This window comes from Runella salmonicolor, assembly GCF_024158025.1.
GTDB classification, from domain to species: domain Bacteria; phylum Bacteroidota; class Bacteroidia; order Cytophagales; family Spirosomataceae; genus Runella; species Runella salmonicolor.
On record NZ_JAMZEL010000007.1, the window covers coordinates 173,015 to 230,685 of the forward strand.

The 57,671-nt window shown below is 43.8% G+C and carries 43 protein-coding genes and 4 tRNA genes (2 of these 47 running past the window's edge); 14 read left to right on the forward strand and 33 right to left on the reverse strand.

Going from position 1 to position 57,671, the window contains the following annotated elements:
• Together NCI00_RS17475 and NCI00_RS17480 are read left to right on the forward strand one after the other, a co-directional pair.
• On the forward strand, positions 1-1,346 hold the 3' portion of the coding sequence (locus NCI00_RS17475) for a family 10 glycosylhydrolase (RefSeq protein WP_253529637.1). The gene continues 592 nt to the left of window position 1, outside the view; only the last 1,346 of its 1,938 coding nucleotides appear in the window; its start codon lies off the left edge, out of view; the stop codon is at positions 1,344-1,346.
• Positions 1,347-1,424: 78 nt separating this feature from the next.
• Complete coding sequence (locus tag NCI00_RS17480) at positions 1,425-2,147, forward strand: SIMPL domain-containing protein (RefSeq protein ID WP_253529638.1); 723 nt, start codon at positions 1,425-1,427, stop codon at positions 2,145-2,147.
• A 55-nt stretch (positions 2,148-2,202) separates the two neighbouring features.
• Here the strand turns inward: NCI00_RS17480 and NCI00_RS17485 are convergent, their stop codons facing one another.
• On the reverse strand, positions 2,203-3,420 hold the full coding sequence (locus NCI00_RS17485) for an acyl-CoA dehydrogenase family protein (RefSeq protein ID WP_253529639.1): 1,218 nt from the start codon (positions 3,418-3,420) through the stop codon (positions 2,203-2,205).
• A 169-nt stretch (positions 3,421-3,589) separates the two neighbouring features.
• Between NCI00_RS17485 and NCI00_RS17490 the strand changes: the two genes are divergently transcribed.
• Entirely contained in the window at positions 3,590-5,089 is a 1,500-nt protein-coding gene (locus NCI00_RS17490) for an ATP-binding cassette domain-containing protein (RefSeq protein ID WP_253529642.1), read from the forward strand.
• A 9-nt stretch (positions 5,090-5,098) separates the two neighbouring features.
• Here the strand turns inward: NCI00_RS17490 and NCI00_RS17495 are convergent, their stop codons facing one another.
• The 22 genes from NCI00_RS17495 to NCI00_RS17600 all read right to left on the reverse strand — a co-directional run bounded on the left by NCI00_RS17495 (position 5,099) and on the right by NCI00_RS17600 (position 32,428).
• Positions 5,099-6,775, reverse strand: a complete 1,677-nt coding sequence (locus tag NCI00_RS17495) for a hypothetical protein (protein ID WP_253529644.1) — start codon at positions 6,773-6,775, stop codon at positions 5,099-5,101.
• Positions 6,776-6,930: 155 nt separating this feature from the next.
• On the reverse strand, positions 6,931-7,851 hold the full coding sequence (locus tag NCI00_RS17500; RefSeq protein WP_253529646.1) for a DUF4249 domain-containing protein: 921 nt from the start codon (positions 7,849-7,851) through the stop codon (positions 6,931-6,933).
• A 29-nt stretch (positions 7,852-7,880) separates the two neighbouring features.
• Positions 7,881-10,235, reverse strand: coding sequence for a TonB-dependent receptor (locus NCI00_RS17505; protein ID WP_253529649.1), 2,355 nt, complete (start codon positions 10,233-10,235; stop codon positions 7,881-7,883).
• 235 nt (positions 10,236-10,470) lie between these two features.
• The gene (locus tag NCI00_RS17510) at positions 10,471-12,780 is read right to left on the reverse strand and encodes a glycoside hydrolase family 20 protein (protein WP_253529652.1); all 2,310 of its coding nucleotides are present in this window, start codon (positions 12,778-12,780) and stop codon (positions 10,471-10,473) included.
• 136 nt (positions 12,781-12,916) lie between these two features.
• Entirely contained in the window at positions 12,917-17,248 is a 4,332-nt protein-coding gene (gene rpoC, locus NCI00_RS17515; RefSeq protein ID WP_166558290.1) for a DNA-directed RNA polymerase subunit beta', read from the reverse strand.
• A gap of 108 nt (positions 17,249-17,356) precedes the next feature.
• Positions 17,357-21,214, reverse strand: coding sequence for a DNA-directed RNA polymerase subunit beta (gene rpoB, locus NCI00_RS17520; protein WP_166558289.1), 3,858 nt, complete (start codon positions 21,212-21,214; stop codon positions 17,357-17,359).
• Positions 21,215-21,504: 290 nt separating this feature from the next.
• Complete coding sequence (gene rplL, locus NCI00_RS17525; protein ID WP_166558288.1) at positions 21,505-21,885, reverse strand: 50S ribosomal protein L7/L12; 381 nt, start codon at positions 21,883-21,885, stop codon at positions 21,505-21,507.
• Positions 21,886-21,998: 113 nt separating this feature from the next.
• Positions 21,999-22,532 carry a 50S ribosomal protein L10 gene (gene rplJ, locus NCI00_RS17530; RefSeq protein ID WP_166558287.1) on the reverse strand — a complete coding sequence of 178 codons (534 nt, stop codon included), beginning with the start codon at positions 22,530-22,532 and terminating at the stop codon, positions 21,999-22,001.
• A gap of 2 nt (positions 22,533-22,534) precedes the next feature.
• On the reverse strand, positions 22,535-23,233 hold the full coding sequence (gene rplA / locus NCI00_RS17535) for a 50S ribosomal protein L1 (RefSeq protein WP_114068269.1): 699 nt from the start codon (positions 23,231-23,233) through the stop codon (positions 22,535-22,537).
• A gap of 30 nt (positions 23,234-23,263) precedes the next feature.
• Positions 23,264-23,707, reverse strand: a complete 444-nt coding sequence (gene rplK, locus NCI00_RS17540) for a 50S ribosomal protein L11 (protein WP_114068268.1) — start codon at positions 23,705-23,707, stop codon at positions 23,264-23,266.
• A 100-nt stretch (positions 23,708-23,807) separates the two neighbouring features.
• Positions 23,808-24,362 carry a transcription termination/antitermination protein NusG gene (nusG, locus tag NCI00_RS17545; RefSeq protein ID WP_114068267.1) on the reverse strand — a complete coding sequence of 185 codons (555 nt, stop codon included), beginning with the start codon at positions 24,360-24,362 and terminating at the stop codon, positions 23,808-23,810.
• 36 nt (positions 24,363-24,398) lie between these two features.
• Positions 24,399-24,590: a preprotein translocase subunit SecE gene (secE, locus tag NCI00_RS17550; protein ID WP_166558286.1), complete on the reverse strand. Its 192-nt coding sequence runs from the start codon at positions 24,588-24,590 to the stop codon at positions 24,399-24,401.
• Between the two features lie 16 nt (positions 24,591-24,606).
• Positions 24,607-24,677: transfer RNA gene (locus NCI00_RS17555), tRNA-Trp, on the reverse strand.
• A 74-nt stretch (positions 24,678-24,751) separates the two neighbouring features.
• Entirely contained in the window at positions 24,752-25,960 is a 1,209-nt protein-coding gene (locus tag NCI00_RS17560; RefSeq protein WP_253529655.1) for a TCR/Tet family MFS transporter, read from the reverse strand.
• Positions 25,961-25,998: 38 nt separating this feature from the next.
• Positions 25,999-27,879, reverse strand: a complete 1,881-nt coding sequence (locus tag NCI00_RS17565) for a sensor histidine kinase (protein ID WP_253529657.1) — start codon at positions 27,877-27,879, stop codon at positions 25,999-26,001.
• A gap of 98 nt (positions 27,880-27,977) precedes the next feature.
• On the reverse strand, positions 27,978-29,165 hold the full coding sequence (gene tuf, locus NCI00_RS17570) for an elongation factor Tu (protein WP_166558283.1): 1,188 nt from the start codon (positions 29,163-29,165) through the stop codon (positions 27,978-27,980).
• Positions 29,166-29,311: 146 nt separating this feature from the next.
• Positions 29,312-29,383 (reverse strand) — tRNA-Thr (locus NCI00_RS17575).
• A 96-nt stretch (positions 29,384-29,479) separates the two neighbouring features.
• Positions 29,480-29,552 (reverse strand) — tRNA-Gly (locus tag NCI00_RS17580).
• Positions 29,553-29,626: 74 nt separating this feature from the next.
• A tRNA-Tyr gene (locus tag NCI00_RS17585) sits at positions 29,627-29,709 on the reverse strand.
• A 190-nt stretch (positions 29,710-29,899) separates the two neighbouring features.
• A complete protein-coding gene (locus NCI00_RS17590) occupies positions 29,900-30,934 on the reverse strand; it encodes an outer membrane beta-barrel protein (protein ID WP_253529659.1) in 1,035 nt (344 codons plus the stop codon).
• 46 nt (positions 30,935-30,980) lie between these two features.
• Positions 30,981-31,832 (reverse strand): hypothetical protein, encoded by an 852-nt coding sequence (locus NCI00_RS17595; protein WP_253529661.1) that lies wholly within the window; start codon positions 31,830-31,832, stop codon positions 30,981-30,983.
• Positions 31,833-31,834: 2 nt separating this feature from the next.
• A complete protein-coding gene (locus NCI00_RS17600; RefSeq protein ID WP_253529663.1) occupies positions 31,835-32,428 on the reverse strand; it encodes an RNA polymerase sigma factor in 594 nt (197 codons plus the stop codon).
• Between the two features lie 165 nt (positions 32,429-32,593).
• On the opposite strand from NCI00_RS17600, the gene NCI00_RS17605 reads away from it, so the two are divergent.
• The gene (locus NCI00_RS17605; RefSeq protein WP_253529664.1) at positions 32,594-33,817 is read left to right on the forward strand and encodes a serpin family protein; all 1,224 of its coding nucleotides are present in this window, start codon (positions 32,594-32,596) and stop codon (positions 33,815-33,817) included.
• Between the two features lie 66 nt (positions 33,818-33,883).
• Here the strand turns inward: NCI00_RS17605 and NCI00_RS17610 are convergent, their stop codons facing one another.
• Positions 33,884-35,914: an FAD-dependent oxidoreductase gene (locus NCI00_RS17610; protein WP_253529665.1), complete on the reverse strand. Its 2,031-nt coding sequence runs from the start codon at positions 35,912-35,914 to the stop codon at positions 33,884-33,886.
• Between the two features lie 146 nt (positions 35,915-36,060).
• Here NCI00_RS17610 and NCI00_RS17615 point away from each other — a divergent pair, with 146 nt between their 5' ends.
• Positions 36,061-36,744, forward strand: coding sequence for a hypothetical protein (locus tag NCI00_RS17615; protein ID WP_253529666.1), 684 nt, complete (start codon positions 36,061-36,063; stop codon positions 36,742-36,744).
• Positions 36,745-36,863: 119 nt separating this feature from the next.
• Here NCI00_RS17615 and NCI00_RS17620 read toward each other — a convergent pair whose 3' ends face one another.
• The 3 genes from NCI00_RS17620 to hpt all read right to left on the reverse strand — a co-directional run bounded on the left by NCI00_RS17620 (position 36,864) and on the right by hpt (position 40,522).
• Complete coding sequence (locus NCI00_RS17620; protein WP_253529667.1) at positions 36,864-39,236, reverse strand: M1 family metallopeptidase; 2,373 nt, start codon at positions 39,234-39,236, stop codon at positions 36,864-36,866.
• Positions 39,237-39,328: 92 nt separating this feature from the next.
• Positions 39,329-39,937, reverse strand: a complete 609-nt coding sequence (locus NCI00_RS17625; protein ID WP_253529669.1) for a HupE/UreJ family protein — start codon at positions 39,935-39,937, stop codon at positions 39,329-39,331.
• A gap of 54 nt (positions 39,938-39,991) precedes the next feature.
• The gene (gene hpt, locus NCI00_RS17630; RefSeq protein ID WP_253529671.1) at positions 39,992-40,522 is read right to left on the reverse strand and encodes a hypoxanthine phosphoribosyltransferase; all 531 of its coding nucleotides are present in this window, start codon (positions 40,520-40,522) and stop codon (positions 39,992-39,994) included.
• A gap of 96 nt (positions 40,523-40,618) precedes the next feature.
• Between hpt and NCI00_RS17635 the strand changes: the two genes are divergently transcribed.
• Positions 40,619-41,857, forward strand: a complete 1,239-nt coding sequence (locus NCI00_RS17635) for a tetratricopeptide repeat protein (protein ID WP_253529673.1) — start codon at positions 40,619-40,621, stop codon at positions 41,855-41,857.
• An 86-nt stretch (positions 41,858-41,943) separates the two neighbouring features.
• On the opposite strand, the gene prfB is transcribed toward NCI00_RS17635, so the two are convergent.
• From prfB to gcvH, 6 genes are all read right to left on the reverse strand, one after another.
• A protein-coding gene (prfB, locus tag NCI00_RS17640) for a peptide chain release factor 2 (RefSeq protein WP_166558272.1) occupies positions 41,944-43,021 on the reverse strand; the annotation gives its coding sequence in 2 pieces (ribosomal slippage) (positions 41,944-42,960 and positions 42,962-43,021; 1,077 coding nt in all).
• Between the two features lie 132 nt (positions 43,022-43,153).
• Complete coding sequence (locus NCI00_RS17645) at positions 43,154-43,603, reverse strand: DUF4920 domain-containing protein (RefSeq protein ID WP_253529676.1); 450 nt, start codon at positions 43,601-43,603, stop codon at positions 43,154-43,156.
• A 75-nt stretch (positions 43,604-43,678) separates the two neighbouring features.
• The gene (locus tag NCI00_RS17650; protein WP_253529679.1) at positions 43,679-44,755 is read right to left on the reverse strand and encodes a hypothetical protein; all 1,077 of its coding nucleotides are present in this window, start codon (positions 44,753-44,755) and stop codon (positions 43,679-43,681) included.
• A 4-nt stretch (positions 44,756-44,759) separates the two neighbouring features.
• Entirely contained in the window at positions 44,760-45,299 is a 540-nt protein-coding gene (locus NCI00_RS17655) for a DUF4199 domain-containing protein (RefSeq protein WP_253529682.1), read from the reverse strand.
• Positions 45,300-45,314: 15 nt separating this feature from the next.
• On the reverse strand, positions 45,315-46,586 hold the full coding sequence (locus NCI00_RS17660) for a dihydroorotase (protein WP_253529684.1): 1,272 nt from the start codon (positions 46,584-46,586) through the stop codon (positions 45,315-45,317).
• 72 nt (positions 46,587-46,658) lie between these two features.
• On the reverse strand, positions 46,659-47,036 hold the full coding sequence (gcvH, locus tag NCI00_RS17665; RefSeq protein ID WP_114070346.1) for a glycine cleavage system protein GcvH: 378 nt from the start codon (positions 47,034-47,036) through the stop codon (positions 46,659-46,661).
• Positions 47,037-47,215: 179 nt separating this feature from the next.
• Between gcvH and NCI00_RS17670 the strand changes: the two genes are divergently transcribed.
• From NCI00_RS17670 to ftsA, 8 genes are all read left to right on the forward strand, one after another.
• The gene (locus tag NCI00_RS17670) at positions 47,216-49,204 is read left to right on the forward strand and encodes an alpha-amylase family protein (RefSeq protein ID WP_253529686.1); all 1,989 of its coding nucleotides are present in this window, start codon (positions 47,216-47,218) and stop codon (positions 49,202-49,204) included.
• On the forward strand, positions 49,201-50,709 hold the full coding sequence (locus NCI00_RS17675) for a c-type cytochrome domain-containing protein (RefSeq protein WP_253529688.1): 1,509 nt from the start codon (positions 49,201-49,203) through the stop codon (positions 50,707-50,709). Before NCI00_RS17670 ends, NCI00_RS17675 begins: the two co-directional genes overlap by 4 nt.
• 392 nt (positions 50,710-51,101) lie before the next feature.
• The gene (gene murD / locus NCI00_RS17680; protein WP_253529690.1) at positions 51,102-52,478 is read left to right on the forward strand and encodes a UDP-N-acetylmuramoyl-L-alanine--D-glutamate ligase; all 1,377 of its coding nucleotides are present in this window, start codon (positions 51,102-51,104) and stop codon (positions 52,476-52,478) included.
• Positions 52,471-53,640 (forward strand): FtsW/RodA/SpoVE family cell cycle protein, encoded by a 1,170-nt coding sequence (locus tag NCI00_RS17685; protein ID WP_253529691.1) that lies wholly within the window; start codon positions 52,471-52,473, stop codon positions 53,638-53,640. Before murD ends, NCI00_RS17685 begins: the two co-directional genes overlap by 8 nt.
• A gap of 68 nt (positions 53,641-53,708) precedes the next feature.
• On the forward strand, positions 53,709-54,803 hold the full coding sequence (gene murG, locus NCI00_RS17690) for an undecaprenyldiphospho-muramoylpentapeptide beta-N-acetylglucosaminyltransferase (RefSeq protein WP_166558263.1): 1,095 nt from the start codon (positions 53,709-53,711) through the stop codon (positions 54,801-54,803).
• A 46-nt stretch (positions 54,804-54,849) separates the two neighbouring features.
• A complete protein-coding gene (gene murC, locus NCI00_RS17695; RefSeq protein ID WP_253529692.1) occupies positions 54,850-56,238 on the forward strand; it encodes a UDP-N-acetylmuramate--L-alanine ligase in 1,389 nt (462 codons plus the stop codon).
• 57 nt (positions 56,239-56,295) lie between these two features.
• The gene (locus NCI00_RS17700) at positions 56,296-57,057 is read left to right on the forward strand and encodes a cell division protein FtsQ/DivIB (RefSeq protein ID WP_253529693.1); all 762 of its coding nucleotides are present in this window, start codon (positions 56,296-56,298) and stop codon (positions 57,055-57,057) included.
• A gap of 14 nt (positions 57,058-57,071) precedes the next feature.
• Positions 57,072-57,671: the 5' end (the start) of a cell division protein FtsA gene (gene ftsA / locus NCI00_RS17705; RefSeq protein ID WP_166558260.1), read on the forward strand. The gene runs 756 nt beyond the window's last position; only the first 600 of its 1,356 coding nucleotides appear in the window; its start codon is at positions 57,072-57,074; the stop codon falls past the right edge of the window.

A 57,671-nucleotide genomic window follows, 5' to 3' on the forward strand; every position in this document is an offset into this window, starting at 1 on the left:
TCAACGACAACGCTACTTTTGCGGAGCACAATCGCGGGTTTACCAACCGCGCCGACTGGCGTCGCGACAATGTTAACTTGCTCATTGAATCTGTCGCCGACAGCCTGAGAAGAGTAAAGCCTTGGGTCAAATTTGGGGTATCTCCTTTTGGTATTTGGAAAAACCGCAGCAGCTCAGCAGAAGGCTCAAACTCTCGCGGTTTTGAAGCTTATTCTGGAAATTTTGCCGATGCCCGCAAATGGATACAAGAAGGCTGGGTAGACTATATTGCTCCGCAGGTGTATTGGAGCATGGGCAACGGGTCAGCCAATTATACGCATTTGGTGCCTTGGTGGAGCGAAAATGTATCGGAGCAACACCTTTACATTGGCCACGGAGTGTACAAAGTCAACAGCGATGCCAACTGGCGTAGACCCATGGAGGTTTCTAATCAAATACGCTTTAACCGAACCTTTGCCAATGTGCACGGAAGTATTCTTTTCAGCGCCAAAACCCTTCGCAACAACCCAAATCAGTTGTGCGATATTCTCTGTCAAGAAGTGTATCAATCTCCAGCGCTTGTTCCAGCCATGCCTTGGAAAAGCACAACGCCTCCGCCCGTACCTACTGACCTCGAAACAGAACTCAACGATAACAACACCATTACCTTAACGTGGTCTTATCCTTATACGCCCACTTCGGAGCGCGACAAAGCCCGGTATTTCGTTGTCTACAGAAGCATTAACAAAGCCTCCATCGACCTCCGAACGGGGCTATCCATTCGGGCCATTGTGGTAAACGAAGCAGGAAAAAACACGTTTACCTTCACCGATTTACAAGTCACCCCCGGCACCAAATACAACTACACCGTCAGTGCGTTTAACCGACTTCATAATGAAAGTAAACCAACCGATGTGGTAAGTATATCCACCACGCAACGGGCGGTAGAAGTGGTGGAAGAAGCCCCCAAGCCGATTTTACCTTTGGCTTCGCAATTACAGGCTCCAATTACTCCCCACGAAGAGCCTACGGAAGCCGTTGCGGCCGCCGAAGAAGAAAAAGAAGAGGCCGAGCCTGAAACTACGGAAACACCCGCCACTGAATCAGACGAGTTGTTAGAAGTTTTCCCCAATCCATTCAACCAACAGATAGACATTCGGTACCGACTTACCGAAGCCACCGAGGTGTCGCTCTATGTGTACGATTCGCACGGCACGCGCGTGGGGGCGTTGGTGGTGAACAAACCTCAGGAAATAGGCACGTATTCTGTTAAATTCAATGGACAATTCCTGAGCGAAGGTGCGTATTACGCCCGTTTGATGGCGGGCCCCGTACAAAAAACCGTTAAGATGGTTTTGAAACGTTAGGAAGTATTAACAAAAATCAAGGCAAGATTCTAACCCCATTCTTCGTTGATAGCCCACAAACAAATTATAATTACAACCATGAAACGATTCGTATTAAGTGCCTTGTTGCTTGCTGCAAGTGCCGCTACTTTTGCCCAAACTACTACAGCCGTGGAAAAAGACCCCATCAAAAAAATCGAAGTAACGGGCACCGCCGAATTGGAGGTCGTTCCCGACGAACTGTATTTTACCATTTCGTTGAAGGAATATTTCAAAGACGAAAAAAATCAAAAAGACAAAATTGTTCTTGAAACCCTTGAAAAACAACTCATTGAAGCTGTAAAAAGCGCTGGTTTGCCCAAAGAAAATCTTAGCATCAGCGGCGTAACGGGTTACCGTGAATGGACTGGCAAGAAAAAACCTCAACATTTTCTGGCAGGAAAGCAGTTTCAACTAAAACTTTCAAATGCCAATAACATCAATGAGCTAATGTCAAAAGTGGACGACCGGGGTGTAGAGTACGTCAACATGAGCCGCGTGGAGCATTCCAAAAAAGAGGAATTTCGTCGGCAGGTCAAAGTCAATGCGCTCAAAGCAGCCAAAGAAAAAGCGGGTTATTTGCTAGAATCCATTGGTGAGAAATTGGGCGAAGTCCTCGAAATTCACGAAGTGGAAGAAGGCAGCGTATATCCGATGTACAAACAGGCGCAATACAACGTGCGCATGATGGCCGCCGATGCTGCACCCGAAGGAGGCGAAGCCCTTGAATACCAAAAGATTAAATACAGCTACCGCATGAACGCCACGTTCAGAATCAAATAGTTATTTTTAATTTACTCAAAGACGCAGGGTTTCTTTGCGTCTTTGAGTGAATATCTTATTTTTTTCTTCTTACGTCCAGTCCATACCCTTTCAGAATACTTCGCGCCAGAGCCGATTTATGTACTTCGTCGGCACCGTCGTAAATACGGGCGGCCCGCTCGTGGGCGTACCAATACGAAAGTAAAATATCGCTGGTCATACCCAGCCCGCCGTGGGTTTGAATGGAGCGGTCAATGACGCGCAACATCATATTGGCCGTAAAAAACTTAATCATCGAAATCTCATCCCGCACAGATGCCGCACCGAATTGGTCAATATTATGTGCCGTCCGCAAAACCAGCAACCGGGCCGCATCTATCTCGGCCCGACTTTCGGCAATGAATCCCTGAATAAACTGCGTGTCGCCCAGCACTTTCCCTTCTTCTAATTCCCGACTGACCGCATAACGGCACATCAGGTCAAAGCTACGCTCGGCAATACCAATAAACCGCATACAGTGATGAATCCGCCCAGGGCCGAGGCGTTCTTGTGCCAATAGAAACCCTGCTCCTTCAGCACCAATCAGGTTGGCCTGAGGTACACGCACGTTTTCGTACAGCATCTCTGCATGACTCGCCCAACTATCGCCCGCGTGGCCCATGATGGGAATATTTCGTACCAATTTCACCCCTGGGGTTTCCATCGGCACCAAAATCTGACTGGCGCGTTTGTGCGGCGCGGCTTCTGGATTGGTCACGGCCATGACCACGGCAAACGCTGCACCGTCGGCCGAACTGGTAAACCATTTATGGCCGTTGATGACATAATCGTTGCCGTCTTTTACCGCCGTTGTTCCCATCCGAGTAGGATTAGAACCCGCAAATTCAGGCTCGGTCATGCTGAAACAACTCCGAATTTTGCCGTTCATCAGTGGCTTTAAATAACGCTCTTTGAGGTGTTGGGGCGCGTATTTGTGCATGAGTTCGGTATTTCCGATGTCGGGAGCTTGCGTATTAAATACAAAATGCCCGAACGGCGAACTTGCCAGCACTTCGCTAATTTGTCCAAATTCACACAGCGTCAGGTTCAGGCCACCATCTTCTTCGGGCAAATGTAATCCCCAAAGTCCTGCTTGTTTTACGAGCTGACGTTTCTGCTGCAAAATAGGCTCTACGTGCGAAAAATCATGGGCGAGGTATTCGGGAGTTTCGAGCGGATACAGCTCTTTTTCAATAAATACTTTGATTTTTGGCAATAACTCCCGAGTACGGTCGGTGGCAAAGATTGGTTCCATTGAGTTGGTTAAGGTTTATTATGCACGCAGAATGACTCCCCAAATATAAAAAATAAAGCTTTACGGAAGTTGGGTTATTTGTCAGCCCAATAATTCAATTCCTGCAAAATTATTGGCAACAAAATCAACTATTTGCCCTAATTTTGACCGTTAATTACCGTTTTTCCTCATGCTCATTTCTCTTCAAAACGCCTTTGTTCGTCGTTACGACACCGTGATACTTTCTGAGTTAGATTTCCAAATTCTCCCCGGCGAACAATGGGCTATTGTGGGCGAAAACGGCAGTGGAAAAACTACTTTATTGGAAGTGCTCGCGGGGAAATGGCCCATTTGGCGGGGGAAACTTGCTCATTCGTACGGAGAAGTGCTGCTTTCAAAAGTTGCCGAGCTGGTCCCTTCCGATTATTCATTTAATCGAATCGTAGCTTCGGCTGCCCAATATTATCAACAGCGTTTCCACAGCTTTGAAGCTGAAATAGCACCTACCGTACGGGAAGTATTGACCAATCAACTCAAACCCGTTGGTACGGTAGATGAGCATTCGGTACAATTACCCGAATCGACTGTTTCGGAAGAAGATTTACTAAAAACCGCCCGCCTGCTTTCCATTGAGCACCTGCTCGACCGCCCTTTTGTCACGCTTTCTAATGGCGAAACTCGGCGGATGATGCTCACCCGGTCGTTGCTCAAAAAACCTAAACTGTTGTTGTTAGATAATCCTTTTGCGGGCTTGGATGTACACTCGCGCGATGTCTTGCGCGAGGCATTGAAGCAATTAAAACACGAGGAAATTTTGGTCATTCTGGTAACGTCTTCGGTCGAAATTCCTGAAAGCGTGACGAATGTGCTGGAATTGAAAGAAGGAAAAATAGTGGGTGTGACTTCGGGCGGTGCGTCTACTGATGATGCATCCAGTAAGATGTTAGGTACGGATTTACAGGCAAAATATAGACCCTTACAGGGTGACAAAAATCCAGAATCGGTCCGTCTGGATTTTGAATCAGCTGTTCATCTGCGAAATATCAACGTAACTTATGGTAGTAAGAAAGTTTTGATAAACGTAGATTGGAAGATCAAAAAAGGAGAAAAATGGGCTTTGGTGGGGCCTAACGGTTCAGGGAAATCAACGCTACTGAGCATCCTTACCGCCGACAACCCTCAGCGTTTTGCCAACGACTATGATCTTTTTGACGTCAAACGTGGTGGTGCTTCGATGTGGGATGTAAAGAGCAAAATAGGCCACGTTTCGCCCGAATTACATTTGTATTTTCCGCAAGAAACCACTGTTTTTAAGGCCATTGCATCAGGGTTCTTTGATGCTACGGGGGTTTATTTCAGAAAGTTGACTGAGGAGCAGATTCAGCGCACGCACGTGGTGGCCGAATGGCTGAATGTAAACGCATTTGTCGAAAAACCGTTTAAAAATATTTCGAAAGGACAACAACGATTGGTGCTTTTGGCCCGTGCCTTGGTCAAAAACCCGCCCCTTTTAATTCTGGACGAGCCTTGTCAGGGATTGGATTTTGCGGCAGTCGAACATTTCAAAGAAGTCGTTGACGTCATTTGTGATACGCCCGAGCGCACCCTCATCTACGTATCGCATTACGCCCACGAAATCCCGAGTTGCGTTACCCAAACGTTGCGTTTGGAAGAAGGAAAAGTAATTTAAGTTGGAATATTATTGACCGCTTTCTACCAAGCGATTGGTCCGAAATACCCGTGGCATTTGTCCTCTTCGTGCATTTACCAAAAATAGTTGGTAGGTTCCAGGTTCAAGAAAACAGGCGGCAACCTCCCCCGCAAAACCCGGTTTAAAATACTCCTGTTTGGTTAAGAACTGAATCGGATTGGTTTTGGTGGCCGTGGCCGAAATAAAGTAGAAGTGTCGGTTATTTTTCAGCATCCACAACCAAGCCTCTCCTTGGTTCAGTTGAAACCTGAGCGTGTCGGTTTTTACGGTAGCTACGCGTCTACACCGGGCAGCATCTTCCGAAACAGTTTCCCATTCTAGCGTGGTTGGAATAAAAGGCTGCAATGAATCTGTTTTCAGCATCGCAACATCCACCAAAGGAGAATCCGTTTGGCAAACTATATTTTGGGACTGCGAAGTTTGATAGATTTCGGGCAAACCGTTTTGTGATTTCCAGTTCAAGTACAGCAGGTTATTATGTTGCATGTTGTAAGTATCTGCCCAAAATTTCTGATAGTCCATGTAGCGGTAGCCCCAATCACGGTAATACGATAATCCCCAAATACCCATGCTGACTCCTAAAAACATAAGAAAGAGTCGATGAAGAATGACTTTATTATTTTGTAATTGAATAAGTAAAATAAGGTATCCAATCCCCACCAGCAAGGCAGAATAATGCCGATAACGCCCCAGCAACGCAGCATCAGCGCCCACTGGCTCAGTACGCAAAAGAGCCACTGCCGCCGCAGTCATTAACGCGAACAACGCATAAACCGTTAGCTTAAAGGTCGGTGACGTCCAATATCGTGATTGTTGAATAGCTTTAAAATTGCTTAAAAACAAAACCATCACCATCGCGGCTCCTAAACCAGCCGCTACCCATTTAAAACTTCCCGAAATAAAATCTCCGTAGCCTCCAATAAACAGGCAAATCCCCAAAAGCCACTGTACAGGGTTGGTTTGAATGCCGTATGTTTCATCGGGCATCCCAAAAGATTTTGCCCACCAGTAACCTCCTAAAAAAATAACTCCCAAAAGGGACCACAGCGCCATCCGTGCTAGAGATGCTCGTTGCACAATTAAAACTACTAGGCCAATAAGTATACTTAACAGCCCATTTCCATTGGAAAAAGTCGCCCCTCCGGCACAAAGAAAGGCCAATGTAAAACGCCAACGACTTACCTTTTGCTCATTATTTATCAACAGATGAATAGATTCAAAGGCAAGCCAAATCACCACCATGTTTGACCAGACGGCCATTGGCCACAGTGCCGTTTCGGTAAATTGGAGTTGAAATAGGATAAAAAGAACTGGCAAAAAGTATAGGGAAGGTATTTTGGCTTCTTTCAAATTCTTATAAAGCAACCATGCCACCCGAACCCAACAAAGATTGCCGACCACAACCATGGTTTTGAGATTGACACAACCACTGATTATAACCTGTAAATAGGCAATTATTTTAGCTGGTAATATGACATGCTCACGAAATGGCGTAAAAAAAAGCTTCAAAGATTGGTCATCAAAGGGGAAGGCATGATTAATAAACCCAAAAATCACGGGAAGGTCATCCTCGTTGGGAAATGGAATACTGAAGCGAAGTAAATATATAAAATAGGCAAAAACGGGGGTTGCGGCGACAAGAGCTAAAATAATTCGTTTGGGCATACGCTTACGCTATAACGTGAAAAACCTGACAGATTTTGCAGGAAAGAAATAGTCATGCAAATCCGTCAGGTTTTGGGAAGTCACCGCCCAACACAAGTTTGGGATGGTTTTGCACGGAACAAATATACAAAACCAACGAAATTCATCGTGTAATTTTACCCATTCTTTGGCTTGGCTTTTTTGGCATCAATCACGGTCTGAAAAGTACTGACCCCCGACGCTCCAAAAAAGCCCAGCGCCTTGCGCCCATTGGGGTTGACATTGGTAACGTTAGTAAAAATATTGGAAGGTGGCGTGGCAAAAAGCCCGCCATTGGTAGATTCCATACGTACTTGATTGAGAAAGTAATACGCTTCCAACGACACGCTTAGCAGCTCTACTTTAATCGTATCTTTCTCAAGCGCAAACTCTATCTGAGGCACCACCGATTGGCGAATCGGAAGAATAAAAATCAAGCCGTCGCTGTTGGCACCAGGACTAAACGCTGCATCAAAAGCCGTTGAGATGTTGCTTGCACTATTGTAATACTTACCGTTTCGGTATGATTTTATCCAATAACAATCTCCCGCGCCCGTAGGGTCACGCGCAAAAAACTCGGGCTTATAGCCTTCTTGGGGCGAGCCATCGGTGGGTGCAACGGGAAGTTTATCAAAAAAATAAGTCATTGAATCAATCTTGGGTACGCGATTGAGTTTGGTCGTAGCCCGATATTCTTCCGTACCAAATTTAACATTGAGCGTATACGTGCCTCCGATGCGCCCTAGCGAATCGCTTGCCGAAGCGGGTTTCCACACATAGTACCCGTTGTTTTTGAGGTCTTTAAATGTAAAAACTTTGCCTTTGTCGTCGGTAACAATAACGGTAGCATTTAGTACTGGCTTGGCGGGGCTATTGTCAAAGTAAGGAGCTGATTCTGTCAGGCGAATGGTATGCTCGGTGGCTTGATTGGTTACCCAACCATCTACCACCAACTGCGGGTCTCCAGAGGGTATATCTAAGTCTACTACATCTTCACAGCTTGTCAAGGCACCAAGAGTCAGCGACAAAATGAATAATTGGGCGAATATTTTTTTCATAGCATGTATATCTTGTCAAAAATCAATGATCAGAATTTAAAATTATAAGTAACCGCTGGAATCACACTACCAATGATGGAATAACGTACTGCCTCGGTTTGAAGGTTATTGTCTTCATTTTGCTGTACATAAGTTGAGAACGGATTCCGACGGTTGTACGCGTTATACACGCTGAAAACCCATTCCCCTTGCCCTTTTCCAAAGAGCTTTTTCTTGGATTTGAGCGTAGCACCAAAATCCAAACGGTGATAGGAAGGAATCCGCGAAGCATTGCGCGAATCATTTACATTTTGCGGCAATGCCCACCCTCCCCATTCAAAGCGATTGGTCGGGAAAGAAGCTGGCGTACCCGTGTTGAAGGCAAAATTGGTCGAGAAACTCCAACGCTCATTCAGTTGGTATAAACCTACCACCGAAAGATTGTGGGTTTTATCAAAACGGGCGGGAAACCAGCCGTTGTTATTAATTCCTTCTATCTTTCGTTCTGTACGCGCCAACGTATAGCTCATCCAACCCGTTAGTTTGCCACGATTTTTCTTTACGTAAAATTCTGCTCCATAGGCCCGACCATTGCCGAAGAGCAAATCACCTTCGAGGTATTTATTGAGCAACAAATCCGAATTACGAACATAATCAATTTGGTTTTGGAGGTCTTTATAATACACCTCTACGGAAGCTTCGTAGGTATTGTCCTGAAAATTTTGGAACCACCCCAACGCCACTTGGTCGGCAATTTGAGGCTTTATGATTTTTGAGCTTAACGTCCACACATCCAACGGCGAGCTTGCGGCGGTGTTGGACAATAGATGCAAATATTGCACAGTGCGGTTATAACTGGCTTTGATAGAAGTCGAGGGCGAAAGTTCAATTTTTGTCGAAAAACGCGGCTCCCAATTTCCGTATTCATTGATTACGCCCGTTTCATATTTGGTTTCTGAAACGGGAATTTTACGTTCTCCTTTGACGATTTCCTGAAATTCAAAGTTTGTTCCAGGGCCCAGATTTCTAAAATGCGAATAACGAATTCCGTACTGAAACGATAACCAATCGTTTACTTTTTGTTCATTGCCAATGTACAGCGCCGATTCATCGGCGTAGCGCGCATCGAGGCTGATATTGCGTGATTCCCCGCTCGAAATCGCCAATGCCGTTCCGGGCTTTGAAGTATAGTTGATGTATTGCCCCCCAAACGTAACCGTATTGTTTGGCGTCAAGTAATACGTAAAATCAGGTTTAAGGCTCCACGTCTGAATGTTTGAATTCCACTTGAATTTATCGCCCGTTTTGCTCGTATTGTTGCGGTCTGATTCCAATCCGTAGTCATAGTTCGAATAAAACGTGGTAAAATTCATGAAAAGTTTGTTGTTGAAAACGTGGTTCCAACGGGCCGTGGCAGTTTGGTTTCCCCAATCAAAACCGAAGTCAGCCCCAAACACATCGCGGCCAAAATAACCAGAAGCATAAACAGTGTTTTTGTCGTCAATCCGATAATTGGCTTTGGCCGTAAAGTCATAGAAATAAAACCGCGACCCTTTCAAATCTCCGCTCAAAAATGGCTTGGCCAACACATCAATATACGACCGACGACCCGCCACAATAAACGAGCCTTTTCCTTTGGCAAAAGGCCGTTCATAACTCAACCGAGAAAAGATTGTGCCCACGCCGCCGTTAATTTCTGTCTTTTTTGAATTCCCTTCTTTGAGCCTCACATCCAGAATAGAGGAAATACGTCCACCGTATTGTGCAGGAATCCCTCCTTTCACCAACTTGACGTCTTTGATGGCATCGGGATTAAAAACCGAGAAAAAGCCAAACAAATGGGAAGAATTAAAGACGGGGGCTTCATCCAACAAAACTAAGTTTTGGTCAATATTGCCCCCGCGAACGTTAAAACCACTCGCCCCCTCTCCTACGCTTGTCACCCCTGGCAACAACTGAATACTGCGCACTAAATCTACCTCACCCAGCAAGGCGGGCATTTGGCGGATGGTCTTCATTTCCACCTTATTGACCGACATTTCAATGTTTTTGACGTTCTCGTCCTCTTTTGTGGCCTTGACAACTACTTCCTGAAGTTTGAGGCTTTCATCTTTGAGTTCAAGATTCAGTTTTAAGTCGGCGGTAAGCTCAATTTTCTTTTCGATTTTTTCGTAACCGATGTAATTGAAAACCAAGGTGTATGTTCCAGTCGGCAGATTGAGCGCATAGTAACCGTAATCGTTGGTGACGGTTCCGTTGCCAATCTCGCGCACGTAGACCGATACGCCAATGAGGCTTTCGCCGTCAGAAGCATCTTTGATGTACCCGCTTACGGTTTTTCGCTCTTGGCCATATCCGTAGGTAAGCGTTAAAAGAAAGACCAGACTCGTTAAGATTTGTTTCATAGCTGATGATGGGTTATTGATTGTTTTTAAAATGACAATCTGCGGGGAGGGTTCCCCTATCAATGTGTTTGTACTTTTCTGATATAAAAACGTTGCAAACCTACTTCATTGTTCAAAAAAATAAGATAAAATTGGGATGAACTGCCTGAAAAACGGCGTAAACGGGAAGAATGGAGGTATTAAAAACGCAAAAGCACCGCCAAGGCAGTGCTTTTGCTGTATCTTTAAAAAATTGTTAGTCTACCACAACTTCATCCATTGCAATCGTTGTAGGCCGTCCTGCAGCGGGATGTCCTGCGGGAGCTGGGCCAGCGTTTTTGGCACGAATTCGAATATAACGAGCCCGGGCCGTTTTGAAATCTGCCACTACGGGCATAATCTGCCACGGCCCTTCCAGTTCGTATTTTACAGGCTGAGCCAATGCATCTTTAAAACTTTCACCATCGCGTGAAAGGCCAATTTCAACCGACGTAGGTGGAAATACATTGTTCATGATTACTTTGAGAAAATTGGTAGAGACTTTGGTAACGGGTTTTACCTCTCCTAAATCAATCGTGATTTCAAAATCTTTGCCCGACATACGGACCCATTCAGCGCTGTTTCGGGGGCTTTGCGCTACTTGGCCGTCTGTGAGTTTCTTCTTGTCTGTATCAACACCGTCAGCTAGTGCATTGGCATAGGTGTAGGGTTTTCCTTTGGCACGGTGAATAAAGAATTTCTCTTCAAACGTGGCCCCTGCCGTAGTGATAGCTTTAATTGTGGTGATTTTATCCAACGTAATGGGCATCAAATATTCGGTCGAGCTCGTCGAAGGTTCTTTGCCATCAGTGGTATAATATATTTTGCTATCGGAGTCGAGTTTTTCTAACCGAACCTGCAATTGTCCTTGATTATTAAATTGCGTCACCGCCCGCACGTCCAGAATTCTTTTTGAATAATTGACTTTCAGATAATTCAATCGTTTTAAATGTTCTTTCAGTCGTGTGGCAAAATCTTCAAAATTCTTTCCGCCAGAAGGTACCCAAGCCACTTCTGCAATGGCCGTAGCACGTGGGAACGTCATGTATTCTACCTGTGCAGGGCTAGGCATGTATTCGGTCCAAACATTGCCTTGCACCCCCAAAATGTATTTTTGTTCTTCGGGAGAAAACCCTGCTCCGGGGTCATATTCGTATACTTTTTCAATGGGTAAATACCCACCGATAGCCAAGGGCTCTTTGGCAGGATTGGCCTGATAATAGTCTAGGTAGTAATAAGTATTGGGCGTCATGATGACGTTATGCTTTTGCTTGACGGCTTCAATGCCCCCTTTGGTACCACGCCAACTCATCACCGTGGCATTGGGCGCTACGCCGCCTTCCAAAATCTCGTCCCAACCGATAATGGCTCGCCCTTTTGAATTAACAAACTTTTCGATGCGCTTGATGAAATAGCTTTGGAGTTCATGCTCATCTTTGAGATTCAATTTTTTGATTAACTCTTGACAAAAACTACTCTGCTTCCAAGCATCTTTGGGGGCTTCATCCCCACCGATATGAACGTATTTCCCCGGAAACAAGGCAAATACTTCTGTCAACACATCCTGCAAAAACGTGAAGGTTTTCTCATTGGGGCAATAAATATCATTCATCACGCCCCATTTGGTGGCCACTTCGTATTTTTTAGAAGGCTCACAACCCAACTCAGGATACGCCGCCAACGCCGCCGACGAGTGCCCCGGCAGTTCGATTTCGGGAATAATGGTCACGTATTTTGATTGGGCATACTTCACCACCTCTTTGATTTCGGCTTGGGTATAAAACCCGCTGATTTCTTTTCCATCAAACTTTTGCGGATAGTTTTCTGAATACTGACCAACGAGCGTTTCTTTGCGTTTTGAGCCTATTTGCGTCAGTTTTGGATATTTCTTTATCTCAATGCGCCAGCCTTGATCATCGGTTAAATGCCAATGAAAAATGTTCATTTTGTGCAAGGCCAACAAATCAATGTATTTTTTAATAAACGAAACGGGCATAAAATGCCGACTGACATCCAGCATAAGGCCACGATGAACAAAACGGGGCTTATCCTGAATCTGACACACGGGCATCGACCATGCCACGTTTTCAACGGGTACGGGACTAAAAACAGCCGTCGGCAATAGTTGCAGAATGGTTTGTACCCCGTAGAAAGCGCCTTGCGGTGTTGCCGCTTCCAACGTAACTCGGTCGGTGCTTACGCTAAGCTTATAGCCTTCTGTACCAAGGCCTAATGCTTTATTTAGACGAATATAAATTACGTTTTTGGCCGTTGGGGGAGCTGTGGCAGCAATGGCCAAAGGTAGTTTCGAAGCCGTTTTCAACGTAGTTGCCAAACTTTGCGCAACTACTTTCAACGGTGCATCTTTGGCCGTGACAATAATTTTGGTTTGCGCATTTAATACAAACGTCCCCTCGCCGCCATTGAACTGCGCAGGAAAAGGAATCAGATTGTATGTATTTTCTTGGGCTTGAAGAAGTGTAAAACGTAAAATGAAAAGTGTAAAGAAGAAAATTAGTTTTTTCATGCTCATAATAAATCGTTTAAAAAACAAAGGAACTAAAAAACGGCTGGAATCGAAAAAAAGTATTCCCCCATCAAAACCAAAAAAACGCCCCAACCTAGGTCGGGGCGTTTTACTATATAAACTAATTGGAAACCTATTAATTCGCCAATTCACGTTTGCCACGGCGTGAACCGCTGCGCTCGCGTGACTCGCTCACTGTTTCGAGTTCTTCTTTCGAACCAATGATGAGTTTTTGATAACGACGGGCACCCGTACCAGCAGGAATCAAGTGACCTACAATCACGTTTTCTTTCAAGCCTTCGAGGGTATCGCGTTTTCCGCGTACGGCCGCTTCGCTCAATACTTTGGTCGTTTCCTGGAACGACGCCGCAGAGATAAAGCTTTCAGTACCCAAAGACGCTTGCGTAATACCCATCAGCGTAGGTTGAGCTACCGCAGGTTTGGCATCACGGGCAGTCACCAAACGTTGGTCACGGCGCTTAAGCGTTGAGTTTTCGTCACGCAAACGGCGTGCAGAAATCAACATACCCGGTTTGAGAGATTCTGAATCACCAGCATCTTCTACCACTTTCATGTCGAGTACACGGTCGTTTTCTTCGCGGAATGTCCACTTATCAACGGCCTGCATTTCGAGGAAGTTAGTATCACCTGGATCCATAATTTCAACTTTCTGCATCATTTGGCGTACGATACACTCGATGTGCTTATCGTTGATTTTTACCCCTTGTAAGCGGTAAACCTCTTGGATTTCGTTTACGAGATACTCCTGTACGGCGGTTGGTCCTTTGATTGAAAGAATATCACTTGGCGTGATGGCTCCGTCAGAAAGCGGCTCACCAGCTTTTACGTAGTCACCGTCTTGTACCAGAATGTGTTTCGACAATGGCACAAGGTATTTTTTACGGGTACCGTCTTTCGACTCGATGTTGATTTCACGGTTACCACGTTTGATGATACCGTAGATAACTACACCGTCGATTTCAGATACTACCGCAGGGTTAGACGGGTTACGAGCTTCGAACAATTCAGTTACCCGTGGCAAACCTCCCGTAATATCGCGGGTTTTACCCAAGGTACGAGGAATTTTTGCTAAAGGCTGACCTGTTCTTACCACGGCACCATCTTTGATTACCAGACGAGCACCCACAGGTAAGTTATAGATTTTCTCTTCAATGTCAGTTAAAAGCGGGCTTTTTCCTTTCACCAAAATACCTGGGTTCTTGGTACGGTCACGACTTTCGATGATTACCATTTCCTGGAAGCCCGACTGCTCGTCGATTTCTTCACGGAACGTAATACCTTCTTCAATTGCTTCGTATTCGATTACGCCGTTGAATTCTGAAAGGATAACGGCGTTGTACGGATCCCAGTTACAAAGTTCCTGTCCTTTGGTTACTTTTTGTCCTTCTTTTACCAACAATGTAGCCCCGTAAGGTACGTTGTTTGCAATCAGTACTTGTCCGTTGGCTTCGCTAATGATACGAATTTCGCCCGAGCGTCCCATTACGATGGTAGCAGGGTTTCCTTCGTTATCGGTAGAATCTACCGTACGCATATCTTCAAATTCCACTTTACCGTCAAACTTGGTTTTGATGGAGGCTTCCTGCGCAATGTTTTGCGCAACCCCACCCACGTGGAATGTACGAAGGGTCAGCTGGGTACCTGGCTCACCGATTGACTGTGAGGCAATTACCCCAACAGCTTCACCGTTTTCTGCCATGCGTCCCGAAGCCAAGTTACGTCCGTAGCATTTCGAGCAAACTCCGTTACGGGTTTCACAAGTTAATACCGAACGGATTTCAACGGCTTCAATGCTGGTTTCGTCGATGCGAGACGCAATTTCTTCCGTGATTTCGCTTCCAGAGGCGATGATTAGCTCACCAGTAAGCGGATCTAAAATATCATGAACCGATACACGACCCAAGATACGTTCTGCCAATGGCTCAACGATGTCTTCGTTGTCTTTCAACGCTGAAATTTCAATACCGCGCAGGGTACCGCAATCTTCTTCGTTTACAACTACATCCTGCGCCACATCGTGCAAACGACGAGTCAGGTAACCTGCATCGGCCGTTTTCAAAGCGGTATCCGCCAAACCTTTACGTGCACCGTGGGTAGAGATGAAGTACTCCAATACGTCAAGACCTTCTTTAAAGTTTGACAAAATTGGGTTTTCAATGATTTCACCTACGCCACCCGCTAGGTTTTTCTGAGGCTTAGCCATCAGACCACGCATACCACCTAACTGACGTACTTGCTCCCGAGAACCACGCGCTCCCGAGTGCATCATCATATATACTGAGTTGAATCCTTGCTGGTCATTTTCCAATTGCGTCAGGAGCGTGTTGGCCAACTTGGTGTTGGTACGCGTCCAAACGTCAATGATTTGGTTATAACGCTCGTTTTCGGTGATCAGACCCATCATGAAGTTGTCCATTACACCTTGCACTTCCCCTTTGGCTCCGTCGATAAGCTGCCATTTTTCGTCTGGGATTTTGATATCACCCAAACCAATTGACAACCCACCTTTGAATGCCGTCTGGAAGCCTAAGTGCTTGATTTCATCCAAGAACTGAGCACAACGCGCGTTACCCGCAATTTTGAATACGTGACCGATGATTTGCTGCAATTTTTTCTTTGTCAACAATTCATTGATGTATCCTACTGATTCAGGGACAAACTGGTTGAAAAGGATTCGACCGGCTACGGTATCAATCAATTTCTTCTCCAGCGTACCATCCTCGTTACGAACCGTCACGCGGCATTTGATATGAGCATGCTTCGACAACTTGCCTTCGTTGATGGCAATGATGACCTCATCCGCTCCGTAAAATATACCACCCTCTCCAATGATTGGAATCTCAGGCGTTGATTTACGTCCTTTTGTTACGTAATACAAGCCCAAAACCATGTCTTGTGAAGGTACCGTGATTGGCGCACCGTTGGCTGGGTTCAAGATGTTGTGTGAAGAAAGCATCAACATAGATGCCTCCAAAACTGCTTCTTGTCCTAGTGGTACGTGAACCGCCATCTGGTCACCGTCAAAGTCAGCGTTGAACGCCGTACAAACGAGTGGGTGCAGCTGAATGGCTTTTCCTTCAATCAATTTAGGCTGGAACGCCTGAATCCCCAAACGGTGAAGGGTTGGAGCACGGTTGAGCAACACTGGGTGTCCTTTCAACACGTTTTCCAAAATATCCCAAACCACAGGGTCTTTGCGGTCAACGATTTTCTTCGCAGATTTTACCGTTTTTACGATTCCGCGTTCGATTAGTTTACGGATAATAAACGGTTTGAATAACTCAGCCGCCATGTCTTTAGGAAGTCCGCACTCGTGCAATTTGAGCTCAGGACCTACCACGATAACCGAACGACCAGAATAATCAACACGCTTACCCAATAAGTTTTGACGGAAACGGCCCTGCTTACCTTTCAACATATCGGAAAGGGATTTCAACGCGCGGTTACCTTCTGAACGAACGGCATTTACTTTACGGCTGTTGTCAAATAATGAGTCAACCGCTTCTTGCAACATCCGTTTTTCGTTACGCAAAATCACCTCAGGAGCTTTGATTTCAATCAAACGCTTCAAACGGTTGTTACGAATAATTACGCGACGATACAGGTCATTTAAGTCTGACGTAGCAAAACGACCGCCATCCAACGGCACCAATGGACGCAATTCCGGTGGAATCACAGGCACCATACGAATCACCATCCACTCGGGGCGGTTTTCGATACGGGTGTTGGCGTCGCGGAGGGCTTCCACCACTTTCAGACGTTTCAGCGCTTCCGCTTTACGCTGTTGTGAGGTATCATTGGCTGCGTTGTGGCGCAGTTCGTAAGACAATTCGTCCAATTGTGTCCGTGACAACAACATTTCCAACCCGTCGGCACCCATCTTAGCGATGAATTTATTGGGGTCAGTGTCAGGCAACATTTGGTTTTCGCGTGGCAGTTTGTCCACAATGTCCAAGTATTCATCTTCGGTCAAGAAGTCCATTTTATTGACTCCATCTTCCGCTTTGATACCCGGCTGAACAACTACATAACGCTCATAATAAATGATTTGGTCCAATTTCTTGGTAGAAAGGCCCAAGAGATAACCGATTTTGTTTGGCAAGCTACGGAAATACCAGATATGAGCTACGGGCACAACCAACTCGATGTGTCCCATCCGTTCACGGCGTACTTTTTTCTCCGTTACTTCTACTCCGCAACGGTCGCAAATAATACCCTTGTAACGAATGCGCTTATATTTACCACAGTGACATTCCCAGTCTTTTACCGGCCCGAAGATGCGCTCGCAGAAAAGCCCACCCATTTCAGGTTTATAGGTCCGATAATTGATTGTCTCCGGCTGGGTTACCTCGCCATAAGAGCTCTCCAAGATAGACTCTGGCGATGCCAAGCTGATGGTAATCCGCGAAAAGTCACTATTGATTTTCTTGTTTTTCTTGAATGACATTTCGGATATTGTTTTTGTGAAAATGATTTTTGAAAGCTTCTGACAGAAGTTCTTTTAGTTTTCCGAAGGTTTAAAACCTTCGGAAAATTACCTCTGAAAGAATGAAAATTAATCCATTGTGATTTCGAGAGCGAGACCTCGTAACTCGTGAATCAATACGTTGAATGATTCAGGAATATTTGGTTTCGGAAGGTTTTCACCTTTCACAATCGCTTCGTACGCTTTTGCACGTCCGATAACGTCATCCGATTTCACGGTCAAAATCTCTTGCAGAATGTGCGACGCTCCAAATGCTTCGAGTGCCCACACTTCCATTTCTCCAAAACGCTGACCCCCAAACTGGGCTTTACCACCCAATGGTTGTTGCGTAATGAGTGAGTATGGCCCAATCGAACGGGCGTGCATTTTATCATCCACTAAGTGACCTAATTTCAGCATGTACATGATACCTACTGTTACGTTTTGGTCAAACATATCTCCTGATTGACCATCGTAAAGCGGTGTACGTCCGAATTCAGGAATTCCGGCTTCGTTCAATTCAGCAACAACTTGATCCTCAGTAGCTCCGTCGAAAATCGGTGTCGCATATTTACGGCCCAATCTTCTACCAGCCCAAGCCAAAATGGTTTCATAAATCTGACCGATGTTCATACGTGAAGGTACCCCAAGTGGGTTCAACACGATATCCATTGGTGTTCCATCAGCAAGGAAAGGCATATCTTCATCGCGAACGATTTTTGCCACAACCCCTTTGTTTCCGTGGCGACCAGCCATTTTATCACCTACTTTCAGCTTGCGCTTCTTGGCGATATATACTTTGGCCAACTTCACGATACCCGCAGGGAGTTCATCTCCAACTTCCAACGTAAAGCGGTCGCGTTTGAAGCGTCCAGCAATTTCGTTACGACGTTTTTGATAGTTTTTCACCATTTCAAACAACATCTTGTTGGTAGTAGGATCTTCTGTCCAACCTTCGATAATTAAATCGCCCAACAAGTTTACTTCTTCCGCAACAACATAACCTGCCTCATCCCGGTAAGGGTTTTTGTCAGGAAATACGTTATTGATGATATTAACACGGCTGAATTTCACCCCTTTGCTGATGATATCTTCGCCGAATTTATGTTTTACTCCCGCACTTGTTTTACCATCGAGAAGTTCCACCATTTTATCAATGATTACTTCACGAAGTTTAGTCAAATCGCGGCTGTAGGCTTTCATTAACACTTTTAGCTCATCCTTCTGCTTGACGCGCTCATCACGGCCTGGGCGAGAGAATAGCTTAGTATCAACGACCACACCTTTCATCGATGGAGGTGCTTTACGAGATGCATCTTTTACATCACCTGCTTTGTCACCAAAGATGGCACGCAATAGTTTCTCTTCTGGCGTTGGGTCAGACTCTCCTTTTGGAGTAATTTTACCAATTAAAATATCTCCTTCTTTTACTTCTGTTCCGATACGAACGATACCGTTTTCGTCAAGATTCTTAACGGCCTCCTCACTTACGTTCGGAATTTCAGCCGTCAACTCTTCTTCTCCGCGTTTGGTATCCCGTACTTCCAAATCAAATTCTTCGATGTGGATTGAAGTAAAGATGTCATCACGAACAACTCTCTCTGAGATTACGATAGCATCCTCAAAGTTATATCCTTGCCAAGGCATGAAGGCTACAAGTAAGTTACGTCCCAGCGCCAATTCTCCAGCTTCTGTCGCGTAACCTTCGCTCAAAATGTCACCTTTCTCCACTTTTTGGCCTTTCAGCACCATTGGACGAAGGTTGATACAAGTATCTTGGTTGGTACGACGGAACTTAACCAAGTTATAAGTAACAACATCACTGTCAAAACTTACAAGGCGTTCTTCATGGGTGCGCTCATAGCGAACAACAATTTTGGTTGCGTCCACGAATTCAATCACTCCATTTCCAGTCGCGACAACCAATGCACGCGAGTCACGGGCCACACGTCCTTCCAAACCAGTACCTACGATAGGTGCCTGAGGACGGAGAAGAGGCACAGCCTGACGTTGCATGTTTGAACCCATCAAAGCACGGTTAGCATCATCGTGTTCCAAGAATGGAATCATAGAAGCGGCCACCGATACAATCTGGTTAGCGGCAATATCCATCAATGACGCCTGCGAAGGATCCACCATTGGGAAGTCACCTTCAAAACGTGTCTTGATTTTATCGATCAAGAAGTTTCCTTTATCATCAACAAACGCATTGGCCTGTGCGATGTAACGTGAATCTTCTTCCTCTGCCGTCAGATAAACCAGTTCATTGGTCAATTTACCATTATCAATTACGCGGTAAGGCGTTTCGATAAAGCCCATGCTGTTTGTTTTGGCATACACGCAAAGGGAAGAAATCAAACCGATGTTTGGACCTTCGGGCGTTTCAATCGTACAAAGACGTCCGTAGTGCGTATAGTGAACGTCACGAACCTCAAAACCAGCGCGTTCGCGGCTCAAACCACCTGGCCCCAGTGCAGACATACGACGCTTGTGCGTAATTTCTGCCAGCGGGTTGGTCTGGTCCATAAACTGCGACAACTGGTTTGTACCAAAGAATGAGTTAATCACCGACGACAACGTACGGGCATTAATCAAGTCAATTGGCTTAAAATCTTCGTTATCGCGAACGTTCATACGCTCTTTGATGGTACGAGACATACGCGCCAAACCTACCCCAAATTGGGCCCATAGTTGCTCTCCCACGGTACGAACACGGCGGTTCGACAAGTGGTCAATATCATCCACTACGGCTTTGGCGTTGATAAGGCCGATTAAGTATTTTACAATGGAAACAATGTCTTGGGTAGTTAACACCTTGGTCGACATTGAAATATCCAATTGCAATTTTTTATTTACTCGGTAGCGTCCTACATCTCCTAGGTCATAACGCTTATCAGAGAAGAACAGGCTTTGAATTACTTCGCGGGCCGTTTGTTCGTCGGGAGCTTCTGCGTTACGCAATTGGCGATAAATCTGCTCAACCGCTTCTTTTTCTGAGTTAGAACTATCTTTTTGTAGCGTATTATAGATGATATTGTAATCCGCCATGTTCATATCCTCACGGTGCAGAATAATAGATTTCTGTCCTGAGTCAAGGATTACGTCCAAGTCATCGGCTGATACAATAGAATCACGCTCTAGCAAAACTTCGTTACGGCTGATAGATACTACTTCACCAGTATCTTCATCTACGAAGTCTTCCGTCCATGTGCGCAAAACCCGCGCCGCCAAGCGACGACCAACGGCTTTTTTCAAGCTTGCCTGAGTCGCTGGAATTTCTTCCGAGAGCTCAAACAAATCAAGGATTTCTTTGTCAGAGCCAAAGCCGATAGCGCGCAAAAGGGTAGTAACGGGGAATTTCTTTTTCCGATCAATATACGCATACATTACGTTGTTGACGTCGGTTGAGAATTCAATCCATGACCCTTTGAACGGGATAATACGGGCAGAATATAGTTTTGTTCCGTTGGTGTGTTTGCTCATTGAGAAAAACACACCTGGTGAACGGTGCAATTGCGAAACAATTACGCGCTCGGCACCATTGATAACAAAAGAGCCTTTTTCGGTCATGTACGGGATCGCTCCCAAAAACACTTCCTGCTCAATGGTTTCAAAATCTTCGTTGTCAGCATCATTACACTTAAGACGCAATTTTGCTTTCAACGGCACAGAATACGTTAATCCGCGCGAGATACATTCGTCTACCGAATATTTTGGTGGATCAAGTGCATAATCGACAAATTCAAGTACGAAGTTTTCGCGGGAATCTGAAATAGGAAAGTTTTCCTGAAATACTTTATACAAGCCTTCTTTGTGACGTTCTTCAGATGCGGTATCTAAATTAACGAATTCACGATAAGAACGAACTTGCACATCCAGGAAGTCCGGATAGTCAATTACAGGCTTGATCCGGGCGAAATTTTTACGTGGAGGTTGTTTGGTTACCAAGGCTTTATAAGTTTTTTTGGTGGATAGAGCCCAACGTCAGTGTGACAATGTATAACGCTGGAAATCAATGATTAGTTTACAAAAAACTTAGCACGCCTCGTAGTTTTCAAAAAGTTTTCATCCCTCTGCATCGCTCCTACGAGTGGCGAAGTGTTTCAGATGAAACTCAACTCTCATCCCCAGCGGAGAGTTTTAAAGGAGTCCCCTTTGGGGTAAGGGGCTTAAAACAGGAAAAGACCTGACGCAAGGTCAGGCCTATCCCTCAGGAATTTGGATGTAAAAAATAGAAATTACTTAACTTCTACTTCAGCACCAGCTTCTTCCAATTGTTTTTTCAAAGCTTCTGCTTCGTCTTTAGAAACACCTTCTTTCAAAGGTTTCGGAGCTCCGTCAACGAGTTCTTTCGCTTCTTTCAAGCCAAGGCCTGTCAAATCTTTAACAAGTTTCACAACTTGAAGTTTAGCGGCTCCAGCTGATTTCAAGATTACGTCAAAAGAAGTTTTTTCTTCTACTACAGGAGCTGCATCACCACCACCTGCGGCGGCTACCATTACAGGAGCTGCGGCTGCGGGTTCGATACCATACTCATCTTTCAAGATTGCTGCAAGTTCGTTTACTTCTTTTACAGTAAGGTTAACAAGTTGCTCAGCGAATGCTTTCAAATCTGCCATTTTATTGAAAGTTAAAATTGTTTCTGTTTATGTTTTGATTGATTAATATTTGCTGCTGTTGTCAGTCGTAAAAAATACGTTCCAAAAGCAACGTCTTGGTCAAAGACGATGGATTATCCTTCGCGTTCTGACAAAGTTTTGAGGATACCAGCCAATTTGCCTCCGCTGCTTTGCAATGCCGATACGACATTTTTGGCAGGTGATTGCAACAGACCAATAATTTCCCCGATTAATTCCTGTTTTGACTTCAGGGTCAAGAGCGTGTCAAGCTGATCAGCACCGATGAAAAGGCTATATTCAACCGAAGCACCTTTAAGCTTCAATTTGTCATTGCCTGACTCTTTACGGAATTCTTTGATCAATTTTGCCGCAGCTTTACCTGACTCCGGATGGAACATGATTCCTGAGAAACCCTTCAAAACGGTATCGTTGAAAGGAGTATAATCAGTATCTAATGTTTCCAATGCTTTTGCAATCAGCGTATTTTTAAAGACACGATACTCCACGCCTTGTGTAAAACACTTACGGCGCAGATTGTTTGTTTCACTCACTGTCATGCCGGTAGCATCAACAATATAGAAATAAGGTATCGCCTTGAACTTCTCGCTGAGTTCGTCTATGATAACGGCTTTTTCTTCGCGTGTCATAATTATATTCCTGCAATCGTGCTTTTATCAATCACTACACCCGGACTCATTGTACTCGATAGGTGTACGGTTTTTACATAGGTACCTTTAGCCGAAGATGGTTTGAGCTTCATCAAAGTAGCAATCAATTCTTGGGCGTTTTGGGCAATTTTATCAGAACCAAAAGACACACGGCCAATGCTGGTATGGATAATACCGAACTTATCAACCTTGAAGTCAATTTTACCCGCTTTTACCTCTTTTACAGCCTTACCGACTTCAAGGGTTACAGTTCCTGATTTGGGGTTTGGCATCAAACCGCGAGGTCCTAAGATTTTACCTAATTTACCGATTTTAGCCATTACAGTAGGCATCGTGATAATCACGTCTACGTCTGTCCAGCCTTGTTCGATTTTTTTTACGTATTCATCCAAACCTACATAATCAGCACCTGCCTCTTTGGCTTCGGCTTCTTTATCAGGAGAGCAAAGTACCAAAACGCGTACTTCACGACCTGTACCGTGCGGTAAGGCCACCACACCGCGAACCATCTGGTCTGCTTTGCGGGGGTCAACACCCAAGCGAACATCAATATCTACTGAAGCATCAAACTTAGTATATGAGATGTCTTTCAGAATTTCTGCTGCTTTTTCGAACGAATACTCCTGGCTGGAGTCATATTTCGCTAAAGCATCTTTTCTTTTTTTAGTCAATTTTGCCATTGTTCAAAATGTCTTTACGTCCGCTTGTGATTAGTTATCCCAAGGAGCTTGCCCTGATACTGTAATACCCATACTACGCGCCGTTCCCGCAATCATTTTCATTGCAGACTCAATTGTGAAGCAGTTCAAATCGGGCATTTTGGTTTCAGCGATTACTTTCACTTGATCCCAACTTACTGACCCTACTTTTTTACGGTTTGGCTCAGCCGAACCGAGTTTCACTTTTGCAGCCTCCATAAGCATAATGGGAGCCGGTGGAGTTTTGATGACAAATTCAAATGATTTGTCTTTGTAGTAGGTAATTACTACTGGCAATACCATTCCCATTTTGTCCTGCGTACGACCGTTAAATTGCTTGCAGAACTCCATGATGTTCAAACCTTTCGAACCTAATGCGGGTCCGATTGGGGGAGAAGGATTGGCCTGGCCACCTTTCACTTGCAGTTTGACGTAACCTGCTACTTCTTTCGCCATCGTTATTAAACGTTTAAGTTGGCGTTACCGGTTCAAGCGTACGGCTGACAGACGAAAGTGGAAGCTTTTCGTCTCGTACTCCCGGCAACATTCTGATAAATCAGCTTTCTTTTTCTACTTGTGCGTAACTCAGCTCCACGGGCGTACTACGCCCGAATATTTTCACAACGACATTTAGCTTCTTCTTGTCGTCAAAAATTTCTTCAACTGTGCCGATAAATCCGCTGAAAGGTCCGTCAATGATTTTGACGCTTTCGCCTTTCATGAAACTTACTTTCGGCGCTTCAACTTCTTCTACTGCGTCTTCTACTTTACCCAAAATCCGATTAATCTCGGCTTGCCGCAACGGCACTGGCACTTTAGAATTTCCTGTAGTATTACCCAGAAAACCTAAAACACCTGGCATAGTAGTAATCAAGTGATAAGCATCACCCTTAGACAAATCAGCAGAAATGATGATATAACCTGGAAAAAAATTCTTTTCACGTATCCGTTTTTTACCGTTACGCATTTCAACAATTTTCTCGGTTGGAATCAGGATTTCAGGAATTGACTCTTGAATACCTTGTCTGGTGATTTCGTTTTCGAGATAAGTTTTAATCTTTTTCTCCTGACCAGACACTGCCCGGATAACATACCAATTCAGATTGCTCATACCTGCTCAATGTTTGGGTGACAGGGACAAATACCCTTAAAATGACTGATAAAGAAAAGAGAGGGCATTCTCGAAGATGAAGTCCATAAGACCTACCACGGCAGCAAAGATTAACGACCCCAACAGTACCAAAGTAGTGCTAGACTGTAAATCTGTAAGTTTGGGCCATGTGACATTATGTCTTACCTCGTCCCAGGAGGCGGTTACGAATTCTATAAATGAGTTCATTTTGCGCAAAAAATAGCACGGGCACCAGGACTCGAACCCAGACCGACGGTTTTGGAGACCGTAGTTCTACCTTTAAACTATGCCCGTGTAAAGATGTCTTTTCAAATCGGACTGCAAAAGTAGAGATTTATTTTTTCAACTGCAAGACTTTCAGAAGATTTTCAATTTTTTGTTAATAATTTCTTTACTAAAACCAAACTGAAAACGGTTAGTACCGCTCCCATCATAAAAGGAGCACCTGCAAACTGAAAAGGAGCAGAAGAAGAGGTAAAATAAGCAAAGAGAGAAGTCATCATGATGGGCCCAAAAATCGCCGTTAAACTCATCAGGCCCGTAAGAGCACCTCGAAGTTCACCCTGTTCATTGGGAGGCACTTCATTGGACATAATCGCTTGTAGGGCTGGCGTAGCAATTCCTCCCAGTGCCGACATGACGGTGATAGCAAACATCATCCAACCTTTATCGGCAAAAGCATACAACAAGAAACTTAGGGCATAGAGAGAAAGTCCCCAATAGATAGATTTTGTATTTCCTAACCTTGGAATAACCGTTCGCGTTAAACCGCCCTGTACAATAGCAGCCATCAAACCCACAAAAGCCAATGAGTAGCCAACCCATTTTTCATCCCAACCAAATTTTTCCATGGTAAAATAAGTCCAGGTACTTTGAGTGGCATACCCAGCAATATAAGTCAGAACCAATGGAATAACTAGTCCGAAAATAACTGGGTATTTTTGTAAATGCCGCAATGCGCCTACTGGATTTGCACGTTTCCAATCAAAGGGACGGCGGTTTTTTTCATCGAGCGATTCGGGTAGCACAAAATAGCCGTAAATGCAATTCAATAAACTTAATCCTGCCGACACGAAAAAAGGCACGCGTGGGCCGTATTGCCCCAATAATCCTCCAATCATTGGACCAAGAATGAATCCTAACCCAAAAGCAGCGCCAATCAGTCCAAAATTCTGAGCCCGTTTTTCAGGAGGGCTGACATCTGCAATGTAGGCCCCAGCGGTTGAAAAACTTGCCCCAAATATACCAGCTATGACCCGGGCCAAAAATAACCAACCTATGCTTGAGGCAAAAGCACTAAAAATATAATCTAATCCAAACCCAAACAAAGACCCCAGTAATATAGGTCTGCGACCGTATTGGTCGCTCAAACCGCCCAAAATCGGCGAAAATATGAATTGTGCAACCGAGTAGACAAACATCAGCCAACCTCCGTAGAGTGCTGCATCTGAAAGGCCTTCGCTGGTCAGTTCCTGTATAAGTCTTGGTATAACCGGTACAATAATTCCAATACCGGTTATGTCAATTAATAAAGTGATGAAGATAAAAATGAGTGCAGAGTTACGTTTTTCGGCCATGGGCACAGTTTATAAGAGCGCACAAAAGTATAAAAATTTTAAGTCAAAGGTACATGGGCCAATACACTTGTGCCTTTCGTGGTAGATTCAATCTGCCATGTCCCTCCCAATGAAGCAATTCTATCCTGAATATTATACAAACCTTTTCCACGTTTACTTTCACCGTTTATGCCCTTTCCATTATCAAAAACTTCCAGATGAACATAGCCATCGAGGTTTTCTAATGAGATATAGGCTTCCGTAGCATTAGCGTGCTTTAATACATTATTAATCAGCTCAAGAAAAATATTATAGAGTTCAAATTCCGTTTTTTTATTCAGTCTATTATCTAAATGTATATTTAGTTCAAATTTAGTTTTGTTGCTCCGGTTAAGTTTTTCAATCAGTTTTTCAATGCTTACCTGCAATCCATCTTCCTCTAAATCTTCTGGCAGTAAGTTATGACTCAAAAAACGAACCCTTTGGTGTGCATCATTGGTCATTTCAACCAGGCTATCATACACTTGTTTTTCCTGAGCAGACAAATGTTTCGTGTTAAATGACGTCAATGTCCAACGCATAGCAGATAGTGTACCGCCTAAGGAATCGTGCAAATCGGCCGCAACACGCTTACGCTCAAGCGTTTGTCCGCGTAGTAGTGCTTCAGATATCTCTTTATTTTGGGATTGTAAAGCGGTAATCAACTCCCTTTGCGTATCCTCTCTTTCTTCTCTTGTGCGGCGATAATCCCGGGCCAGCGCCCACGTAAAAAATATCATTTCAAGCATACTTCCAATATGCATTGAATTGACCACAATCAGCGAAGGGTAGAGGTAACCAAGAGTCCAGATTATTTGCACTAAAATACCAATGAAATAAGCAATGGTACCAAACAAATAATACAAAGCAGAGACATTGCCACGCCTGTAACTAACCACACAAGAAACAGATACTAAACTAAAAAAAACAAAAATCAGCGCACTTGAATACACATTTACGCTGATATCGTAAGGAATAATAAATATCCAACTGCTCAATACAACCGACAGGGCCATGTCTGCCAGTAAAAATTTGTAGAGTAGGGGAGATGTATTTTTAAGGCGAAGCGCGTGAGTATAAAATAAGGCTCCCAATACATTACTCAGTACTACTGCAAATACAATTCCGAACCTTTTAAGCCAGATATTTTCGGGCCATACAATACTGTCAATAATACCATACCCCCCTATGATAGCAATAGATAAGTACCCTAGCAGAAAAAGCACATACAACAAAAAATTTCGTTCTTTGGTAACTAACAAAAATACCACCTGAACTATAATCATACAAAGTGCAAACCCCAAATGCGCGCTCCAAAACCAAAGTTCGTCTAAATAACTACTATAAAAATAGTGGGTTTCCGAAAGTTTGAGTTTTATCAGTTTAGCATCTGTTCCAACCAGTTGAACGTAGATTGTATAGTTTTGATTGGGAAGAATATCAATCGGAATGGCGCATTGATGAACGCTAATCTCACGTTGGTAGGTGGGGAAGGCATCCCTAACCGTTTTTTTGATTATTTCTCCAGATGCCTCATTGATTAAGAATACATTCAACTCATCAATCATAGGGTAATCATTTCTCAAAACCCAATTAATGGGCTTATCGGTTTGTTTTCGCACCCGAAAACGAACCCAATGATATGCCTCTTCAATAAATCCAAAATCTGGCAAATGGCTTTGCGTACTTTTAAAGGAAATGGAAGAATCTTTCAGCAGTTCCTCCATGGTTAGATGACGGGTAGTATCTTCAAAATATTCAATACTATTTTTCCCCCATAAATTTACCTCTATGGATTTTTCATTAAGGATTGTTACTGGTAACTGAGCTTTTATAAGCTGGCTCAGCAAACAGAAAATCAAAATCCCTGCAATACAACTGTAAAACTTAAATCCCGGCATTTCTTTTTGAAAAAGCGAACGCCAAATTAGCGAGTTAATCGTAAATAAAAAAGGGCACTCAATTGAGTGCCCTTTTTGTATATCTTAAAATATACTAATTAGTCAACGATTTCGGTTACTTTACCAGCACCTACCGTACGTCCACCTTCGCGGATAGCGAAACGAAGACCTTTTTCCATAGCGATTTGGTTGATAAGAACGACATCAATCGTCAAGTTATCACCAGGCATCACCATTTCAACACCAGCAGGTAAAGTAATGATACCTGTTACGTCAGTGGTACGGAAATAGAACTGTGGACGGTAGTTGTTAAAGAATGGAGTGTGACGACCACCTTCTTCTTTTGACAGGATATAAACCTCAGCTTTAAATTTAGCGTGTGGTTTTACTGAACCTGGCTTACAAATAACCATACCACGACGGATATCAGATTTTTCGATACCACGGAGGAGCAAACCAACGTTGTCACCAGCTTCACCACGGTCAAGGATTTTGCGGAACATCTCAACCCCTGTTACAGTAGATTTGAGGTTTTCTGCACCCATACCAAGGATTTCAACGGGATCACCTGTGTTGATTACACCACGCTCGATACGACCAGTGGCAACAGTACCACGACCAGTAATCGTAAATACGTCTTCAACTGGCATCAAGAATGGCTTGTCCATGTCACGAGCAGGAGTTGGAATCCAGCTATCTACGGCATCCATCAAATCTTCGATGGTTTTAACCCATTTTGGATCGCCGTTCAAACCACCAAGAGCTGAACCTTGAATTACAGGGATATTATCACCGTCGAATTCATAGAAAGACAACAATTCGCGAATTTCCATTTCAACAAGCTCCAATAACTCAGGATCGTCTACCATGTCCACTTTGTTCATGAAAACAACCAATTGAGGTACACCTACCTGACGAGCAAGAAGGATGTGCTCACGAGTTTGTGGCATTGGACCGTCAGTAGCAGCTACCACAATGATAGCACCATCCATCTGAGCAGCACCCGTTACCATGTTTTTTACGTAGTCAGCGTGACCTGGACAGTCAACGTGAGCATAGTGACGATTTTCTGTCTGGTATTCTACGTGAGCCGTGTTGATTGTAATACCGCGTTCTTTTTCTTCCGGCGCATTATCAATTGATGAGAAATCACGCTTTTCTGCCAAGCCTTTTTCTGCGAGTACTTTAGTGATAGCAGCAGTCAAAGTAGTTTTACCGTGGTCAACGTGACCGATAGTACCTACGTTTACGTGGGGTTTGCTACGGTCGAATTGTGCTTTTGCCATTGTTGTATTAACTAAAAGTTGATTTTGAATTTATTATGGATTTACAGAGAAAACTTGCATTCCAGAGTTTTAAGAAGGCAAAAAGACGAGCTATGGAGGACTGAATCTCACGCTCGCATGATTAAACAATGATTGCCTTCACCTCGAGCCGTTACGGGGATTTGAACCCCGGACCTCTTCCTTACCAAGGAAGTGCTCTACCACTGAGCTATAACGGCTTTCAATAAAAAAGTTAACCGTTATTCGTTAAAAGTTATTAGTTAAGTATTAGTCTCTAAATAACGATTAACAAGTAACAATTAACTTGAAAAATGAGCGGGAGACGGGGCTCGAACCCGCCACCTGAAGCTTGGAAGGCTACCGCTCTACCAAATGAGCTACTCCCGCGTTTTTTAGCTTGTCAGTTTTCAGACGAGCGTTGACAGTGAGAAAACGAATGCCGAAAACCTATTTACTAAAAGTGGGGGCGGATGGATTCGAACCACCGAAGGTATGAACCAGCAGATTTACAGTCTGCCCCATTTGGCCACTCTGGTACACCCCCTTGTTACTCTCAAAAAACACCCAAAAGCTGTTTGATTTTCTTTTGGAGTCGCAAATGTATAAGGTTTTGCTTTTAATTCAAACCTTTAGTGAAAAAAATATTTTACTAAAGCATTTTCGAAACAAAAAAAAAAGTGGTTAAAAGCCCGAAGAGAATTATCGAAAAACTTTTAACCACCTATCTATGAACATTATAGGCGAATACCGAAACTAATCATCCGTACCGCAGGTCCTTTATTTGTTTGGTATAATTCTCCTAAATCATACTGCATAAATAAATCTGGAAAATGACGAATTCCTAATTCAGCCCCGATTCCATAACGAAAATCATTTAAATGAAAATTGGAATGTGTGCGTTCTGAGCGTCCCTTACGTTCTTCCTGAACTTTTGTATAACTGTCCAATCGATACCCTCCGTACATCCCTACACTTAGGTAGGAGATAGGGCCATGATGAATGGCTAATGTAGGCATCAGCGACAGATTCAAATAAGCCGATGTTAGCTTAGACTTGTGCACCTCACCAGAGGTATTTGCCACGGGAAATGAAATAGCACGCGTATCTTTCTGAACGGTATTGTTTCCGTCAAACATCATGTTGTACCATGAAACGTCAATACCTAAATCCAGCCCCAAGGAGGCATCTTTCCCCCTGCTTATAGCCGCTCCCCGAACCCATGTAAGACTTACAAAGCGCGACCCCCACGGCAATAAATCATAATCTGATTCCTGATAGCTAAGCGGCGTATTTTTGGCGTACGTGTTGAGGCCAACAAGTACATCAAATCCATTTCGTGGACTTTTATAACGCCGTGTTACACTGCGCGTAACGGTTCCGTCGTCTTTATTGTTTTCAGAACGTTTTACATCTTCATCCTTAGAATCTGACGATTTTTGGCTGGGCTCATTAATCGTAATTTTAACTTCTCCGTCTTTACGGCTGATAACTAAAACCGTGTCTTTTAAATATTTACGACCGTTTTGCTCGTTGATGTAGATGTAAGTTTCTTTGCTGCTAGAATCTAGCGCGGCCCCCATATCCCGAACAATTTTATTGAGGTCATATTGACGAAGACTCTGAATCCCTTCTTTATCCTTGGCCTGAATAATCAGGCGGGTATTGTTACCAAATTGTACAATCAAAGAATCTCCTTTTTGAGTGTATTTTTCGGCTTGCGCAACAAAAGCGATAAACGCTAAAACAAAGGTTACAATTGACTTTTTCATGGCTGTATTGATGTTAAATTTGCTACTTAGTGGTTTCATGGTTGATTTAATTACGTTCCTTACCAGTGGCTTTAGCCAACATTTTATTCGGATTGAATCCTACTTCATCCCAGTCTACGCGTTCGCCGTTTTTAGCATTTTTCAATTGCTTCCATACTTTAGCCATACGAGTGGATTTACGGGGTTTGTTGAGAATATCGTCTTCCAGTTCATCCGAGATAGATTTAGTATCGTCCGATTTTATTCTGGGTTCAGCAATGGTTTCTTTCGTATTGGCAGCGACTAACGTTTCTTTTAATTCGGGCAACTGCAACACCACGGTCTTTGCTCCAGATGTAATTTCTGGGTAAGTCGACGTCTGAGCAATTGTTCGAGGACTTTCGACTATAGGCTCTGGCGCGTTTTCGGGTTTAGCCTGATTCTCTGCTTTTTGTACATCTGGCAAAGTCGCCACCATTGGTTGAGGACTAACAGGCGCTGATTTCAATTCAGGTGCAGTGTTGGTGGTATTTTTCCGAGCCGTTTGTTTGATAGACTCAGACTTATTTAGCGTGGCAGCCACTTGGTCTTGTTCAGCAAATGGTGCATCTACCTCCATTTTTATTTCGTCTTTGGGGGCAACTTGTTTTTCTATTGCTTTCGCTTTGGTGCTGTGGGTGTGTTGAGCCAAGTGGGTTTCATTTGACGAATTTGCGCGCCAAGTCAACCACCCTGCTACCAAGAGTAAACACACACCTGCTGCTGCCAACCAAGGCCCTTGCTGCCACCAACCACCGATTCGGCGTTTTTTGTTCTGCTGCATACGTAACTGCAGTTTTTCCCACGCTTCGTCGCGAGGTTTGATTTCAGCTTCTTTGAGCTTTTGGGCAAAGAGTTTGTCAATAGGGTGCTTTTTCATCGTTATTTCCCTTTTAAACTTTTCACCGCTTCAGCGGTTTGATTTAAATCTTCTATTTCTTTTACCATGTCTTGCAACAAAGCACGTGCCCGATGCAATTGTGACTTTGAGGTGCTTTCAGTAATTCCTAATTGCTCGGCAATCTCTGCATGTGAGTATCCCTCAATGGCATACAGGTTAAACACTGTACGATAACCTGTCGGTAACTTGGCGATAACCGCCATTAAATCATCCACTTCGAGGGTGGCATCCGCCCATTCATAATTGGGAAGATGTTGTGCTTCTGGCGCATCAAGGTCTACTTCAATATGACGCTTAGTGCGCAAATACATCAACGCTTCATTGGTCATTAATCGACGCATCCAGCCCTCAAAACTACCTTCTCCTTTGAATTGGTCGATACGGTCAAAAATCTTCATAAACCCCTCAATCAACACGTCTTCCGCTTCCATTTTATCGTTTATATACCGCACACACACCGCCAGCAACCGCGCCGAGTACTTTTCGTACAGGTGGCGTTGTGCCTTGGCATCTCCCTTCTGTAAGGATTTTACCAATTGGGCTTCGCTCGTGAACAGTTGTAAAATTTTGACCATAATCAGGCTGTTTCAAAAGGTAGATGCAAATGCTTGGCACAAAGGTTGCATGAGTTTAAAAAAATTTATTCAAGTTCCAACCGTTATACATTCAACAACGTCATAGCGTTAGTTTCCAATTAAAACTTAACGGCTATGACAACTATTCCTAGAACAGCTTTAACCATGAGAACTTCATCATTTTTTCAGTGTGTACTGGTCATCGCCGCGACCCTGATGTTGCTTTGGGTGGCCTTGGGGTGCAGCTCCACCAGCCCTTCGCCCGTAGGCGAAGAGGTGAAAATTTCAGAAAACTTTGCCAGTCGTACCGACGACTTTGCCTTTGATTTTTTTAAAAGGCTTAATGAGCAAGAGCCCTCCGACAAAAACGTATTTGTATCACCTTTGAGCCTGCACATGGCGCTGGGTATGTTGCTTAATGGTGCCAACGGACAAACTGCCGACGAGATTCAAAAGACCCTCAAATTGAACGGAATCTCGTTGGCAGACGCCAACGCAACTTATTTAAAACTCATAGAAGGCCTACCCAAAGCAGACCCTAAAGTTACGCTTGGTTTAGCCAATTCGGTATGGAATCGAAATACGTTTCAGCCCGAAACCGACTTTGTTAACATTTTAAAAAATTCTTTTAAGGCAGAAGCGTCACAATTTAGTGGCTCTGATGCGACGCCCCTAAATACGTGGGCAAGCGATAAAACCAACGGCAAAATCAAAAAAGTACTTGATAACATAGAGCCGCAAATGGTGTTGTTTTTGATGAATGCCCTGTATTTCAAGGGTGACTGGACGACAAGTTTTGACGAGCAAAAAACCACCGATTACCCATTTCAACTGGCTGAAAGCAAGACGAAAAATGTCAAAATGATGCAAATGAAAAACAAAATTTCGTTTGCCAATCGTGATGGGTATTTTGCGTATGAACTTCCCTACGGCAATGGCCGCTATGCCATGACTGTTTTGGTACCAATCGGTACACAAGGAGTCAATGATTTAGTAACTAAACTGACTGCTACCGAATGGAATCAATTGCAGCAAGGACTGAAAGAAGTGGATAATCTTTCGATTGGCTTACCTCGATTTACCCTCGAATACGAAGTGTATTTGAACAAAGTGCTCGAAAAAATGGGCATGCCATCGGCCTTCCTCCCCAATGTCGCCGATTTAAGCAAAATCAGCAAAACGCAGAAGCTGAACGTTGGTTTTGTTAAGCAAAATACCTACGTGGCCGTGGATGAAAAAGGAACCGAAGCTGCTGCCGTGACCACCATCGGAGTAGAACTGACTTCGCTTCCTCAAACATATTATGCCGACCGTCCGTTTGTTTTTATCATCAGCGAGAAAACATCTGATACCGTTTTATTTATGGGGAAAATAGTCAATCCTTCTTAAATCAAAACGCTTGTTGTATACCAAAAAGGAGCCTAGGCTCCTTTTTGGTATACAACAAGAAAAAATCTAGTTGCTTGGAACAAACAAAACAGCATCTGCCACCACGACACCGTTCGCATTTTGATTGGTAATCTCCACAAAATTTTTATTTCCTTTGGCAAAGGTGTATGTGCCTAGTTTAATCCAGTCATTTACCTGTGTTTGCGACTCAACCACCACTTCTTTAATTTCAGTAGCGGTCTTTATTCTGAACGTAGTTCGGCTTGCTTTAGCCTCGTCGGCAGCTTCTCCCGGATTTCCCCCACCACCCGTTGGGCTTGGATTGTAGACATACACCGCATACACTCCCGTTTTAGGAACATCCGGCGCAAAGCGTACGCTGTTTTTGTCATTACCTTTCGAATTGTTTACCAACTGAGTCGCGGCATATTTTCCACCCGTTTTAACAGTTTTCCAATTCCCGACTACAGTTATTTTCGTTGGAGTAACGTCATTGTCCAATAAAATTTCTGCTTGGCTTCCATCCATTAAAGGATTGGAAAGCAAAGCATTCTGAAGGGTTGTTACGTTTATTTCCTGCACTGGCTTTTGGGTATCAATGGCCATTGCTGCCGCCACGGCCGAGGCTTGGGCCAATGCCATAAAAACGGGCTCCATACGAATAGAACCGTACGCAATATGAGTGGCAGAAAGACAAACGGGAACAAAAAGATTCTCACAATCAGCCTTTTTAGGAATCAATGAACGATAACTGATAGGATAGGGGGGGAAGCCTCCTACTTGCACATCTCCTTCATTGCGAACTTCCATTTTGCCAGTTTTAGGGTTCTTGAACAAAATACGCTGGCAATTGTGCGAATCCATGGTGTAAGCCGCTAATCCAATACCATCTTTGACCACCTCGCGCCCCTCGCAATTGTGTTGAGTCATCACGTATTCACCCACCAAACGGCGAGCTTCGCGGACGTAAAGTTGTGGACTAAAATGGTCATTGTCAAGGTATTCATCTTTGGGATAACCCCATTCCAACATTTGTTTACGGAGATGCTCAGGCATCCGGGGGTCATGCCCTACAAAATAGAGGAACCCTTTTGTGTAGTCTTCGTGGTCTTTGATGATTTTCTTACGGGTTTCATAATTGGCTTCCGCATAATCATGATTCATGCCAATCATATCGGTCGAAAACCCTCCTTTGTTATTGATATCGGTTTTTGAATTGGGCATATCCGCAATGTGCATCACGCCCCAATTGATGTGCGGTGGTTTTTCAATGGCCACTTGCCTCAACAAGAGTTCATACTTAGTTGAATCATAGCGCTCAGGACGCGTGATTGGAATCCGATTGGCTGGGTCTTTGGTCAGACACAGTCGAAAATTATAGGTTTGTAAAAGCTTATCGCCCGAACCATTTGGGGCCAATGCCGCCGTTGATATTCCCCACAACAAACCACTCGAAGGGTCTCCTGGAATTTTGTAAGGGTCCACGCCCTCGGGAAATTGGTGTTTATCCAATAGTTGCACGCCATTCCACGTCTCGTTGTATTGGCTATTCGCCTCACGCCCCACGATGTAACTTACGCCCGCTTTGGCCATCAAATCCCCTTCATACGTACAGTCAATAAACATTTTTGCCTTTACCGTTCGCAGCCCCTGGCCTAGCTGATTAGATGACTCAACGGTGATTTCCTGAATTTTACCTTCTTTTTTGGTGGCAGACACCAAACGATACTCAAACCATACTGGAAAATCACCTTTTTTTACATATTCTTTGAACAGGTTTTCTGCCACATGCGGCTCAAAAGTCCATTGTTCAAACTTCCCGTAGTGTTGACCTATCTGACGGTAAAAATCCCTTGCAATGCCCGTAATTGCATATTTATTTCCGATGTCAGTCTGCCCTAAACCACCCGAACTTAATCCTCCTAAATGCTTTCCTGGCTCAATAAGCAACACTGTTTTGCCCGCTTTTTTAGCAGTATAGGCAGCAATGACTCCTGCCGAAGAACCCCCATACACACAAATATCATAGGTTTGGGCAACTGCTGACGCGAGAATCGAAACGATTAAAATGAATAGAAGAGCTATGCGTTTTTTCATAGATATTGGATTTATAAGAAAAAGATACAGACCTTTGAAACTTACTTTGATGCATTAAGTGGCCAAATCATTCGGCAAAACGGCACTATTTTCTTTGAATCTTACGTTAGAAACATAAACAACTTTGAACACCATAAATATAGTATATGAAAAAGTTTTCGACTTCTTTGTTTATTCTCCTTTTCGCGGCGATTTGTTCGGTATATGCTCAGGGCGTGGAGTGGGGATTAAAAGCAGGCTTACAAATGACCCAATTTATGGGGAGTGACTTTGAAGGGGTGTTAGCTACGTCAAGTTCACGGATACCCGAGAAAATTTCCTCAAAAGGAGGCTCAACCTTTGGTTATACCTTGGGAGGATATGTGCGTTCGACTGAAAATGTATTTTTACAAGGAGAATTACTAGTTTCCATCAAAGGAGCTCAATTGGAACGGCTGAGTACATCTACCAAAACGAGTGTGCAGTACGGGCAGTTGGATATTCCGTTTTCGATTGGCTATAAACACAATCAATTTGAAATCAGCGGAGGACCTTTGTTATCCCTTCAGTTATTTGAAAATGGTACATTGAAAGAGTTTTTATCCCAATATTCCAATACACCGCTTTCCTTTTCACCGTACAAATCGTACGCATTTGGTTATCATGCAGGCATCGGAGCACACTTCAACAAACTTGGAGTCAATCTTCGTTATTTGGCAAGCATTCAGCCCGTTAGCGATATGTATATTTCATACACAACGGCGGGCAGTGATCCGCAATTGCGTGAAAGTCTCTTTCAACAAAATTTCGGGTCATTACAATTAGCGATTTCTTATCGGTTAAGTAAATAATCGGACAATAAAAAAAAGCCATCCTGACACATTATATCAGAATGGCTCTCTACAGGGGCGGGAGGGGGTAACCTTCGCCCTTTTTTTTTGCCTAGGGAATACCTTAAGCCCTACGTTTGTTAATTCTTAGCGCCGCCTTGTTGGCCTGTTTTCGGGGGCTGGCTTTGCTGAGCTTCGCGCATTGGATTAGGCCCTCGCTGGAATCCCTGTGATTTAAACAATTGGAATTTGGTCGGTTGAGCTGGCTGACGCGGAAAACTGTTACTTTCTTCGTCAATATCAGCAATCTCACGATACGGGTCCAATGTCCATTGAACTACCTTCTTTTTGCTAGTAATAACTTTAGAAACATTTTGGTCGTTCAATCTCCAGATTTCAGCTGGGAATCTTGCTACAGAATCAGTTCCGTCCTCAAATTGCATCTTCACGATTACAGGCATTGGCAGACCTCCTTTGTTTTTTACTTTCAATGTGTAGAAATTCACCCCTGATTCGACCAACTTACGCTCATCTGGCGTTAAACTTGCCAAATACGTTTCGTATTTTTTCTTGTCGGCTTCCGTCACTTTGTAAGGGTCATAGGTGTTATAGAAATCCTTCATGTCAGGATTTTTATCAACTACCGACTCTTTAATGTAGTCTTTGTCGCGCTGGCGGGCCACGGTGTTGCGTTTGGCTTCGGCTTGTTTTTTTGCTTCTGCTTTGTTGATTTCGGGATTTTGGGTATCCAACGCAAACCATTCCACTTCGACTAAGTCTTGGTCAACCGCCTCTGTGCCATAAAACCAACCTTTCCAGAACCAATCCAAATCCACGCCAGAGGCATCTTCCATAGTGCGGAAGAAATCAGCTGGAGTGGGATTTTTAAACGCCCAACGACGTGCATACTCTTTAAAGGCATAATCAAACAACTCGCGTCCCATTACCGTTTCGCGCAAAATGTTGAGCGCCGTAGCAGGCTTTGCATAAGCATTGGGGCCATAAAGCATGATGTTGTCAGAGCTGGTCATGATAGGCACCAGATTTTTGGCATCCTGTTTCATGTAATCTACAATGAACTGAGGTTCTCCTCTTCGGGTTGGAAAATCTTTATCCCATTCTTTTTCGGCAAGGTACTGTACAAAGGTGTTCAAGCCCTCGTCCATCCACCCCCACTGACGCTCATCTGAATTGATAATCATAGGGAAGAAATTATGCCCCACTTCGTGAATAATCACCCCAATCATCCCGTATTTAGTACCTTCCGAATAGGTTCCGTCTGGTTCTGGGCGCCCACCATTGAACGAAATCATCGGGTATTCCATTCCACCACCGCTGGCATGGCACGAATAAGCCACTGGATAAGGATAATCTACCGAGTACTTTGAATAAGAGCGTATTGTATGCGCTACCACCATTGTAGAGTACTGTCCCCAAAGCGGATTTCCTTCTTTTGAATAAAGCGACATACACATCACTTTTTTGCCCGCTTGGTCTATTTGCATGGCATCCCAGATAAACTTACGGCTCGTTGCAAAGGCAAAGTCCCGCACGTTTTCAGCCTTATAAATCCACGTTTTCTTACCTGTTGGTTTGCCTTTTTCGGCTTTTTCAGCTTCTTCTTGGCTCACAATCAATACTGGGCGCGTAGCCGTTTTGGCTTTTTCCATGCGCTTAAGTTGCTCTGACGAAAGCACCTGATTAGCATTTTGTAATTCACCCGTTGCGCCTACAATATGATCATTGGGCACCGTTAAGGCTACTTTATAATTACCAAAAGTCAACGTAAACTCTCCTTGACCTAAGAATTGTTTGTGCTGCCAACCGTTCACGTCGTCATAAACGCACATTCTCGGAAACCAGTGAGCAATAAAATAATTGGTGTTACCATCTTTCGGGAAAAACTCATAACCAGCGCGTCCGTAGTACTCATTGATAAAGTAGTTCCAGTCCACCGAAAAAGCATACGATTGGCCCGTTTTGATACCTACTGGCAGCTCTATTCGCATCATAGTACCGTTGATGGTGTGTTTGAGCGGTTGGCCCGTTTTGGGGTCTTTTACCGAAGTAATTTTGAAGCTAAAATCACCAGCAACACTACCTCTAACCGAACTAGGAGCATTTAAACCTGTCACGGCATTGGATGACATTTGGTTTTGTATGCTGTTATTTTGTGAGGTAGCATTGATTGAGTTCTTTTCAAATAAATTTTGGTCCAATTGCAACCAAACATACTTTAACTCATCTGGCGAGTTATTAAAATAAGTAATGGTTTCAGTTCCTGTGATTTTGCGTTTTTCATCGTCCAATTCGGCTTTGATGTCGTAGTCGGCGCGTTGCTGCCAAAAATCCTTTCCTGGCGCACCCGACGCAGTACGTGTTGTGTTTGGGGTCGGGAGCGATGCCCCCAATTGTTCAAAACGTGAATTGGCATTGTAGTTGCCCGCTGGAGGTTGAGCAAGCAAACCACCAGCGGTAAGCATCAGCCAGTAAAAAATAAACTGTTTTCTCATCGGAAGTTGGTATTAGTTTGTTGGTTGTAAAAATAAAAGAAAATAGCAAAAATCGACCTTGTAGGTAGACACTTACCCTTTTTTCAGCGACATTATTCCACGGATAGACCTATAAAAGTTCGAAAAACCTCATTTTCCAAAATCAACGAAAGGGCCATTCCTGCCACAATTCCCGAAATCAAATGATTCCAAGTGAGGCGCTTGACCCTTATCACCTCCACAAAAAGAGAGGCAATGGCTAAAGCAATGGCCACTATCACAAGTTGACCCAGCTCCAAACCAACATTAAACGCAAACAGCGGCATCACAATGCTATCTTGGTCGCCCAGCAAACTGCGCAGGTAATTGGAAAAACCCATGCCGTGAATTAAGCCAAAACACGCCGCCAATACATACCTCAGTTTGGGGGATTTTGGCTCACCCGTGCTCTTTTCTGAAAAATTAGAGACGGCCGTAATGAAAATCGTAATCGGAATCAATAATTCAATGAAGGCCGAACTGTAGGTAATCATTTTAAGCGTAGCCAGCGCTAGGGTTACCGAATGGCCCAGTGTAAAAGCGGTAACCAAAACCAATACTTTTTTCCATTCTTTGAAAGCATAAATGGCGCAAAGTGCGATAACAAACAATATATGGTCGTAGCCGTTGGGGTCGGTGATGTGGGAAAATCCGAGTTGAAGATAGGCTTGAAATTCAGACATAAGCTTTAGATAGATGTGGGTAAAAGGGTACTTAAAAGTAAAAATATCGGCCAATTAATCAGCCAGTACGTATATCGCATCCAAGTTTCGCCCCTGCTCGTCATAATCAAGGCCGTACCCAACCACAAAACGATTTTCTATTTCGAAGCCTACGTACTTTACAGTTAACGGAGTTTTGAGAGCAGCTGGCTTAAAGAGCATGGAAGCAACCTGAATAGAGTCTGGTTTTTGAACCGAAAGCTGAAAAAGCAGTTTGTTCATCGTCAGGCCTGTATCCACAATGTCTTCCACAATAATCACGTGTCGGCCTTCAATCGACTCTTTCAAGCCCAAAATTTCCTTCAATTGTCCCGTGGATTCCGTTTTTGAATACGAAGAAACCCGAACAAATGTAATTTCGCAGGGGATAGGAACGTTTTTTATAAGCTCTGCTGCAAAGAGGAATGCCCCATTGAGCACGACCACAAAAAGAGGATTTTTGTCTCGGTAATCTTCGCTAATTTTGCGGCCCACTTCGGCAATACGTTCTTCCAGCGTTTGTTTGTCAATGAATGGCACAAACTGTTTGTCTCTGACGACCTGCATGTTTGAGAAATATTAAAAAATTATTAAAAAAAACTTAAATTTATAAACTGTCCGAAAGAAATGTACGTTAATACGGTACGGCAAAGATAATAGACCATGAAAAAGAACAGTTTAAAATATTGGATATTCGGCTTTACATGCATCTTCATGGTAGTTGTGAAGCCCGCAAAAGCACAATTGTACGCATCTGCCGATTTTGACAGCAAATATGAGATGCTCCTCTCCAATCCTGGCGTACAAATCGAAGCCACAGAAGCCATCAATAAATTGTACAACTTCAAATTTGCCGAGGCCGATGCCGAATTCCGCTGGTTACGTTATCGCTATCCAAACCATCCGATGCCCTATTTTTTGATGGGACTGGCCGAATGGTGGAAAATCGTTCCAAATACCGACGATACTCGCTACGACGACCGTTGCATTGCCCTCATGGATACGTGCATTACGTTGGCCGAAAAGCTCTACGATATTCGGGAAAATAAAATTGAGCCTTCTTTCTTTTTGGCGGCGGCCTATGCTTTTAAAGGGCGTATTCACTCCGAGCGCAAACACTGGTCACGGGCTACTTTTGCGGGAAAAAATGCCCTTAAATACTTAGAACGTTGCAAGGGCCAAAGCGAAATCAGCCCAGAGTTGCTGTTTGGAGACGGATTATTCAACTATTTTGCCGAATGGATTCCCGACAATTATCCGCTACTAAAGCCTGTTTTATGGCTTTTTCCGAAAGGGAATAAACAAATGGGTATCCAACAACTGGAAAAAGTCGGTAACAACGCGTTTTATACAAGGACCGAAGCTCGCTATTTTCTGTTGCAGATTTATGGGTATGAAAATCAGTACGCCAAATCGTATGATTTGGCAAAATATTCTTGGGAAACCTACCCCGACAATCCGTATTTTGAGCGCTATTATTTACGCTCAGCTTTTGTACGCGGAAACTCCGACGAAGCCGAGAAAATAGCCAACAGTATTTTGGCAAAAATTGACGCGGGAAAAACGGGTTATGAGGCCGTCAGCGGCCGAAATGCCGCGTATGTATTGGCCTATTATGCCAACAACTACCACCGCGACCTTCCTAAAGCCAAACTGTACTATCAGAAAACGCTTGATTATTCCACGCAGGCAAAAGCCTTTACCTCAGGCTATTACTTAGCGTCTTTGGTAGGATTGGGACGAATTGCCGAGAAAGAAAAGAATTACGATGCCGCTCGTGAATACTACAAAACAGCAGTAGACAGAGGCGAGAAAAAATCCACCCAAGTGAAAGAGGCCAAAGATGCCCTGTCGAACCTCAATAAACTACGACGCGAGGAGCGTCGAAAACAACGGAATTAATTGTTATCAACAAAACAGGCTTTAACCCAGATAATCTTAGGGCTAAAGCCTGCTTGTTGATAAATCATTGGAAATGCAATAAAGAATTACTGCAACATCAGATAAGCTTTGATAAACTCATCCAAGTCGCCATCCATTACGCCCTGTACGTCAGAGGTTTCAACCCCAGTGCGTACGTCTTTGACCAATTTATAGGGATGCATCACGTAGTTACGAATCTGTGATCCCCATTCAATTTTTTTCTTGGAGGCTTCCACTTCGGCCCGCGCGGCATTGCGCTTTTCTACTTCAATTTGGTACAATTTTGATTTCAGCAAACGCAGGGCTAAATCACGGTTTAGGTGCTGGCTACGCTCTTGTTGGCATTCAATAACGAGTCCAGAAGGCTTGTGACGAACGCGAACGGCCGTTTCCACTTTGTTTACGTTTTGCCCACCCGCACCGCCAGAACGATACGTATCCCATTCAATATCAGCGGGATTGACTTCAATATCAATCGTATCATCAATCAAAGGATACGCATACACTGATGCAAAGGAGGTGTGTCGGCGCGCATTAGAATCAAACGGAGAGATTCGTACCAAACGATGCACCCCGTTTTCGGATTGTAAATATCCGTACGCCTGCGGACCTTCAATCTGAATAGACGCCGACTTTATACCAGCACCATCACCATCCTGATAATCAATCTGCGTGACTTTGTAATTGTGCTTTTCGGCCCAGCGAACGTACATTCGATAAAGCATTTCGGCCCAATCTTGACTTTCTGTACCTCCCGCCCCCGAGTTGATTTCGAGTACGGCATTAAGCTGGTCTTCTTCGTTGGAAAGCATCTTTTTCAGTTCAACTTCTTCCAACACTTTCAGCATAGCTTGATATTCAGCCTCTACTTCGGCCTCTGTGGCTTCGCCCAATTCCAGAAATTCCTGCAAAGTTTCTAAATCACCGAGGCGTCCATCAACGGATTCGTAGCTTTCAGTCCAACTTTTCAAACCACGTACTTCTTTCATGGTTTGTTCGGCCTTGGTGTTATCATTCCAAAACTCGGGTTGGCTTTGAATCTGTTGTAATTCGGTCAATCGTTCTTTCTTGGTATCGTAGTCAAAGATACCCCCTCAAAGCCGAAACGCGGGCTTTCAAGTCTTTCAACTGTTCTGTTGTCATAGTGTCAATGATAAATTTAAAGCTGTACAAACGAGTGAAATCAAGCGGTTCTCTCTTTTTTGAACGGCAAAGGTACAAATAAAAAGCGGTCGGTCGGTTTTAGCCGACTGACCGCTTCATTTAATGCGCATATTACTTCTTTACAATTACGCCATCGGCCACAAACGTAAGTTCGTGTTTAGGTTCCGTAATTTTTGCAATATCTTCTTTGCTTTTACCAGCATCTTCGGCGTAGTGCTGCAATTCTGCTACGGGTGTAGTTTTCATTTTAGCTTCTCCTTCAAACACGACGGTTTTGCCCGCAATGTCTTTCGGAACAAAGAAGCCGTAATCCTTAAAACTCACACGCATGGTTTGACCATCGGCGGTTTTTACTTTCATCCAGCATCCTTTTGCTTGACAAACCGATTCAACGGTACCTACCACTTTGGCCGACATTTTTTCTTTGGCCGCCATCTTCTTTGGCAATTCTGCCGATGCTAAAGCACCCTTATCGTTTATTTTTTTTCCAAAATAGCTCTCCTGAGCATAAGCACCCGCCACAAAAAGGGTAAAAAGTGCCGTAATGAGTATATTTTTCATGGTTTTAGTATTTTTTACAAATTTAATAAAAAACGTTTTCAATCAATATTTCTTCTCAAAAGGCAAAAATCAAATCTACCATTCTTCAGCTGGTATGGTGTAGGTTTTGAGAAAAGCCCGAACAACCTCGTCATGTTGCAAATCTTTGAGGTCTTTTTTAAGATTTTTTACGGTCTTTTTAAACTCATTCACCTGCTGATTGAAAGCAAATTCTAAGCCAAAAGGGTTTGAAATCAAATAGGCCGACCGCCCCCCTAATGCAAGCGCCTGAAACTGCAATTGCTCGTATTCTTCTTCCAGTTCTTTGGTCTGCTCACGCAAGATTTTGTTATAGTATTTGAGGTGGGTTTCAGCCAGCGTTTCAATGTGTGATTGATCAATGCGCTCAAGCTCCAATTGTAACCGCAATAAAGCCAATACATCATTTTTTTCGTAGGCTTCGGTCACCCGTTGCATGATTTCTGTCTTGCGGTCTTTTTCAGTATCGTCTGTTTCGCGGTCGGGATGAAACGCCTTTACCAAATCAAGGTATATCGTCCTCACGGCTTTGGTACCCGTGCGGGATTCCAATTCCTTTTTTGCTTCCCGATCGAGTTGTTTTTGTGTTTTTGGACGTTGGGTACGTTGTTCTCTCGATTGGTATTGTTCTCCAAAGGCTGCTTGGTGTTGCGCCGTTTCCTGATTCTCTGACTTTTTTTCGTAATGTTTCCCAAACTCTTCTCCAAAATCAGCGCCAAATGCGGAAAACATATTATTGATACGCTCGGCCTCTTCAACGACTGCATCATAGCTACCTTCTGGGCTATATTTGTCATAAATCAGCTTAAACTCCTCCATTCCAGCCGCATCAATCAATTCAAAAGCAATGTCTTGAATGAGGTAGGCTAACTTTTTCTTTTCATTCTTTTTGAAAAACGACGAGTCATGAGCGCGGTCTAAACGGTACACAAGTTGAGCGCGTTGCTCGAAATATTGTTTGCGTAAAGGTTCCAACTCCGTCAGGGCGCGTTGTTGGATTTTGGTCATGGTTTCGCGGTACTCAACAATACTTTTTTCGAGCGTCTCAATTTTTTGTACCAAGCGATTAAACTCTTTCTGCGACTTCGTCTGTTCGGCTTTGGCCTTCGTTATTTGGATAATTTTAGCAGGCATCGGCTTATGCTTCGGCTTTCTTTTTGCGGAAAATCAACGCAATCAACAAGATGGCAATGATAACCAGCAACAACGTAAACCGAAATTCATCAAAAATGAAACTTGAAGGTGTAAGCTGTGAAATATCCGCCAGTTTTTGTTGATAAATCTCTTTTCCCCACACTTTCATGGCCTCAGCCTGATTAGTAACCAACGAAGTGCGCAGCGTTTGTTTGTATCTATCAAGGGCACTGGGTGAGAAGTAAAAAAACATAGAAGTTAGATACCCGCAGAGTAATGCCCCCGTCAGCCAAACCACGTACCCAATCGAGATTCCTTCCCAGGCGTGCATGTATCCTTTCCCGATATTTTTGCGGTAATACCAACAGGCCGCCGCGATAATAATGGCGAAAAAACCCACGTCCAACGCCCGGCCTGTTCCCGAAAATTTCTCTAGGTTTTGGACCACCAAAAAGAATAGAAAACACACAAATCCCGCCAATACGCCAAAAGCAAGCGGGATTTTTAAAATAGGTTTATTAAAAAAGTTAATCACATTTCCCATGACTTATCCACAGAGTTATCCACATTTCTCCACTTTATTTTGATTTATTACGTATAAAGCCCTCCCTTTCAGGGTCTGCCCAAAAAAAGGAGAGTTTTTTGACTTAGAGCGCGTGTTGGAGAAAACCCATTCTAAGTCGGGATTAAAGAGCGTTAAGTTGGCCAAATTACCCTCCGAAATTGTATGCGCTGGCAGCCGTAAAATAGTGCGTGGATGGTGCGTAAACTTATCCACAATTTGTTCAATACTTAGCGTTTTGTTGTACGTGTTTAGTACTCCAAAAGCCGTTTCCAACCCGATAATTCCAAATTCAGCCAAGTCAAATTCTAGGTTTTTTGCTTCTTCGTCCTGAGGATTATGGTCCGAAACGACGGCATCAATAGTGCCATCGACCAAACCTTCCCACAGGGCATCAATGTCTTTTTGCTGCCTAAACGGTGGGTTGACTTTATAATTCGTATCAAAATCTGTCAACAGCGAATCTTCAAACGCAATTTGGTGCGCCGCAATATCGCAGGAAACGGGCAACCCCTGCGCTTTGGCCTGACGAATCAACGCCACAGCATTGGCGGTGGAGATGGTCGAGAAATGGAGTAGGGGAGTTGGGCTTTTTATGCCCACGTATTCCAACAATTTCAAATCTCGCATAATCATCAATTCTTCGGCAATCGACGGGATACCGCGCATTCCCAACAACGTGCTGACTTCCCCTTCGTGCATTTGTCCAAACACCGTCAGGTCAAAATCTTCGGGGCGATTCATCAGAACCCGGTTGACTTGCTGCAAATACTGAAGCGATTTGAGGAAAATGTGGGTATTTTGAATGGCATGAACACCGTCCGAAAAAGCCACGGCACCAGCGTGCGTTAAGTCAATCATTTCCGTAAAATCCTTGCCTTCGCATCCTTTGGTGACCGCACCAATCGGGTGTACCGCCACGAGTTGGTCAGCGGCTTTTTGCTTTACATAAACCAGCGTATTTTTTGAATCCAACGCTGGTTGGCTGTTGGGCAACACCGCTATTTCGGTAAAACCGCCCGCGACGGCGGCTTCACAGGCGGTGGTCAAATCCTCTTTGTGCTCATGGCCTGGGTCGTGAGAAGATACCCGCATATCTACCCAACCAGAAGAAATATGCCAATTGTCGCCCGTCAGAATTTCAGCATCTGGGGCGTCAAGTTGGTCGCCAATTTGGGCAATTTTTCCATTTTCGACCAAAATATCTTTCGTTTGCCCATTATAAGGCGAGCGACTATCAATAATCTTAACAGAACGAATCAGTAGCATATATTTAAAAACTTTCACTTATTCACATTGCGGGTGAAAGGCTAAAAAAAAAGCCCCTTTCGGAGCTTCTATTTATTCGCCAATCAATTCTTTGTATTCTTCTACCGAAAGTAAACTATCTGTTGAACCCGTAATTTTGATACGAACCATCCAACCTTTGCCATAAGGGTCTTCGTTGACCAACTCGGGCGCGGCTTCTAATTCATCATTAAATTCAAGGACTTCACCTGATACGGGAATAAAAAGGTCAGAAACGGTTTTAACCGCTTCTACGCTGCCAAAAATCTCACCTTCTTCAACGGTCTGGCCCACCGTAGTGATGTCTACATAAACAATGTCACCCAGTTCTTGTTGGGCAAAATCCGTTACTCCAACTACTGCGGTATCATCGTCTTCAAAACGAATCCATTCGTGATCTTTGGTGTATTTAAGCTCTTCGGGGAAAGTCATGGTTTGTTGAGGCTTTTGTTTGGGCGTGCAAGATAATACGAAAACATAAATTATGCGAAATCCTTGGGTCACTTTACGTGTTTTTCTACCCAGCATCCCTCTAAATCAATCTCTATTTAGCTTATCAAAGGAGAATAGCCTTCAACACAACTTTAATAGTATGAGTAAATAAAACCAATATGAAACTCCTGCGTATTCTGCTTGTTCTTCACTTTCCCGTTTTTCTTTTTGCCCAAACACCTTTGCGGCGTTCAGAAAGTTTTTTTGGGCTGCATTTTGATTTTCATGCGGTGTTGGAAGATACACTTATCGGTAAAACCCTTACCGACAGAATGATAGACTCACTGCTACAAAAGGTAAAACCCGATTTTATTCAGGTAGATTGTAAAGGACATTCGGGCGTAACGAGTTATCCTACAAAAGTGGGCCATACCCCCAAACGCTTCGAAAAAGACATCCTTCGCTTATTTCGAGACGTGACAAAGCGCCACGGCGTCGCGCTTTATTTGCATTATTCGGGCGTGTGGGACAATGAAACCGTGAAGCATCACCCCCATTGGGCAAGAATCAATGCCGAAGGCAAACGCGATGATAAAAAAACATCGCTGTGGAGCGCGTATTCCGACAGCTTGCTCATTCCACAGCTCAAAGAAATGAGCGACTACGGCGTGGATGGCGTTTGGATAGATGGCGATTGCTGGGCCACCGAGCCCGATTACTGCACTGCCGCTGTGGATGAATTTCAAAAAACTACGGGTATTCAAGAAATTCCAAAAAAGAAATCAGACCCAAACTATGCACAGTGGCTGGAATTTCACCGAATGGCATTTCGTCGATACGTACGCAAATACACGGATGCCTTACATCAATACAATCCTCGTTTTCAGGTAGCCAGCAATTGGTCGTTTTCGGCCATGATGCCCGAACCCGTGGATATCAATGTCGATTTCCTCTCGGGCGACACTGAGCCGCTAAACGGAGCCAATCAGTCGGCTTTTCAGGCACGGTGTTTGGCGCCGCAAGGAAAACCTTGGGATTTGATGTCGTGGAGTTTTGGATACGGCTGGGACGACCAAGTTTTCTCGGCCAAAAGTGCCATCCAACTTTCTCAAGAGGCCGCGCAGGTGATTTCGATGGGCGGTGGTTATCAAGCCTATTGGACCCAACACCGAGACGGAAGCCTTAAAACCTACGCCTACGGAACAATGGCCGATTTGGCTAAATTTTGCCGCGAGCGTCAGCCCTTTTGCCAAAATACCAAACCCGTTCCTCAGGTAGGGCTGCTGTATTCAAATACGGGGTATAAAAGCGAAGTCACAACCGTTTACAATACGGGCGACGGTAAGCAAAACCCCATGATTGGCACGCTCAATGCTTTATTATACAGTCAGTTACCGACAGAAATACTACAAGAACACCATCTTCTCGGACATACGAAAGAATATCCAGTGATTGTCGTTCCAGAATGGAAAAAGATAAACGAACAGCTACAAAACGAACTAGTAGAATACGCACGACAAGGTGGCAACCTAGTTATAATCGGTAGCGAAACCGTTAAAATTTTTGAAAAAGAATTGGGCGTTACATTAAGTCCAACCACACATTCTATTCCTTTTTGGGGCTTTGATAACCTAATCACTGGCACCAAGACAACCTATCGACCGTTTCAATTATTAGCTGGTACACAGCCCTTTGGCCAATGGTACAATCAAGAAGATACTCGTTTTGCCCAAGGGCCCTTGGCTACCGTTGCTTCGCTAGGAAAAGGAAAGATTGCAGGCGTTTATTTCAATTTTGGCGAACAGCATTATAAGCGCGAAACCTACGTAGGCCGAGATTTCTTGGGAAAACTGGTAAAAGAACTTTTTCACCCCAACGTGGAGGTCAATGGCTCAAAGTTGGTAAACGTGGCTTTGAATCAAAAAAATGGCACAACTTACGTAAACCTTATCAACATGGCGGGCAACCACGCCAACAAATCCATTCACGCAAACGACGAAATTCCGCCGCTTTATCACCTTCAAGTGTCGATAAAAACACCGCGTCGCCCTCGTCAGGTGATGTTACAACCCGAAAATAAACCTCTGCCATTTGCGTATAAAAATGGTAGCGCAGTCTTTATAATAAGTAAATTAGCTATTCATTCGATTGCTGAAATCAAACTATGATTCTGTTACAAGCCTCTGATTGGGCCGCGTTTATTGGTCGTTTTCACCCTGTATTGGTTCACTTACCCATCGGTTTTTTGATTTTGGCGGGGTTGCTCGAAATCGGCCGATTGACCAACAAAATTGAAGTCAAAGAATCAACTATCACCTTTGTACTTTTTTGGTCAGCTATTGGCGCTACGGTTTCCTGCTTAGCTGGATATCTGTTGTCATTGGGAGGAGGTTATGAAGTCGAATTGTTGGATGAACACAAATGGCAGGGAATATGGGTGGCAGTAGCGGCTTGGGTAGCTTGGATGGCAAAATCGGAGTTATTTGTCAATAAAATTCCTTTTAGTAGCTTGCTTTATTTACCAGCGTTGACCGTTGGGGCCATATTAACCATGGTTGCGGGGCATCATGGCGGCTCTTTGACCCACGGAGAAGGATATTTGACCCAAGAAACACCAGAACCTTTTCGCGGGTGGCTGGGCATGGAGCCCAAAGCCGAAAAAGGCTCCGATGAAATCAAACCCATCGCTGACGTCAACAATGCGATGGTTTTCCAGGAAGTCGTAAATCCTATCCTGAAAGCTCGTTGTGTTCAATGCCACAATGCCAATAAATCAAAAGGGGATTTGCGCATGGACCAGATCGAACTGCTGAAAAAAGGCGGCGAAAATGGCCCCATTTTCGTTGCGGGTAAAGGCAGCGAAAGCGAATTAATCAAGCGTTGTCTGTTGCCCCTCGAAGATGAAAACCACATGCCTCCAAAAGGCAAAACGCAACTGTCGGACAACCAGATTGCGATACTTTCGTGGTGGATTGACCAAGGTGCGCCTTTTGACAAGAAAGTGGCTGAGCTAAAAACTACCGATGCCATCAAACCCGCCTTAGCCGCGCTGAGCGGTTCGTCGCCGTCTGTTGGAAGTTCTCAGTTGACCACAACGTCCAAAGAATCTCCCGTGTTAAGCTTAAAAGTGCCCACACCTGATGCAAAAGCCGTTGAAGCACTAAAAAAGGCAGGTCTATTGGTGATGCCGATTGCTAACGAAAGCAACTTATTAGAAATAAATGCGGTAAATATCAGCACTTTAACCGATACTCAAGTCGCCCTTCTGGAGCCACTTAAAGAACAAATCATTTGGTTAAAATTGGGGGATACAAAAATTTCTGACCAAGCTGCAACCACAATTGCTAAGTTAAAAAACCTTCAAAAATTACATTTGGAAAATACGGCGGTTACAGATGCTACCATTCGTCAAATCAAAGCTTTACCGTATTTGGAATACCTCAATTTGGTCAATACTCTGGTAACCGATGCAGGTATACAAGAGCTTGTTTCCGCAAAAAGCTTGATGAGTCTTCACGTTTGGCAATCAAAAGTAACAGAGGGCGGTGTAGCTGCCTTGAAGCAAGCAAAACCTAATCTGGAAGTGACGATTGGCATCAACGAACAACAAATCGCGGAGTTTATTAAAGCTGGTGAAACAGCCCCCAAACCAGAGGAAGGAAAGAAAAAATAATCTGCATTTTAAAATAACAACCATCGTAACTAGGTATCCGAGGTCTGTTGCTTGTGCGTAGCGCTTGGTAAGGTAAACGAATGAGGACATTAATACCCAATGGGGTATCTTTTCCAATATTTGCCTTTTAGGTACATTTTAGCGCATTGTGTATTCATCCAAGAACCAAAATTATCTCTCTTGTTTTCATCGCTAAAAAGTATTTTTTCGTTTTTAAAAAACTTTGAAAACGCCTTATTACGAGCATGTAGAAACTTAACTATAAGTACATTATGCGACATAACTTTGGCCATTTAAGGATTTTTGCCATTTTCTCACCCTTGCTATTTCTTCCAAAAAAGCCTTAATTTGGCTTAAAGTTTCGTTTTCTTTCTTTACTCTATTATTTATTGATGATTTCCCGAAATACCTTTAAAACCGTTGTTCTAGGCGGAGGTGAAAGTGGTGTAGGCGCAGCATTGCTCGCCCAAGCCAAAGGATTTGATGTTTTTTTATCAGACAAAGGCACTTTATCTGAAGAATATCGTAATATCCTCAATGTCCATGACATTGATTTTGAAGAAGGGAAACATACAGAGGAACGAATCTTGGCTGCTGATGAGGTCATTAAAAGTCCAGGAATTCCCGATACGGCTCCGTTGGTCAAAAAGTTATATGCTCAGGGAACACCCGTTATTTCAGAAATAGAATTCGCTGCACGGTATACGAAAGCAAGAAAAATCGCGATAACGGGTAGTAATGGAAAAACTACCACCACCTTACTCACCTATCATTTACTGAAGTCAGCGGGCTTTAATGTGGGCCTCGCGGGCAATATCGGCGAAAGCTTTGCCAAACAGGTAATCGAAGATAAATTTGATTGGTTTGTGCTAGAATTAAGCAGCTTCCAATTAGACAACATGTACCAATTCAAAGCAGATATTGGTATATTGTTAAACATTACCCCTGACCACTTGGACCGGTACGAGTATACTTTTCAGAAATACGTCGATTCTAAGTTTCGGTTACTTCAAAATATGCAACCGAGCGACGATTTTATCTATTTTGTTGATAATGAAGCCATCGCTTCTGAATTAGACAAGAAACCGTTCATGGTGAACCACTTACCCATTTCTTTCGTAAAAAAGGATAGCAATGGCGGTTTTTTTCATGAAGGAAAATTGTATCTGACACGCCATCCCCGTACTTTTGAGATAAGCGCGAATGAATTACCGATTAAAGGTCCTCATAATGCCATCAATGCCATGGCGGCAACGTTGGCAGCTATGGCGGCAGGAGTAAGTGATGAACAAATTCGGCAGGGTCTGTTGACATTTCAAAACGCGGCTCATCGGCTTGAGCCCGTCGCAGACATCAACGGCATCAAGTTCATCAATGATTCAAAAGCCACCAATGTAGACTCGGTTTATTACGCACTTAACAGTTTTGATACCCCAATTATTTGGATTGCTGGCGGAGTAGATAAAGGCAACGATTATACCCAAATCGAAGACTTAGTTCGTCAGAAAGTAAAAGCCCTTATCTGTCTGGGCAAAGACAATAGCAAACTTCTCTCGTTTTTTACCCCTATCGTTCCTGTAATCATTGAGACACAGGACGTAAGTAAAGCTGTAGCTCATGCTGTTTCGTTAGGCCATCCTGACGACGTAGCGTTGTTATCGCCCGCTTGCGCCAGTTTCGATTTGTTCAAAAATTACGAAGACCGCGGCGATTTATTCAAAGCGGCCGTTCTGGATTTTGCAATTAATTCCCAAAAAAACGATGAATAACGAGATGAATGCGCCCCAACCCCAGTCTACCTCCCCATTTGACCGTTGGCAAAACGCCAAGGAATGGCTTCGTCAAAACCTGAAAGGGGATATCGTCATTTGGATTATTGTAGCACTGTTGTCCCTTGCTAGTATGCTTATTGTGTACAGCGCAACGGGAACGCTTGCTTATCAGCGGGGTGGCGGCTATCCAGAATCTTTTCTGTTTAAACACGCCTTTTTTACGGGAATCGGCTTATTGGTTATGTGGGGCGTTCATCGTATCAATTATACCTATTTCTCGCGGTTATCGCGGGCTGCCCTCCTGATTTCCATCCCTTTATTGATTCTGGTAAAAGTAGCGGGGGTTACCATCAACGGCGCTACTCGTTGGTTGGCAATTCCAGGCACTGGCTTAACCTTTCAGCCCGCCGACTTTGCTCGTTTGGCGCTGATTGCCAATCTGGCAGCAATGCTTGCCAAACGTCAGCGCGTGCAATATGACTGGCAGATTTTCGGAAAAATGATTTTGTGGGTTGGGATTATCTGTTTTTTTATTGCTCTTACCAGTACCTCTACGGCCGTTTTGTTGGGATTCTCGTGCTTTTTGATGCTATACATTGGCCGTGTACCAGGCAAATATTTAGCCGTGATGGTCGTTTCTATTGGCATTGCGGGGGCAACAGGTCTTGTGGTAGGCCAACGCCTTGATACCGCTCAGGGACGTATCGAGCGATTTCTCAAACGTGATGAGTATCAAGCTAAGCAAGGTTTTATTGCCATCGCCAATGGCGGAACGCTCGGACAAGGACTCGGAAAAAGTCACCAACGGAACTACCTTACCCAAGCCTATTCTGACTTTATATACGCCATTATTATTGAAGAATACGGCATTATCGGAGGAATTATTATCATGATTTTGTATGCTATTTTGCTGGTGCGTGGAGTCCAAAACATCAATGAAACCAATCGAGCTTTCGGCGGGCTGCTCTCCGCAGGGCTAATGTTAAGTATTGGATTACAAGCATTTACAAATATGGCAGTAGCCGTAGGGATTTTCCCAGTCACCGGCCAACCGTTGCCTTTATTAAGCATGGGGGGAACCTCCGTTTTATTTACCTGTATCTCACTCGGAATTGTACTGAGTGTAAGCAGAGGTGATATTGAAGAAACAAATTTATAAGGCTTGAGAAGTGATAACGGGGTATCTCCCAATTTATCAAATTTTCATCCTTCTGGTCATAAAAACGTATGATAAAGAAAGTAATCATCAGCGGAGGTGGTACTGGTGGACACATCTACCCAGCCATTGCTATTGCCAATGCACTCAAAGCCATTGACCCTACCATTCAAATTTTGTTTGTAGGGGCTTTGGGGAAAATGGAAATGGAAAAAGTCCCCAAAGCAGGATACGAAATCATTGGCTTACCGATTGCAGGAATCAAACGAGAGCTTTCGGTTGATAACTTATCATTTCCCCTCAAACTCACGCGCAGTTTATTGAAAGCGCGTAGTATTATTAAAAGTTTTAAACCCGATGTAGCCATTGGCGTTGGCGGATTTGCCAGTGGGCCACTGTTGATGGTGGCCTCGTTGTTGGGAATCCCAACCTTAATTCAGGAACAGAATTCATATGCTGGTATTACTAACAAATTACTTGCAAAACGCGCTAAAGCCATTTGTGTAGCTTATCCAAACATGGACTCGTTTTTTCCAAAAAACAAGCTCAAAATGACTGGAAACCCCGTTAGAAGCGACATTTTGGATGTAACCCACAAACGCACACAGGCTTATGCCCATTTTGGGCTGCAACCCAACCACAAAACGCTCCTTGTGATTGGGGGAAGTCTCGGCGCCAAGACAATCAATGAAAGTATTGAAGCTGGATTAAAATTACTGATTAATTCAGGATACCAAGTTCTTTGGCAAACAGGAAAACCCTATGCTGAAAAAGCCGCAAACGCAATAAACTCACTGAAAACGCCTTACGCTAAGTCCTTTGATTTTATCTATGAAATGGATTTAGCCTACGCGTTGGCCGATGTTGTGGTTTCAAGAGCAGGCGCTTTGTCCGTATCGGAGCTGTGCTTAGTGGCCAAGCCCGCTATTTTGGTTCCTTTCCCATATGCCTCCGAAGACCACCAGACCAAAAATGCGATGAGTTTGGTAGAGCAAAATGCCGCCCTTTTGATTAAAGACAAAGATGCTCCCGAAGAACTTGTACAAACAGCCCTGCGATTATTACAAGACACTGAAAAACAACAGACTTTGAGTCAAAACATCAAAAAGCTGGGCAAACCCAATGCTGCAAAAGAAATTGCTGAAACGGTTTTAGGACTTATCTAACACTTAATTACAGGTCGTTTATACCACTATAAGAATCAACAGAAGGATGCAAATTACAGACTATAAATATATTTATTTCCTCGGTATCGGAGGTATTGGAATGAGTGCGTTGGCGCGTTGGTTCGGCGTGAATGGATTTGAGGTAGCTGGCTACGACCGTACACAAACGCACTTGACCGATACGCTCCATGCAGAAGGTATCTCTGTACATTTTGAAGATTCGGTAGAGTTAATACCTGCTGCTTTTTTACAAAATCCAGCCCAAACACTCGTTGTTTTCACACCTGCTATTCCAAAAAATCATTCTGAATACAACTATCTGAAAGACAATGGATTTACCCTACAAAAACGTTCTCAGGTGCTGGGCCTGATAGCTGGGGGGATGTTTACGATTGGGGTAGCAGGAACGCACGGCAAAACCACAACCTCCTCAATGACTGCGCATCTACTTCGTCATTCAGGAGTAAACTGTGCGGCATTTTTAGGAGGAATAACGCAAAATTATGGTACCAATATGCTGCTCAACGCGCCTACCGCGCAGCTCAGCCAAGTACCCTGCGTGGTGGAAGCAGACGAGTTTGACCGGTCTTTTTTGACTTTATTTCCAGATATAGCCATTGTGACCTCCACCGACGCCGATCATTTAGATATTTATGGAAGCCACGATTCTGTTCTGGAATCTTTTTCAGCCTATGTAAGTCAAATCAAGCCCAACGGTCGTCTATTTATGAAAAAAGGGTTGACGTTAGCTGATAAAACGAAGGCAAAAGTCGAAGAATACAGTTTGAACGAAGGCGCCTACCATGCCCAAAATATTCGAATCGAAAATGCCTGTTTTGTCTTTGACGTTGTTCATCCAGAAGGAATAATCAGCGATATCACTCTACAAGTACCCGGTTTCCACAACGTAGAAAATGCCGTGGCTGCCTCGGCGGTTGGCCTCGCCCTCGGCCTATCAGGGGACCAAATCCGTGCCGCTATCCAAACTTTCGGCGGAGTAAAAAGGCGTTTTGAGTATTATTTAAAAACAGGCCAGAAAGTCCTGATAGATGACTATGCACATCACCCCGCCGAGGTGCATGCATTTTTATCCTCTTTGAAAGCGCTTTACCCCAATCGGCAGGTGACGGCAATTTTTCAACCGCACTTATACAGCCGTACGCGTGATTTTGCCAACGAATTTGCAGAAAGTTTATCCCTAGCCGACAATGTGATTCTTTTGGATATTTATCCAGCCCGAGAATTACCGATTGAAGGGGTAAGTTCTGATTTAATTTTTGATAAAATCACAAGTGACAAAATCCAATGTTTGAAGTCAAGCTTAATTGATGTCCTCAAAAATCGTCCTTTAGATGTAGTGGCTACGATTGGTGCTGGCGATATTGATTCTTACATTGAATCCATCAAAAAAGTTTTAGAAGGAATATCCGAGTAATTTTAAAAAACTGATTTTTAGTAATTTAAAATTATAAACTACTAAATCGACACCTGTATGAAACGCTTGATTTGGGTCGTTCTTGGAATATTCATTATTGGGCTTATTGTTTTTTTTGTCGAGTTTCAACAAAAAAGTAAGCGCTGTAAGGGAATTATTGTGAAATTAGATGAAAAAGCAGAGTATCCTTTTTTTAATGAACAGGACATTAAAGATTTGATTACGCTTAAGGGGGTTGATAACATAGAGGGAATGAATTTTTCAGAAATAAACCTAAAAGGTTTAGAAAAAAGGGTTATGAAGAACCGCTTGATAAATAATTGTCAGGTGTTTCGAGATTTATCTGGAAATTTGGTCGTATCTATAGTGCAGCAACGACCTGTCGGGCGTCTAATTTCAATATCTGACACAGACCAACAACTAAATGCCTCGCAGGGGGGATACCTAACCGAGACGGGCGAAATAGTCCCATTATCAGGACGTTTTGCCGCACGTACCGTGTTAGTATCTGGTGATTTTTTTAATAAAAAACAAAATTTAACCTCCCAAAAAGGAAAGCAACTGATTGACTTTTTGAAAGCACTTCAGAAAAAACCGTTTTGGAAAGCACAAGTAGCTGAAGTAATTGTGTCAAATGACAGTGAATTAACCCTTATTCCTCAGGTAGGACAGCACCAGATTGATTTTGGTTTGCCCGAGGATTTTGAGGTAAAATTTGAAAAGTTAAAGATATTTTATAAAAATATTTTACCCCTGAAAGGTTGGGAAAAATATAAACGCGTTAGTGTTAAGTTTAGAAATCAAATTGTGTGTGAGTAAAACCCTAACTCAGTATGTCAGATAATGTTATTTTTTTAGGAATTGACATCGGCAGTACCAAAGTTGCTGCGATTTTGGCTAAGCCAAAGACCCACAACAACCATACCATGCTCGAAGTAGTAGGGATCGGTTCGGCACGTAACGAAGGGGTATATAGGGGAATTATCAACAACCCCGTAAAGACAAAAGAAGCAATCAGGCAAGCGTTGGAAATAGCGGCAAGAAAGGCAGAAAGACCTGATTTACTTAATTACCCCTTGACGGCCACCGTCAACGTAAGCGGGACACATTTGGAAACAATGTCGGAAACAGGCTCAGTTACCTGCAAATCTGCCTCTGTCAAAGGGGAAGATGTAGCAGTGTTGTTTGAGGATATGCAACAAACCTACGACTCCGATTCCAACCAAATTATCCACCTCTTACCGCTTAAATTCGCGGTTGGAGAGCAACACGAAATCGACGACCCAGTAGGCCATATCGGTCTGAAACTCAGTGGAGATTTTAAGATTATAACCGCCAAAAAAACGGCTTTATATCAAATCAAAGACTCCCTCCAAAAAGCTAATATTCAAGTCGACAATGAAGATGGCTTTGCAGCATCGCCCCTTGCCTCA

Bases quoted from the DNA above. Each gene is read 5' to 3' on its own strand.
- NCI00_RS17480 (WP_253529638.1), top strand. From the start codon at position 1,425: ATGAAACGATTCGTATTAAGTGCCTTGTTGCTTGCTGCAAGTGCCGCT.
- NCI00_RS17485 (WP_253529639.1), bottom strand. From the start codon at position 3,420: ATGGAACCAATCTTTGCCACCGACCGTACTCGGGAGTTATTGCCAAAA.
- NCI00_RS17490 (WP_253529642.1), top strand. From the start codon at position 3,590: ATGCTCATTTCTCTTCAAAACGCCTTTGTTCGTCGTTACGACACCGTG.
- NCI00_RS17495 (WP_253529644.1), bottom strand. From the start codon at position 6,775: ATGCCCAAACGAATTATTTTAGCTCTTGTCGCCGCAACCCCCGTTTTT.
- NCI00_RS17500 (WP_253529646.1), bottom strand. From the start codon at position 7,851: ATGAAAAAAATATTCGCCCAATTATTCATTTTGTCGCTGACTCTTGGT.
- NCI00_RS17505 (WP_253529649.1), bottom strand. From the start codon at position 10,235: ATGAAACAAATCTTAACGAGTCTGGTCTTTCTTTTAACGCTTACCTAC.
- NCI00_RS17510 (WP_253529652.1), bottom strand. From the start codon at position 12,780: ATGAAAAAACTAATTTTCTTCTTTACACTTTTCATTTTACGTTTTACA.
- rpoC (WP_166558290.1), bottom strand. From the start codon at position 17,248: ATGTCATTCAAGAAAAACAAGAAAATCAATAGTGACTTTTCGCGGATT.
- rplL (WP_166558288.1), bottom strand. From the start codon at position 21,885: ATGGCAGATTTGAAAGCATTCGCTGAGCAACTTGTTAACCTTACTGTA.
- rplJ (WP_166558287.1), bottom strand. From the start codon at position 22,532: ATGACACGCGAAGAAAAAGCCGTTATCATAGACGAACTCAGCGAGAAG.
- rplA (WP_114068269.1), bottom strand. From the start codon at position 23,233: ATGGCAAAATTGACTAAAAAAAGAAAAGATGCTTTAGCGAAATATGAC.
- rplK (WP_114068268.1), bottom strand. From the start codon at position 23,707: ATGGCGAAAGAAGTAGCAGGTTACGTCAAACTGCAAGTGAAAGGTGGC.
- nusG (WP_114068267.1), bottom strand. From the start codon at position 24,362: ATGAGCAATCTGAATTGGTATGTTATCCGGGCAGTGTCTGGTCAGGAG.
- secE (WP_166558286.1), bottom strand. From the start codon at position 24,590: ATGAACTCATTTATAGAATTCGTAACCGCCTCCTGGGACGAGGTAAGA.
- NCI00_RS17560 (WP_253529655.1), bottom strand. From the start codon at position 25,960: ATGGCCGAAAAACGTAACTCTGCACTCATTTTTATCTTCATCACTTTA.
- NCI00_RS17565 (WP_253529657.1), bottom strand. From the start codon at position 27,879: ATGCCGGGATTTAAGTTTTACAGTTGTATTGCAGGGATTTTGATTTTC.
- tuf (WP_166558283.1), bottom strand. From the start codon at position 29,165: ATGGCAAAAGCACAATTCGACCGTAGCAAACCCCACGTAAACGTAGGT.
- NCI00_RS17590 (WP_253529659.1), bottom strand. From the start codon at position 30,934: ATGAAAAAGTCAATTGTAACCTTTGTTTTAGCGTTTATCGCTTTTGTT.
- NCI00_RS17595 (WP_253529661.1), bottom strand. From the start codon at position 31,832: ATGAAAAAGCACCCTATTGACAAACTCTTTGCCCAAAAGCTCAAAGAA.
- NCI00_RS17600 (WP_253529663.1), bottom strand. From the start codon at position 32,428: ATGGTCAAAATTTTACAACTGTTCACGAGCGAAGCCCAATTGGTAAAA.
- NCI00_RS17605 (WP_253529664.1), top strand. From the start codon at position 32,594: ATGAGAACTTCATCATTTTTTCAGTGTGTACTGGTCATCGCCGCGACC.
- NCI00_RS17610 (WP_253529665.1), bottom strand. From the start codon at position 35,914: ATGAAAAAACGCATAGCTCTTCTATTCATTTTAATCGTTTCGATTCTC.
- NCI00_RS17615 (WP_253529666.1), top strand. From the start codon at position 36,061: ATGAAAAAGTTTTCGACTTCTTTGTTTATTCTCCTTTTCGCGGCGATT.
- NCI00_RS17620 (WP_253529667.1), bottom strand. From the start codon at position 39,236: ATGAGAAAACAGTTTATTTTTTACTGGCTGATGCTTACCGCTGGTGGT.
- NCI00_RS17625 (WP_253529669.1), bottom strand. From the start codon at position 39,937: ATGTCTGAATTTCAAGCCTATCTTCAACTCGGATTTTCCCACATCACC.
- hpt (WP_253529671.1), bottom strand. From the start codon at position 40,522: ATGCAGGTCGTCAGAGACAAACAGTTTGTGCCATTCATTGACAAACAA.
- NCI00_RS17635 (WP_253529673.1), top strand. From the start codon at position 40,619: ATGAAAAAGAACAGTTTAAAATATTGGATATTCGGCTTTACATGCATC.
- NCI00_RS17645 (WP_253529676.1), bottom strand. From the start codon at position 43,603: ATGAAAAATATACTCATTACGGCACTTTTTACCCTTTTTGTGGCGGGT.
- NCI00_RS17650 (WP_253529679.1), bottom strand. From the start codon at position 44,755: ATGCCTGCTAAAATTATCCAAATAACGAAGGCCAAAGCCGAACAGACG.
- NCI00_RS17655 (WP_253529682.1), bottom strand. From the start codon at position 45,299: ATGGGAAATGTGATTAACTTTTTTAATAAACCTATTTTAAAAATCCCG.
- NCI00_RS17660 (WP_253529684.1), bottom strand. From the start codon at position 46,586: ATGCTACTGATTCGTTCTGTTAAGATTATTGATAGTCGCTCGCCTTAT.
- gcvH (WP_114070346.1), bottom strand. From the start codon at position 47,036: ATGACTTTCCCCGAAGAGCTTAAATACACCAAAGATCACGAATGGATT.
- NCI00_RS17670 (WP_253529686.1), top strand. From the start codon at position 47,216: ATGAAACTCCTGCGTATTCTGCTTGTTCTTCACTTTCCCGTTTTTCTT.
- NCI00_RS17675 (WP_253529688.1), top strand. From the start codon at position 49,201: ATGATTCTGTTACAAGCCTCTGATTGGGCCGCGTTTATTGGTCGTTTT.
- murD (WP_253529690.1), top strand. From the start codon at position 51,102: ATGATTTCCCGAAATACCTTTAAAACCGTTGTTCTAGGCGGAGGTGAA.
- NCI00_RS17685 (WP_253529691.1), top strand. From the start codon at position 52,471: ATGAATAACGAGATGAATGCGCCCCAACCCCAGTCTACCTCCCCATTT.
- murG (WP_166558263.1), top strand. From the start codon at position 53,709: ATGATAAAGAAAGTAATCATCAGCGGAGGTGGTACTGGTGGACACATC.
- murC (WP_253529692.1), top strand. From the start codon at position 54,850: ATGCAAATTACAGACTATAAATATATTTATTTCCTCGGTATCGGAGGT.
- NCI00_RS17700 (WP_253529693.1), top strand. From the start codon at position 56,296: ATGAAACGCTTGATTTGGGTCGTTCTTGGAATATTCATTATTGGGCTT.